The organism is Variovorax ginsengisoli, assembly GCF_030486595.1.
GTDB lineage: Bacteria > Pseudomonadota > Gammaproteobacteria > Burkholderiales > Burkholderiaceae_C > Variovorax > Variovorax ginsengisoli_B.
The window spans coordinates 1-55,477 of sequence record NZ_JAUJZH010000024.1; the positions used below are offsets into that span (position 1 = coordinate 1).

Genomic DNA, 55,477 nt, shown 5'->3' on the forward strand with positions numbered 1-55,477 from the left:
GCTGTATATTTTTAACGATCCGTCAAAACAATCTCTTGTTTTGCTTGCTTCGCTGCGATCAGCGGAGCCTTCGATTATGACACGGTTTTTTAAGAACCGGCAAACTTTTTTTCGCTTTCTTTCGCTACTCACAACCGCTTCACTGGGAAGCCGCTGCAGTTCGCGTTTTCTGCGGAGCCTTCGATTATGACAAAGTTTTTTCAACTTCGTCAACCTCGAGAGGCTTTTTCTTTCCCGCCAGTCACTTCGATCAACTCGCAACCCTTAAAGCTGCTTCGTCGCCGTCGTTTTCAGCGGAGCCTTCGATTATGACACAGTTTTTAGAACCAGATCAAGACCGAAGGGCCTTTTTTCTCTACCGATCGTTTCGGGGTGGTGATGCTTCCCGAGGGAGGCTCAACCACCGAGTCGCCTCAGCAGAGCCATCGATTATGGCACGGTTTCGAGGGTTTCCCCTTCCCTCATTAACTTTTTCGCAAGCTTACTGCCGAGCCGTCCGTATGTTGGCCGGCAGCGCCTGGGGCCAACTGGTGCGGAATGGATTGATGTCCAGTCCACCGCGCCGCGTGTAGCGCGCATACACCGCCAGCTGGGTGGGCTGGCAGCGCTTCCAGATGTCCGTGAAGATGCGCTCCGCGCAGGGCTCGTGGAATTCGTTGTGGTTGCGGAAGCTCACTATATAGGCGAGCAGTCCGGCCTGGTCGATCGGCGGGCCGTTGTAGCGGATCTGCACGCTGCCCCAGTCCGGCTGCCCGGTCACCAGGCAGTTGCTCTTGAGCAGGCGGCTGGTCAGGGTCTCGGTCACGGGGGGCTGGGTCAGGTCGGCGGACAGCAGTTCGGGCGCCGGCTGGTACTGCGAGCACTCGATGTCCAGGCGGTCGAGGTCGAGGCCATCGAGTTCGTGCACGGGCTCTTGGTCGAAGACGTCCGGCGCCAGCAGCTTGACGCCTATGCCGGCCGAACGGTCGCTGCCGCGCCAGACGGCCTCGCCGAGATCGCGGCGCAGGCGCTCCCGCACCGCCTGCGCGTCGGCGAACACGGTGCTGTTGAAGCTGTTCAGATAGAGCTTGAACGACTTGCTCTCGATGATGTTGGGCGTTTCGCAGGGGATCGTGAAATGGGCGATCGCCAGCTGCGGCTTGCCGCGGGCATTCAGCCAGCTCAGTTCGAAGGCGGTCCAGAGGTCGGCGCCGAAGAAGGGCAGCTTGTCGCTCACGATGCCCATCGCGTCGCGCTGCGTCGCGCGCGGAATCGGGAACAGGAGACCGGCGTCGTAGTGATCGGCGTAGGCCGAAGCGCGGCCCAGCTGCGACTGCTCCGGGGTGTTGTCAAGGCTCATGAACGACTCTCGGCGTGCGCCAGGAAGGGAAGGATGTGTTGCATCAGGATCTCGACCACCTGCGGCGGCAGGTCGTGACCCATGCCGGGGATGGAGACGAAACGGGCACCTGGGATGCGCTGCGCCGAATCCCGGCCGCAAGCGATCGGCACCAGGGTGTCGGCTTCGCCGTGCAGCACCAGCGCCGGGCTGGCGATGCGCGGCAGCAGTTCGGCGCGGCCCTGGTCAGCGACGATCGCGAGCATCTGCCGCACCACGCCGGCCGGCCGGTAGGCGCGATGCATGTAGCGCCGGATGCGCTCGGCAACCACCTGATCGTCCTGCGGGTAGGCCGGGCTCTGGATCAGCCGCACCATCCCCATGCTGTGGGCCACCAGCGCCGCCTCGGTGCGGCTCGGCGGGCGACGCAGCAGGGCCGCTGCGACATCGGGACGGGGGCCCGGGAGCTGGCGGGCGCCGCTCGAACTCATGATGCTGACCAGGCTCGCGGCGCGGTGTGGCGCGCTGGCCGCCAGGCGCTGGGCGATCATGCCGCCCATCGAGGCACCGACCACATGGGCGCGAGCTATGCCCAGTGCATCGAGCACGCCCAGCGAATCTTCGGCCATGTCCTGCAGGCTGTAGGCCGAGCGCACCGGCAACCCGATGCGGCGGCGCACGCTCTGCCATAGCAGGTTGCCGGCACCGGCTTCGTCGAAACCCTGGCTCAGGCCGATGTCGCGGTTGTCGTGGCGCACTACCCGGTAGCCGGCGTCGACCAGCGCCTGGACAAAATCGTCGGGCCAGCCGATCAGCTGCATGCCGAGCCCCATGACGAGCAGCGCCACCGGCCGCCCTTCTCCGCCGCTGTCTTCGACCTCGATCTGGATCCCGTTGGCTTTGATCTTCATGGTGCGGGCGTCAGATGAATTCGCGTTCGCGCAGCCACTTGGTCGCGACCCACTTTTCGCCGGACAGCACGGGCGCACCGCCGTGCAGGGTCCGGGTCGAGGGGTCGGGCTTGTCGTAGCTGAAGAAGACGCCGGTGCCGCGCTTGGGCGCGACCTCGAGGCCGACGTCGGGGAAGGTCGTGCCGCCGCCCTGTCCGGGTTCCTGCAGGTACATCACCAGGGTGGCCACGCGCTGTCCGCCGCGGCGCAGGATGGTCGGCGTGCCGGGCTCGCCCGGATCGAAATAGTCGTAGTGCGGGCGGTACTGGGCGCCCGGCGCGTAGCGCAGGACCTGCAGCCCCTCACCGAACTCGATCGGCCAATTCAGCAGCACCGCGATGCGCTGCTCGAGCCGGGCGACGATGGCGTTCTCGCCGCGCTCGAAGAACATGCCGTCGCTGGTTCGATCGACGTTGAGGGCTTCGCCGCCGGTCTGCGTCTCGACCGTGAGCGAGCGCGCGAGGCGCAGGCGGGCGGCGGCGATCAGGCCGTCGCATTCCTCGTCGGACAGCAGGTCCCCGAACACGATGACGCGCGGAAGGCGCATCGTCTGGAGCACCTGCACGCGGCGGTCGCCGGCGTCGATGTACAGCGGAGAACTCGACAGGTCCGGGCCCGGCAAGCCGGCGGTCGACGCCTCGGCCGGCAAGGGCTCGGCAGCCGGGACGACCGCGGCCTGCCTCTCGATGCCCTGCAGGGCGAGATCGATCGCGGCGTCCTGCCAGCCGGAGGTCCGCATCGCGGCGCGCAGGCTGGGCACCGAATGGCCGGCCGCGAGCTGCGCCACGATCCATTCGCGGAGTTCGGGGCTGATCGCCTGGCCCGCGCTCATGCCGGCCTCCGGCGGAACACCATCCGATCCGGCCTCGACGCGGCGGCGTCGAAGGCATAGCCCTCGAGGTCGAATCGCTCCAGCGCCTGGGGCGTGGCCGCCTTGTGCAGCACCGCCCAGCGCGCCATCAGGCCGCGCGCCCGCTTGGCGAAGAAGCTGATGATCTTGTAGCGCCCCGGATCGGCCTTGGCGCCGGTGCCGGCCTTCCATTCCTCGAAGATGCACTCGACCACGCGGGCCTTGAGTACGCGCTGGTCGACCGACTTGAAGTACTCCTGGGAGGCCAGGTTGATCACCACCGGCGTGCGATCGGCCACCAGCCGCTCGTTGAGATGCTCCGCGATGCGCGGACCCCAGAAGGCATAGAGATCCTTGCCATGGCGGTTGGCGAGCTGGGTGCCCATTTCCAGCCGGTAGGGCTGCAGCAGGTCGAGCGGGCGCAGCACGCCGTAGAGTCCGCTCAGGATGCAGACGTGGTCCTGCGCCCAGGCCAGCTGCCTGGCGTCCAGGGACTTGGCGTCAAGCCCGCCGTAGACGTCGCCGTCGAAGGCCAGCGCGGCCTGCTTGGCGTTCTTCGCGCTGCCCCTGGACGCCCAGGCCGCGTAGCGCGCCACGTTGAGCGCCGACAGCTTGTCCGACAGGTGCATGAGCTCGGCGATCTGCTGCGGAGATTTCTCGCGCAGGATCCGGATCAGCTCGGCCGCGGGGCTCTTCGGGCCCTCGAAACGCGCCTGCGTGGCGGGCACGGTGTCGGCGACCGGGGTGTCGTAGTCGAGCGATTTGGCAGGGGAAAGCAGAAACAGCATGGCCGAATTATCGATCGCCGGGCCAACCGGCGCGACCCGGTATAGAGTGCGCCTGCAATCCCCACCCCCTTCAGCTGGAGACCCGAGATGAAGCTTGCCCGCCTCTTTCGTACCGGTGCGTTCGTGCTGGTCGCCGCCTGCGCTGGTACCGCGCTCTGGCATCCGCCCGCTGCCCACGCCGCGGCGCCGCTCGCCAAGGAGCAGGCACCCGGCTTCTACCGGCTGATGGTGGGCGATTTCCAGGTCACGGCCCTGTCGGACGGGACGGTCGCGCTGCCGGTCGATCAGTTGCTGACCCGCACCACGCCCGCCCAAGTGAAGAAGATCCTGGCCCGCTCCCACCTGGAGAGCCCGCTGGAGACCTCGGTCAACGGCTACCTGATCAATACTGGCAGCAAGCTGGTGCTGGTAGACACCGGCGCCGCGGCCCTCTTCGGCCCCACGCTGGGCAAGCTGGTAGCGAACCTCAAGGCCGCCGGCTACCAGCCCGAGCAGGTCGACGAGGTCTACATCACCCACCTGCACCCCGACCACGTGGGCGGCCTGCTGGCGGGCGACAAGCCGGCCTTCCCGAACGCCACGGTGCGCGCCGACCGGCACGATGCCGACTACTGGCTCAGCCAGTCCAACATGGACCAGGCGCCGGCCGACGCCAAGGACTTCTTCAAGGGCGCGATGGCGTCCCTCAACCCCTACATCGCGGCCGGCAAGTTCAAGCCCTTCGACGGCGACACCGAACTGGTCCCCGGCATCCGGGCCCAGGCGGCCCGCGGGCATACGGCCGGCCACAGCATCTTCATCGCAGAAAGCAAGGGCCAGAAGATCGTCTTCTGGGGTGATCTGATGCACGTGGCGGCCGTGCAGTTCGAGAACCCTTCGGTGACGATCCAGTTCGACACCGACTCCAAGGCCGCGGCCAAGGAACGGCGCAAGGCGTTCGCCGACGCGGCACACCACGGCTACCTCGTGGCCGGGGCGCACCTGGCCTTCCCGGGCATCGGCCGCCTGCGGGCCCAGGGGGCGGGCTACGTCTGGTTGCCGGTGAACTACGCGCCGCCCCAGTGACGCGCCCGCGCAGTCGAATAAAATCCCCTGACCTTCACCCCCACAAGCGGCATCCTGCGGGATGCCGCTCGTCTTTGCAAACGCCATGAGCGACACCCTGCCCCAACCCGGCCTCGAGAGCCTTTCCAAATCCTTCGAACCCGTTGCCATCGAGGCGCACTGGGGTCCCGAATGGGAGCGCCGCGGCTATGCCGCCGCCGGCTACCGCGGCACGCAGAAGCCCAAGGATGGCGCGCCCTCGTTCGCGATCCAGCTGCCGCCGCCGAACGTGACCGGCACGCTGCACATGGGCCACGCGTTCAACCAGACCATCATGGACAGCCTGGCGCGCTACCACCGCATGGCCGGCGCCAACACGCTGTGGGTGCCGGGCACCGACCACGCGGGCATCGCGACCCAGATCGTGGTCGAGCGCCAGCTGCAGGAGCAGAAGCTCAGCCGCCACGACCTCGGGCGCAAGAACTTCGTCGCCCGGGTCTGGGAGTGGAAGCAGCAGTCCGGCAACACCATCACCAACCAGATGCGCCGCATGGGCGACACGGTGGACTGGAGCCGCGAATACTTCACCATGGACGACGACCTGTCGAAGGTCGTCACCCAGACCTTCGTACAGCTCTATGAAGAGGGCCTGATCTACCGCGGCAAGCGGCTGGTCAACTGGGACCCTGTGCTCAAGACGGCGGTCAGCGACCTCGAAGTCGAGAGCGAGGAAGAAGACGGCTTCCTGTGGCACATCGCCTATCCGCTCGAGGACGGTTCGGGCACGCTCACGGTCGCGACCACCCGGCCCGAGACCATGCTCGGCGACACCGCGGTCATGGTCCACCCGGAGGACGAGCGCTACAAGCACCTGATCGGCCAGCGCGTCAGGCTGCCGCTGGCCGACCGGCTGATCCCGGTGATCGCCGACGACTACGTCGACAAGGAGTTCGGCACCGGTGTCGTCAAGGTCACGCCGGCGCACGACCCGAACGACTACGCGGTGGGCCAGCGGCACAAGCTCGAAAGCATTTGCGTGCTGACGCTGGACGCCACCATCAACGACAACGCGCCCGAAAAGTACCGCGGGCTCGACCGCTTCGTGGCGCGCAAGGCGGTGGTGGCCGATCTCGAGGCGCTGGGCCTGCTGGTCGAGACGAAGAAGCACAAGCTGATGGTGCCGCGCTGCGCCCGCACCGGCGCGGTGGTCGAGCCGATGCTGACCGACCAGTGGTTCGTCGCCATGACCAAGCCCGACGCCAGCGGCCAGTCGATCGCGCAGAAGGCGATCGAAGCCGTGAGTTCGGGCGAAGTCAGCTTCGTGCCCGAGAACTGGGTCAACACCTACAACCACTGGATGGAGAACATCCAGGACTGGACCATCTCGCGCCAGCTCTGGTGGGGTCACCAGATCCCGGCCTGGTACGACGCCGAGGGCAAGGTCTACGTGGCGCGCAGCGAAGAAGAGGCCCAGGCCCAGGCACCCGGCAAGACGCTCACGCGCGACGAGGACGTGCTCGACACCTGGTATTCGTCGGCGCTGATTCCGTTCTCTTCGCTGGGCTGGCCCGAGAAGACGCCCGAACTCGACCTCTACCTGCCCTCGACCGTGCTGGTCACGGGCTACGACATCATCTTCTTCTGGGTCGCCCGGATGATCATGATGACCAAGCACTTCACGGGCAAGGTGCCTTTCAAGCACGTCTACATCCACGGCCTGGTGCGCGATTCGCACGGCAAGAAGATGAGCAAGTCCGAAGGCAACGTGCTCGACCCGGTCGACCTGATCGACGGCATCGCGCTGCCCGAGTTGCTCGACAAGCGCACCCAGGGCCTGCGCAAGCCCGAGACCGCGCCCGCGGTGCGCAAGAACACGCAGAAAGAATTCCCGGACGGCATCCCGGCCTTCGGCGCCGACGCGCTGCGCTTCACCTTCGCCTCGCTGGCCTCGCTGGGCCGCAGCATCAACTTCGACGCCAAGCGCTGCGAGGGCTATCGCAACTTCTGCAACAAGCTCTGGAACGCGACCCGCTTCGTGCTGATGAACTGCGAAGGCCAGGACTGTGGGCTGCGCGAGCACACCAAGGAAGAATGCGCGGTCGGCGGCCCGGCGCATGGCTACCTCAGGTTCAGCCAGGCCGACCGCTGGATCAGCTCGAAGCTGCAGCGCGTCGAGGCCGAGGTGGCCAAGGGCTTCGAGGAGTACCGGCTCGACAACGTGGCCAATGCGATCTACCAGTTCGCCTGGGACGAGTTCTGCGACTGGTACCTGGAAATCGCCAAGGTCCAGATCCAGCAGGGCGACGCCGCGCAGCAGCGGGCCACTCGGCGCACCCTGATCCGCACGCTCGAGGCCCTGCTGCGGCTGGCGCACCCGGTGATCCCGTTCATCACCGAAGCGCTCTGGCAGAAGGTCGCGCCAGTGGCCGGCCGCGAGGGCGAGTCGGTGATGATTGCCGCCTACCCGAAGAGCCAGCCCGAGAAGATCGACGAAGCCGCCGAGGCCCACGTGGCCCGGCTCAAGTCGCTGGTGGATGCCTGCCGCACGCTGCGCGGCGAGATGAACGTCTCGCCCGCCACCCGGATGCCGCTCTACGCCGTGGCCGACGATGCCGCGAGCAGCGCCTTCCTGCGCGATGCGGCACCGGTGCTGCAGGCGCTGGCCAAGCTCAAGGAAGTCAAGGTGTTCGACGACGCCGCGGCCTGGTCGGCCGCCGCCGAGGCGGCCCCGGTGGCGGTGGTCGGCGACGTGCGCATCTGCCTGCACATGGAAATCGACAAGGCCGCGGAAAAGGTCCGCATCGGCAAGGAGCTTGCGCGAATCGAGGGCGAGATCGCCAAGGTCAATGCCAAACTCGGCAACGAAGCCTTCGTCGCCAAGGCGCCGCCCGCGGTGATCGACCAGGAGCGCAAGCGGCTGACGGACTTCAGTGCCACGCTCGAACGGCTGCGCGACCAGCTTGTCCGCCTCGGCTGACAGACCGGCTGCGCCCGAGGCCTTTAGTATTGGAGTTGGTGCCTCCGGGTGCCTTCCCCTCCCTCCCTTTCATCCTTCAGATCGACGAAAGCCCATGTCCCACTCTTCGACGCGCATTCGCAAGGCCGTGTTTCCCGTAGCAGGCTTTGGCACCCGATTCCTGCCGGCAACCAAGGCACAGCCCAAGGAAATGCTGCCGGTGGTGGACAAGCCACTGATCCAGTACGCGGTCGAGGAAGCCTATGCCGCCGGCATCCGCGACATGATCTTCGTCACCGGACGCAACAAGCGCGCGATCGAGGACCACTACGACACCGCCTACGAACTCGAGTCGCAGCTCGAGGCCAGCGGCAAGGCCGCATTGCTCGAGATCGCCCGCTCGGTGATGCCCGAGGACATGACCTGCTCCTATGTGCGCCAGCCCCGCATGCTGGGCCTGGGCCACGCAGTGCTGTGCGCCGAGCACCTGGTCGGCGACGAACCCTTCGCCGTGCTGCTGGCCGATGACCTGATGGTCGGCCCGGACAAGGGCGAGCCGGTGCTGGCGCAGATGACGCGGGTCTTCGATCGCCTCGGCGGCTCGCTGCTGGCGGTGCAGGAAGTCCCACTGGAACATGTCAAGCGCTACGGCATCGTCGCCGGCGAGGCGGTCGAGGACGGCCTGGTCAAGGTCAACCGCATGGTCGAGAAGCCCAAGCCCGAGGAAGCGCCCTCGCGCCTGGGCGTGGCCGGCCGTTACATCCTCACGCCGGGCGTGTTCGCCGAGATCCGCAACCAGCCCAAGGGAGCCGGCGGCGAGATCCAGCTGACCGACGGCATCGCCGCCCTCATGAAGAAGGAATCGGTCCACGCCTACGCCTACAAGGGCACGCGCTACGACTGCGGCAGCAAGGAGGGCTTCCTGCAGGCCACCGTCGAACTGGCCCTGGCACACCCGGAGGTGGGCGCGTCGTTCCGCGACTACCTCAAGAGCCTGGCGCTCTAGCTTTAGGAGTCCCGATCGCGGTTTCGAGGAAGCGCAGCACTTCCGCATCGCTGATCGGGGTCAGCTTCAGGCCGAAGGCTTCGTTGAGGCGCGCCACCAGCGATTGCGCCCACAGCGCATTTGCCACCAGGCCGTAGTGGGAGTCGGCCAGCAGGGCGTTGTTCGGCGTATCGCCGGCGGTGTTTGTCACGCGCAGGCTCCCGATCACCAGCGTCTTGAAGGCCGGCTTCCCGGCTGGGTCGCGGGAGCCCCAGCGCGACTTGCTCCACGCCTGATCGTCGAAGAAAGCCACGTTCGGGTGGTGCTTCGCGATGTCCCTGATGGCCGCGTTGAAGCCGTCGAGCGCCTTGTCGATATTGGCGCTTTCGGCGGCCGACTGCCAGCGCGCATGAAACGCCGGATCGTCCGCTTCGTTGCTGATGCCGACCAGCAAGATGCGGGTCGACGGGTGGGCGGCGCGGATCAGGGCGACCGTCCCGCCGATCGCGTCGGCGCAACGGGTCCTGGCCGCCTGCACTTCAAGCGCCGACGGATCACGCGCCTGCTGATCGAGCACCGGCTTCCAGTCGTTGGTTCCCATCCTGATCACCACCACGCCGCGCTTCCACCGCTCGCGATCGAGATCCATCAACTCGACCAGGCGCTGCGCCTGCTGCTGGCGACTGCTCAGCAAGTCGGCGCAGTTGCTGCCCGTGAAAGCCAGGTTGTAGCGGTAGTCCTCTTTCTTCGGCCATTGTTCGACCGGCAAGCCCAGTGTTTCACGCAGCACGAGCACCCGGGCGCGCTGACCCCAGACGCCCCAGGGCCCCTGGTCGATCTCGTTCGGCCGCAGGCGCGCCAGCACCTCGGTCCACTGGAAGGTGCTGGCCTGGAGCGCGCCGCCCCTGGCAGGCGATCCGGCCGGAAATGTCTGGCGATCCTGGTAGGAGTGGCTGTTCGAATCGCCCAGGACGGCCAGCGGGATCGAGCCGGCAGGGGCGACCGGGCCTTCGACAGTCGAAGCCATTCCATTGCTCCCGATCGTCAAGACGGCAACGGCGGCCAGCCCGGCGAGGACCACGGCGATGCCGGTGACTGCGATTCGAAACACCGGCCTCATGTGGGTCATCGCACGTCAGCGACGCCGCAGCACGTGGATGAACTCGTCGCCGACCGTCTGCTGGTCGACCAGGTCGTTGCCCGTCTGGCGCGCAAAGGCCTGGAAGTCGCGCACCGATCCGGCGTCGGTCGACACCACCCTCAGCAACTCGCCGCTGTGCATCTCGTTGAGCGACTTCTTGGCCTTCAGGATGGGCAAGGGGCAATTGAGGCCGCGGGTATCGAGTTCTTTGTGGATCTGCATGGCCGTTCCTTGAAACTGCGACGATTCTAGGAGGCTGGCCGCGGCCATTCCATGAACTGGGGCTCGTGCCCGCGGGTACGCAGCCAATCCGCCAGCCCATAGCCGGTGCCGGCCGGCCAGCAGCGCAGGTCGGGCAGGTCGTAGAGCCGGTAGTCCACCAGTTCGGGCGAGAGCGACACCTCGCCGTCGGCCACGGCGTGGTAGACGATGATGACCTGGTTCATGCGCTGGAAATCGTAGACCCCGACCAGGTTCAGCTCGCTCGCGTCGAGGTTGGTTTCTTCCTTGATTTCGCGCGCGATGCCCTCCTGCGGCGTCTCGCCGGCCTCCATGAAGCCGGTGATCAGGGCATAGGCCTTGTGGGCCCAGGCGGCGTTCCGGGCCAGCAGCACCTGGCCGCGGTATTCGATGATGGCGGCCAGCACCGGCGTCGGGTTGTTCCAGTGGGTCCAGTTGCAGGCCGGGCAGCGCAGGCGCGACTTCGGCCCGCCGTCCTCGGCGAGTTCGATGGAGGCCAGCGGCGTGGCGCAGTCGGGGCAGAACTTGGGATGGGGCATGGGGCTCAGGCGGGGAAGACGCCGGTGGACAGGTAGCGGTCGCCGCGGTCGCATACCACGAAGACGATCGTCGCATTCTCGACCGTGCGGGCGATCTCGAGCGCCACCCACAACGCGCCGGCGGCCGAGATGCCGCCGAAGATGCCCTCTTCGCGCGCCAGCCGGCGGCACATCTCCTCGGCGTTGTCCTGGCTCACGTTGACCACCTGGTCGACCCGGCTCGGATCGTAGATCTTCGGCAGGTACTCCTGGGGCCACTTGCGGATGCCCGGGATGCGCGAGCCTTCGTCGGGCTGGGCGCCGACGATGCGCACCGCCGGGTTCTTTTCCTTCAGGAACTTCGACACGCCGGTGATGGTGCCGGTGGTGCCCATCGCGCTCACAAAATGGGTGATGCGCCCGCCGGTGTCGGCCCAGATCTCGGGCCCGGTGGTCTCGTAGTGGATACGTGGATTGTCGGGATTGGCGAACTGGTCGAGCACCCGGCCCTTGCCCTGCTGCATCATCTGCTCGGCGAGATCGCGCGCGTATTCCATGCCGCCGCTCTTCGGGGTCAGCATCAGTTCGGCGCCGAAGGCCTTCATGGTCTGGGCGCGCTCGACCGACAGGTCCTCCGGCATGATCAGCACCATGCGGTAGCCCTTGATCGCCGCCGCCATCGCGAGCGCGATGCCGGTGTTGCCGGAGGTGGCCTCGATCAGGGTGTCGCCGGGCTTGATCTCGCCGCGCTCCTCGGCCCGCTTGATCATCGACAAGGCCGGTCGGTCCTTGACCGAGCCGGCCGGATTGTTGCCTTCGAGCTTGCCCAGGATCACGTTGCCCCGCTGGGCGTTGGCCGCGGCGTCGATGCGCTGCAGCGCGACCAGCGGCGTCTTTCCAATCGCGTCTTCAATCGTCGGATATTGCATGGAGCCACTGTGCCATAATTTTGGGCTGCCTTCCTTCCGTGCCCGGGTGGTGAAATTGGTAGACGCAGGGGACTCAAAATCCCCCGCCGCAAGGCGTGCCGGTTCGATTCCGGCCCCGGGCACCACGTGTTTCGGCGCGCTGGTCAGGTTCGATTGAGGGGGTTGGCTCCATCATGGAGCCCTCCTCCGACCCTCCAAGGTCTTGCCCGCTTCGGCGGGCTTTTTCTTGGGCGCGACCGGCGCGCGCCGAGTCGCAGGAAATGACAAGACAACCGCCGGCATCGAGGAACCGTCCTGAACGGGCGGGTGCCGAAGCCACCTCTACCAGCGCCGGGCGGTCGTCCGCACCGAGTATGCGGCGCGAATCTGACGCCTGCATGAAGCCCCCCGGCAGAAGGGTTTCTGTCGGGCGGCGCAGGACGGCTCAGGCCGGCGCCTCGACGCCGGCCGCCGGGCGCCGGTCGCGCGTCACCCAGTTGAACAGCGGCGTCGCCATCAGCGTCGTGAAGATCGCCATCAGCACCAGGATCGAGAACAGGCCCGGCAGGATGACGCCGGCCTGCAGGCCGATGTTGATGATGATCAGCTCCATCAGGCCGCGGGCATTCATCAGGGAACCGATCGCGAGCGCATCGCGCTGGCTCTCGCCGGCCGCCCGCGCCGCGGCCCAGCAGGCGATGCCCTTGCCGCAGAACGAAGCCGCGAGGATGGCGATGGCACCGAGCAGGATGCCAGGCTCGAACAGCACCGCCAGCCGGGTGTTGAGGCCGGAATAGGTGAAGAACAACGGCAGCAGGAAGATGACGACGAAGGGCTGCAGCTGTTCGCGCAGCTTCTCGGTCAGCGCACCGCGCGGCAGCGCCGCCCCGAGCAGGAAGCCGCCGAAGACCGCGTGGATGCCGATGGCGTCCATGGCAAAGGCGCTCAGGCAGAACAGCACCAGCACCACGGCCAGCAGCGACGAACTCAGCGGCGCGTCCGGACGCACGTGCGCGGCCAGCCGCTTGAGCAGCCGCGAACCCACGAAGACCATGAACAGCGCATAGGCCACGCCGCCGCCGATCGCGGCATAGGCGCCGCCCCAGGCACCGCCGAAGCTCGCCAGCACCACCGCCAGGATGCACCAAGCCGCGGCATCGTCGACCGCGCCCGCCGTCAATGCCAGGGTGCCGAGCGAGGTCCCGGCGAGGCCGCGTTCGTGGATGATCCGCGCCAGCATGGGAAAGGCGGTGATGGCGATCGCCGCGCCGAGGAACAGCGCGGCCTCCAGCGGCTTGGCGCGGGCCGAGAACAGGCCCGGAATCTCGTGCAGCCACGGCGCCAGCGCGAAGGCCAGCACGAACGGCACCAGGATGCCCGCCGCCGACACCGAAGCCGCGCTGCGGATGCGGCTCTTGAAATGGTCGGCCCGGAATTCGGTGCCGACCAGGAACATGTACAGGCCGACGCCGAGCTGGCCGCCCACGTAGAGCATGGACAGCGTTTCCTTGGGGAACAGGGCGCGCTGCAATTCGGGAAAGAAAAGCCCGAACAAGGACGGCCCGAGCATCACGCCGGCAATCATCTCCCCCACCACCTGGGGCTGGCCGATCCAGCGTGCCAGCCGGCCCACGAGCTGGCAGATCGCGATGATGGCGGCGACCTGAAGAAAGAAATAGACGGAGAGCTGGGTCGTGGGCATCGCCCGATTTTGCCGTGCCGCGGAGCCCGCCCTGCTGCCGGATGTTTCAGCCCGATGCGAGCCCCGCCGCCACCGTCGGATAGCGCAGCCGCAGCCGCAACTCGCGCTTCAGCCGGGTGTTGTCGAGCCGCCTCGATTCACCCATGAAGCTCAGCAGCGACAAGGGCAGCTGTGCCTGCGCCTCGTCGCGGGCGATCCGGGGCGGCAGCGGCAGGCCGTAGAGGCGGGCGGCCAGGTCGATGTAGTCGCCCATCTTGATCTCGCTGTCGTCGCTCGCATGGAACGCGCGCTGCGGGCCGCCGCGCCACAGCGCCGCCACGCAGGCGCGCGCCAGGTCGTCGGCATGGATGTGGTTGGTGTAGACGTCGTCCTCGGCCCGCAGCACCGGCGTGCCGCGGCGCAGCCGTTCGCGCGGCGTGCCGCCTTCGCGGTCGGGCGCGTAGATGCCCGGAATGCGCAGGATCCGCACCGCGACGCCGGCACGGCCCAGCCAGCGCACGGTGCGCTCGGCATCGACGCGGCGGTGCGCGCGCGGCGTCTCGGGCCGCAGCACGCGCGTCTCCGCGACCAGGGCGCCGCCGCAATTGCCGTAGACCCCGCTGGTCGAGCCATACACGAAGGCCGACGGCAGCGACCGCAGGCGCAGGGCGCGCGCCAGCGCCAGCGTGCGGGCATCGCGCCACCATTGGGCACCCTCCTCCACGCGCGCCGGTGGCGCCAGGTGCAGCACCCGGGTGGCAAGCCCCGACAGCCGGCGCAGCGAAGCCGGTTGGTCCAGGTCGGCCACGATCGGCGTCAGGCCGGCCTGCCGCAACTGCGGCACGCGCGCGGGCGACGAGGTCAGCGCGATCAGCTGCAGGCGGCCCCGCAGCAGCCCGGCCGCGCGCATCCCGACGTCGCCGCAACCGACCACCAGCACGCGTTCGCGCCGGAAGCGTGAAGGCCTCGCCCCGAGGGGGCTGTTGATTGAGGGCAAAATCCGTTCTCCCTTTTGAGCAGAAAACGAAGAATACCCATGACCAGCGCAGCGCCGAGCGAGGCGGGCTTCCAGATCACGGTCGAACCGAGCGGACGCCATTTCACCGCCCTGGCCGACGAGACCATCCTCGCGGCCGGCATTCGCCAGGGCATCGGCCTCCCCTATGGCTGCAAGGACGGCGCCTGCGGCTCGTGCAAATGCAAGAAGCTGTCGGGCATGGTCACCCTGGGCCCGCACCAGAGCAAGGCGCTCAGCGCCGAGGAACAGCTCGCCGGCTACGTGCTGACCTGCTGCGCCCGCGCCGAGAGCGACGTGGTGCTCGAATCGCGCCAGGTGACCGAGGCCGGCGCCTTTCCGATCCGCAAGATGCCGGTGCGGGTGCAGGCGCTCGCCAGACAGTCGCACGACGTGGTGCAGCTGCGCCTGCAGCTGCCGGCCGGCGAGCCCTTGCAGTTTCACGCCGGACAGTACGTGGAGTTCATCCTGCGCGACGGCACGCGGCGCAGCTACTCGATGGCCAACGCGCCCCACACGCTGCAGCAGCCCGGCACCGGCCTTGAGCTGCACATCCGCCACCTGCCCGGCGGCAAGTTCACCGACCACGTCTTCGGCGCGATGAAGGAAAAGGAAATCCTGCGCATCGAGGGCCCCTACGGCAGCTTCTTCCTGCGCGAGGACTCCGACAAGCCGCTGATCCTGCTGGCCTCCGGCACCGGCTTCGCGCCGATCAAGGCATTGCTGGAGCACATGAAGTTCAAGGGCATCGAGCGCCCGGCGACGCTCTACTGGGGCGGCCGGCGCCCGGAGGACCTCTACATGGACGACTGGGTGCGGGCCCAGCTGCAGCAGATGCCGCAGCTGCGCTACGTGCCCGTGGTCTCCAACGCGGTGCCCGAGGACGACTGGCGCGGCCGCACCGGATTCGTCCACCGGGCGGTGCTGGAGGACTTCGACGACCTGTCGGGCCACCAGGTCTATGCCTGCGGCGCGCCGGTGGTGGTCGATTCCGCCAAGCAGGACTACGTCGCGCAGCGCGGCCTGCCCGAGGAAGAGTTCTATGCCGACGCCTTCACGACCGAGGCCGACAAGGCCCTGCCTTGAGGACCTGACACAACCCCGATGGAATCCATGAAAGCCAGACACTTCCTCCTGACCCTCCTGTCGACCGCCGTCCTGCTAGCCGCCAGTACGACGAGCGCCCAGCAACGGCCGATCCGGCTGATCGTCCCCTACGCCGCGGGCGGCCCGATCGACGTCACGGCGCGGGTCCTGGCCGAGCGCGTCAAGGACTCCCTGGGCACCGTCATCATCGACAACAAGCCCGGCGCGGGCGGCAACATCGGTGCCGATGCGGTGGCCAAGGCGGCCCCCGACGGCCTGACCATCGGCATCGCGGCCACGGCCACGAACGCGGTCAATCCCTGGCTCTACGCCAAGATGCCCTTCAACGCCGCCACCGATTTCGCGCCGGTGACGCAGATGGTGCGCGTGCCCAACGTGCTGGTGATGAACGCCGACACCGCGCAGCGGCTCAAGATCAACACCCTGGCCGACCTGATCGCCTACGCCAAGGCCAACCCCGGCAAGCTCAACTACGGCAGCGGCGGCAACGGCAGCGCCGGCCACCTGGCGGGCGAGATGTTCAAGAAGGAAGCCGGCATCTTCGCGGTGCACATCCCCTACAACGGCGGCAACCCGGCGCAGCTCGCGCTGCTGTCCGGCCAGGTCGACTTCAATTTCGACAACCTCGCGACGGCGGCGCCGAACATCCGCTCGGGCAAGCTGAAGGCGATCGCCGTGACGACGGCGCAGCGCAGCAGCGCGCTGCCCGAGGTGCCGACCGTGGCCGCCACGCTGAAGGGCTTCTCGATCGACACCTGGTGGGGCCTGGTCGCACCGGCGGGCACGCCGCCCGAGGTGGTCGCCAAGCTCAACCATGCCTTCGTCGCCGCGCTCGATTCGCCCGACACCAAGACCCGCTTCGCGACGCTGCTGGCCGAACCCGTGGCCAGCACGCCGGATCAGTTCGGCGCCTTCATGAAGACCGAACTGGCCAAGTACGAAAAGGTCGTCAAGGCCACCGGCGCCAAGGTCGACTGATCACTCGCCGAGGTAGGCGGCCCGCACCTTCGGGTCGCTCAGCATCACCTTGGCGTCGCCGCTCATGGTGATCAGGCCCGACTCCATGACGTAGCCGCGATCGGCCAGCTGCAGCGCGCGGCTGGCGTTCTGCTCGACCAGCAGCACCGTGACGCCCTGGTCGTAGACCTGCTTCACGACTTCGAAAATCTTGTCGACCATGATCGGCGACAGGCCCATCGACGGCTCGTCGAGCAGCAGCACCTTGGGCCGCGCCATCAGCGCACGGCCCATCGCCAGCATCTGCTGCTCGCCGCCCGACATGGTGCCGGCCAGTTGGGTAGCCCGCTCCTTGAGCCGCGGGAAGGTCGCGAACACGCGCTCGATGTCCTTCGCGATCTCGACCTTGTCCTTGCGGATGTAGGCGCCGATCTGCAGGTTCTCGGTGATCGTCATGCGCGTGAACACGCCGCGCCCCTCGGGCACCATCACCAGGCCCTCGCCGACCAGGTCCCAGGCGCCACGGCCCTTGATGCTCTTGCCGAGGAACTCGATGTCGCCGCCGAGGAAAGGCAGCGTGCCGGTGATGGCCTTCATGGTGGTGGTCTTGCCGGCTCCGTTGGAGCCGATCAGCGACACCAGCTCGCCCTCGCGGACCTCGAAGTCGATGCCCTTGACGGCCTGGATGCCGCCGTAGGCGACCTTCACGCCGCTCACCTTCAGTAGTGTCTGTGCCATCTCAGTGTCCTCCCGTGCCGAGGTAGGCCTCGATCACCTTTTCGTTCTTCTGCACGTCGGCGGGCGTGCCCTCCGCGATCTGCTTGCCGTAGTCGAGCACCGTCACGCGGTCGCACAGGCCCATCACCAGCTTGACGTCGTGCTCGATCAGCAGGATGGTGCGGTTGTCTTTGCGGATGCGGTCGATCAGCTCGCGCAGCATCACCTTCTCGGTCGCGTTCATGCCGGCGGCCGGCTCGTCCAGCGCGATCAGCTGCGGATCGGTGGCAAGCGCGCGGGCAATTTCCAGCCGCCGCTGGTCGCCGTACGAGAGCGTGCGGGCCTTGTAGTCGGCGAACTTGCCGATGCCGACGTACTCGAGCAGTTCGTGCGCGCGCTCGGTGATCGCGGCCTCCTCGGCCTTGAATCCCGGCGGGCGGAAGATCGCGCCGAAGACGCCCGAATGGGTGCGCACGTGGCGTCCCACCATCACGTTCTCGAGCGCGGTCATTTCCGCGAACAGCCGGATGTTCTGGAAGGTGCGCGCGATGCCGGCCTTGGCGACCTCATGGACCGCGGTCGGCTGGTAGGGCTTGCCGGCCAGCTCGAAGCTGCCGCTGTCGGGCGTGTAGAGCCCGGTGATCACGTTGAAGAAGGTGGTCTTGCCGGCGCCGTTGGGGCCGATCAGGCCATAGACCTGGCCGCGCAGGATCTTGATGCCGACGTCGGAGAGGGCCTGCAGGCCGCCGAAGCGCTTGGAGATGCCGCGGACGTCGAGGATGGTTTCAGTCATGTTGCGTCCTGGCTCACGGATTGATCGACATCGGACGCGAGGCGGCACCGGGCACTTCGTCGGCCGGCGTCTCGACGCCGGGCGCGGCCGCGGGCATGCCCGAGACGGGCTGGGTGCCTCGACGCGCCAGCGACTTTCCATGTTCGGGCGTTGGCCAGAGGCCGCGCGGACGCACCAGCATGATGATGATCATCGCCAGCGCGATGAACAGCTGGCGCAGGATCGAGGCATCGAGCCGGCCGCCGGTCATCGACTGCAGCGGCGCCGCCACGTAGCGCAGCACCTCGGGCAGCGCGGCCAGCAGGACGGCGCCCAGGATCACGCCGGGCAGGTGGCCGATGCCGCCCAGCACCACCATCGCGACGATCATCACCGACTCCATCAGGCTGAAGGACTCGGGCGACACGAAGCCCTGGAACGACGCGAACATCGCGCCGGAGACGCCGCCGAAGCTCGCCCCCATCGCGAAGGCCAGCAGCTTCATGTTGCGGGTGTTGATGCCCATCGCCTTGGCCGCGATCTCGTCCTCGCGGATCGCCATCCAGGCGCGGCCGATGCGCGAGACCTGCAGCCGATGCGAAATCATGATGGTGAAGATCACCAGCGCCAGGAACAGGTAGTAGTACAGCGTCACCGAGGAGATGGTGAAGCCATCGAACTTCAGGGACTTGCCCAGGTTCAGGCCCCAGAAATGGATCGGGTCGATGGCCGTGATGCCCTTCGGTCCGTTGGTGAGGTTGATCGGGTGGTCCAGGTTGTTCAGGAACACGCGGATGATCTCGCCGAAGCCGAGCGTCACGATCGCCAGGTAGTCGCCGCGCAGCTTGAGAGTGGGTGCCCCCAGCAATGCGCCGAACAACGCCGCCAGCCCGAGCGCCGCGGGGATCACCAGCAGCAGCGAACTGTGCAGCCCGTTCGGGAACATGGCCTTGACGGCCGGGAAGGTGTCGGTCAGGTGCGGCGACCCCAGCAGCGCGTACAGGTAGGCGCCGATGGCAAAGAAGGCCACATAGCCCAGGTCGAGCAGGCCGGCGTAGCCGACCACGATGTTGAGGCCGAGCGCCAGCATCACGTAGAGCAGGGCGATGTCGGCGATCCGGACCCAGGCATTGCCCTGGCTCTGCAGCAGCAACGGCAGCACCAGCACCGCGAGGATGCCGAACGCGTACAGGAGGGTGGTCTTGCTGTTCTTCATGATTCGGTCCTCAGGCCCGGTCCGCCACCCGCTCGCCGAGCAGGCCGGAAGGCCGCAGCGTGAGCATGATGATCAGAACGATGAAGGCGAAGATGTCGCTGTAGTGGCTGCCCAGCACATCGCCGGTCAGGGCGCCGATGTAGCCCGAGCCGATGGCTTCGATCAGGCCCAGCAGGATGCCGCCGACCACCGCCCCGGCGAGGTTGCCGATGCCGCCGAACACGGCCGCCGTGAAGGCCTTGAGCCCGGGGATGAAGCCCATCGCGTGCTGCGCGATGCCGTAGTTCGAGGCGTACATCACGCCCGCCACCGCCGCCAGCACGGCGCCGATGATGAAGGTGGCGGAGATCACCATGTCGGGGCGTATGCCCATCAGCGCGGCCACCCGCGGGTTTTCCGCCGTGGCGCGCATCGCGCGCCCCAGCTTGGTGTAGTTGACCAGCCAGCTGAGGACCGCCAGGCAGATCGCGGTCACCGCGAGGATCATCACCTGGGTCGGCGAGATCACTGCGCCGCCGACATGGATCGGCGTGGTCGACAGCAGGTTCGGATAGGCCTTGTTGGTCGGCTTCCAGATGATCATCGCCAGCGTCTGCAGCAGGATCGACATGCCGATCGCGGTGATCAGCGGCGCCAGCTTGGGACTGTTGCGCAGCGGCCGGTAGGCCACCTTCTCGATGACGAAGTTGAGCGTGGCGGCGACCACGCAGGCGATCAGCAGTGCGATGAGCAGGATCAGCCAGCCCGGCGTGCCGGGCATCGATTCCTGCATGAGCCCGATGATGCTCCAGCTGGTCAGTGCCCCGACCATGAGCACTTCGCCGTGGGCGAAATTGATGAGGTTGATGATGCCGTACACCATGGTATAGCCCAAGGCTATCAAGGCGTACATGCTGCCCAGAACCAGACCGTTGATGATCTGCTGCAGCAAGATGTCCATAACGAGAATCCCTTTTTTTGTGTTGACGCCCTCGAGAGGCGCCCGGCTGACCCCGGCGCTCTGGTTGGAACGCTGGGGTTTCACTTAGCAAAAAACCCGCCAGCATGTGACGACGGCGGGTTTGTGGCGGGATTGTAATTTCGCCCGAACGCCGTTCTGGTGCGGTTTCGACGGGGTTTTCCCGCTGGCGCACGCTGGAAGTGCGTCAATGTGCGCGCAGCGCGCAAGGGAGTATCGACCAAAGGCTGGTCAGCTGGCCGCGTCTGTATTGCGCTTTCGCAACTCGCGCAGCTTTTCCGCAATGCGGATTTCGAGTCCGCGCTCCACCGGGCGGTAGAAGGGTGGCGCATCGAGGCCCTCGGGCAGGTAGGTCTCGCCGGCTGCGAAGCCGCCCTCCTCGTCGTGCGCGTAGCGATAGCCCTTGCCATAGTCGAGCTGCTTCATGAGCCGGGTCGGGGCGTTGCGCAGATGCATGGGCACCGGCCGGGTGCCGTCCGACTTGATGAAGGCCTTGACCTCGTTGTAGGCCTTGTAGACCGCGTTCGATTTCGGCGCCACGGCCAGGTAGACCACGCACTGGGCCAGCGCCAGCTCACCCTCGGGGCTGCCCAGCCGCTCGTAGACCTCGGCCGCATCGAGCGCCAGCCGCAGCGCGCGGGGGTCGGCCAGGCCGATGTCCTCGCTCGCCATGCGAACCAGCCGGCGCGCCATGTAGCGCGGATCGGCGCCGCCGTCGAGCATGCGAACGAACCAGTACAGCGCGGCATCTGGATCGCTGCCGCGCACCGATTTGTGCAGGGCGGAGATGGTGTCGTAGAACTGCTCGCCGCCCTTGTCGTAGCGGCGCAGCCGCTCGCCGAGCACCCGCAGCAGCCAGGCATCGGTGATGGCGTCGAGTTTCTCGGCGCCGACGGCGACCGCCAGCGTCTCGAGCGTGTTGAGCAGGCGCCGGGCGTCGCCGTCGGCGTAGGCGACCAGGCGGTCGACCGCCTCGGCGTCGATCGCCGGCACCGCCTGGATGCCCTGGGCCCGCTCGACGATCTGCTTCAGGTCGGCTTCGTCGAGTGGCTGCAGCACGTACACCGCGGCCCGCGACAGCAGGGCCGAGTTGACCTCGAAGGACGGGTTCTCGGTGGTGGCGCCGATGAAGGTGAACAGGCCCGACTCGACATGCGGCAGGAAGGCGTCCTGCTGGCTCTTGTTGAAGCGATGCACCTCGTCGACGAACACGATGGTGCGGCGCTGCTCCAGGCCGTCGCGCGCGGAGGTGGCGCGCTCCACCGCCTCGCGGATGTCCTTCACGCCGCCGAGCACCGCGCTGATGCTCAGGAACTGGGCATCGAAGGCATCGGCCATCAGGCGTGCGATCGTCGTCTTGCCGACGCCGGGCGGGCCCCACAGGATGCACGAGTGCGGCTGGCCCGATTCGAAGGCGATGCGCAGCGGCATGCCCGCACCGAGCAGGTGCTGCTGGCCGATGACCTCCCCCAGCGTCCGGGGGCGCAGTCGTTCGGCGAGGGGCGGGAGGTTGGAGGTGGCCATCCGCGGCCGGCGCTACTGGCGGATCACGTCGGCACCGCTCGGCACCTTGAACTGGAAGGTCGAGGGCGGCAGCGACGGATTGACCTCGACCTTGCCGAACTTCAGCACCGAGCGCTGGCCGAAGCTGTCGAGGATCTCGAGCGCGGACAGGGCCTCGCCCTGGAAGCCGATCTGCACGCTCTGCAACTGGCCGTCCTTGCTCTTGGGCGTGGCCTTGACCCACTGCAGGCCGTCGCGGTCGGCTGCGCCCTCGAGCGTGAAGTCGGCCTGCAGGGCCCGCAGGTCGGGCGCGGCGGCGATCAGCGCGGCCGGCGTCGAGCCCAGGGCCTGCGCCTGCTTGCGCTGCGTGACCTGGTTGAGGTCGGCGTCGTAGAGCCACAGCGTCTGGCCGTCGGCGACGATGTTCTGCACGAAGGGCTTCTGGTAGTCGAACCTGAACTTGCCCGGGCGCTGGAACGCGAAGCTGCCGGTCGACACCTTGGGCCGCGACTCCTGGCCCTCCTTGGGCGGTGCAGTGACGGTCTGCGTGAAGTCGGCGCGGCCGGACTTCACCGTCTTGACGAAGGCCTCCAGGCTTTCGAGGCCGCCCGCCCAGGCGCCGCCGGCCAACACGGCCAGCGCCACACCCGCTATCAATTTCTTCATCTGGACTCCGTTCACTCGGCCCGGGCCGGGACCAGGATCTCGCGCTGGCCGCTGCCGCTCATGGCGCTCACCAGGCCGGCGTTCTCCATGTCCTCGACCAGCCGCGCGGCCCGGTTGTAGCCGATCTTCAAGTGGCGCTGCACCAGCGAGATGCTGGCCTTGCGGTGCTTCAGCACGACCTCGACCGCCTGGTCATACATCGGGTCCTTCTCGCCGCCGCCATCGCCGCCGCCTTCGCCCAGCAGATCGCCGTCGCCATCGACCGTACCGCCTTCGAGCACGCCTTCGATGTAGTCCGGCTCCCCTTGCGACTTGAGGTAGGCGACCACGCGGTGCACTTCCTCGTCGCTCACGAAGGCGCCGTGCACGCGCACCGGCAGCCCGGTGCCGCTCGGCATGTAGAGCATGTCGCCCATGCCGAGCAGCGCCTCGGCACCCATCTGGTCGAGGATGGTGCGCGAGTCGATCTTGCTCGACACCTGGAACGCGATGCGGGTCGGGATATTGGCCTTGATGAGGCCGGTGATCACGTCGACGCTGGGCCGCTGGGTCGCCAGGATCAGGTGGATGCCGGCCGCCCGCGCCTTCTGCGCCAGGCGGGCGATCAGTTCCTCGATCTTCTTGCCGACCACCATCATCAGGTCGGCCAGTTCGTCGATCACCACCACGATGTGGGGTTCGCGGGCCAGCGGCTCGGGGCTGTCGGGCGTCAGGCTGAAGGGGTTGTAGATGAACTCCTCGCGCGCCTTGGCCTCGTCGATCTTCTGGTTGTAGCCGGCCAGGTTGCGCACCCCCAGCTTGCTCATCAGCTTGTAGCGGCGCTCCATCTCGGCCACGCACCAGTTCAGGCCGTGGGCCGCCTGCCGCATGTCGGTGACGACCGGCGCCAGCAGGTGCGGGATGCCTTCGTAGACCGACATCTCGAGCATCTTCGGATCGATCATGAGCAGGCGCACGTCGCGCGCCTCGGCCTTGTACAAGAGGCTCAGGATCATCGCGTTGATGCCGACCGACTTGCCCGAGCCGGTGGTGCCGGCGACCAGCACGTGCGGCATCTTGGCCAGGTCGGCCACCACCGGATTGCCGATGATGTCCTTGCCCAGGCCCATCGTGAGCATCGACTTGCCCTCGTTGTAGACCTGCGATCCGAGGATCTCGCTGAGCCTGATCGACTGCCGCTTGGCATTCGGCAGCTCGAGCGCCATGTAGTTCTTGCCGGGAATGGTCTCGACCACGCGGATCGACACCAGCGACAGCGAACGCGCCAGGTCCTTCGCGAGGCCCACGATCTGCGAGCCCTTGACGCCGGTGGCGGGCTCGATCTCATAGCGGGTGATCACCGGACCCGGCGAAGCCAGCACCACGCGGACCTCGACACCGAAGTCCTTGAGCTTCTTCTCGATCATGCGCGAGGTCATCTCGAGCGTGTCGGCCGACACCGTTTCCTGGCGCGCCTGCGCGGCATCGAGCAGGTCGACCTGCGGCAGCTTGCTGTCGGGCAACTCGCGGAAAAGCGGCTTCTGGCGTTCCTTCGCCACCCGGTCGCTCTTCGGCACCTCGGCCAGGGCCGGCTCGATCTGGACCGGCGGCGACGGCGCGCGGCGCTTGGGCCGCGGCAGGATGCGCAGCTCTTCGTCGGGCACCTCGGGTTCGGGCCCGCTGTCGAAAGCCGACAGTTCCTCGCGCTCGCGCACCGCCTGCTTGCCCATGGCGATGTCCTGGGCGATCTCGCGCTTCTCGCGCCGCGACTCGAACAGCGAATACAGGCGGGAGCCGATGCGCTCGGCGATCTGGCCCCAGGAAAAACGGAACACCAGGGCCGAACCGATGACGCCGCCGGCGATCGCGATCAGCGCCGAACCGGTGAAGCCCATCCACTTCACGCTGGCCGGGCCGACCAGGTAGCCGAGCACCCCGCCGCCGTGACCCGGCAGCCGGAATTCGAGCCGATAGAGGCGCGACCATTCGAGCATGGCGCTGGCGCACAGCAGCAGGATCAGGCCGAACCAGAAGGCCAGGCGACTGCGATTGAAGGGCCCGCGCGGCGCTTGCTCGGCCGCGGCGGCCTCGCCGCCGCGCATCCATCCGGCCAGCGAGGACAGCCAGACCCGCAGCCCAGCCGCCAGGCACCACCAGACCGAATAGCCGGCCAGGAAGTAGCTGGCATCGGCCAGCCAGGCGCCGATGCGGCCGCCCCAGTTCTTGACCTCGCCCCCGGTGCCCGAAGTCGACCAGGCAGCATCCGACGGCGTGAAGCTCAGCATTGCCAGCAGCCAGAATAGCAGCACGACGAAACCGGCGATCAGCGTGATCTCGTGGGCGAAGCGCATTGCGCGCAGCCGGACCGGCTGCGGCTCGCCGGCCGCGGAGTTTTGAAGGGTATTGAGCGAATAGGTCATGAAAGGCAGGCCGTCCGGCCCGCGACGGCGGGCAGGAGATCCGGCAACACTACAACGAAAACGCCCACGGCCGCGTTGTCAGGGCCGGCGACGTTGTGGCCGGCGCGCTGCGGCGCCGCCGGCCTGACTGTCAGGTGAGCGATGAGAGCCGTTCCTTGACGATCATCGAGCCATCGACCTGGGTCTGGACGAAACCGCGCTCCTCCAGGTCCTTCATGACGCGGCTGACCATCTCGCGCGACGCGCCGACCATCTTGGCCAGGTCCTGGCGCGAGATCTTGTCGCGCACCTTGAGGTTGCCCTCGCCGTCGTCGACCGCGAACTCGAGCAGCGAACGCGCCACCCGGCCGTAGACATCCATCAGTGCCAGCGATTCGATCTTGCGGTCGGCATGGCGCAGGCGCGACACCAGGCCGCGCATGATGTTGTAGGACATCGAGGAGTTCTCGGGCAGGCAGCGCGCGAAGGCGTCCCGGCCGAGCATCAGCACGTCGGTCTGGATCTCGGTGCGCACCGTGGCCGAGTGCGGCTCGTCGTCGATCATGCTCATCTCGCCGACATAGTCGCCCGGATGCAAGGTCGCCAGGATGACTTCCCGGCCCCGGCTGTCGGTGCTCATGACGCGGGCCCGGCCGGTCAGGATGATGTAGAGCGCATCCGACTTCTTGCCCTGTTCGACCACGACCTCGGCGCGCTTGAAGCGCTTCTTGACGATCGCGTCCGCGATGCTTGCGGACTGGGCGGGCGTCAGCGCTGCGAACAAAGGCACGCGACGGAGCAACTCAAGATTGGACAACATCGACATTCATCAATCCCCGAAACGGCGCGATTGCATCACCGATGGATTCATACAATCGCCCCCATTGAAAGGAGCCACCGGCCGGCCTTGAACCGAACGGTGATACTCCATATCTATCAAACACCCTGAAAATGTACACGCTGCTGCAGCGCCAATCCTAGGTTTTCTACTCATGTCATCCCCTCGCCACGCTAAGGTCCTCATTCTCGGCTCCGGCCCGGCCGGCTACACCGCGGCAGTCTACGCGGCGCGCGCCAATCTCGAACCGATGCTGATCACAGGCATGGCCCAGGGCGGCCAGCTCATGACCACCACCGAAGTGGACAACTGGCCGGCCGACGTCCACGGCGTGCAGGGTCCCGACCTGATGCAGCGCTTCCTGGAGCACGCCGAGCGCTTCAAGACCGAGATCGTCTTCGACCACATCAGCAAGGTCGACTTCAGCCAGCGCCCCTTCACCCTCACCGGCGACAGCGGCGTCTACACCTGCGACGCGCTGATCATCGCCACCGGCGCCTCGGCCAAGTACCTGGGGCTCGATTCCGAGCAGCATTTCATGGGCCGCGGCGTCTCGGGCTGCGCCACCTGCGACGGCTTCTTCTACCGCGAGCAGGAAGTCTGCGTGATCGGTGGCGGCAACACCGCGGTCGAGGAGGCACTGTACCTGTCGAACATCGCCAGCAAGGTCACGCTGGTGCACCGGCGCGACAAGTTCCGCGCCGAGCCGATCCTGATCGACAAGCTGCACGCCAAGGTCGCCGAGGGCAAGATCGAGCTCAAGGTGCACAACACGCTGGAGCAGGTGCTCGGCGACGACTCGGGTGTGACCGGCATCCGGCTCAAGAACACCCAGACCGGCGCCACCGAGGACCTGCAGCTCAAGGGCTGCTTCATCGCCATCGGCCACCACCCGAACACCGACATCTTCCAGGGCCAGCTCGAGATGAAGGACGGCTACATCCTCACCCGCTCGGGCCTGCAGGGCTTCGCGACCATGACCAGCGTGCCCGGCGTGTTCGCTGCAGGCGACGTGCAGGACCATGTCTACCGCCAGGCCATCACCAGCGCCGGGACCGGCTGCATGGCCGCCCTGGACGCCCAGCGATTCCTCGAGCAGGAGTAAGCGGCAGGCAGCCTCACTGGAGCGGAGAGGGTGATTGGGCTATAATCCAAGGCTTTGCCGAAATTGACCCATGTGGTCGGGGCGGCAAGCCGGGGTACCGCCACCCGTTTTCTGGCGAGGTCAAGCTGCAAACCACCCACGCAACCCTGCTGCGTTGCCTTGGTGCCAGCTGTTCAAGAAAGAGTGTCCAACATGGCACGCGTCTGCGAAGTCACGGGCAAGGGCCCGATGGTCGGAAACAATGTTTCCCACGCCAACAACAAAACCAAGCGCCGGTTCCTGCCGAACCTGCAATACCGTCGTTTCTGGGTCGAAACGGAAAACCGCTGGGTTCGCCTGCGGGTTTCGAGCGCTGCCCTGCGCCTGATCGACAAGAACGGCATCGACGCCGTGCTCGCAGACCTGCGTGCACGCGGCCAAGCTTAAGGAGCTGAATCATGGCAACGAGCAAAGGCGGACGCGAGAAGATCAAGCTGGAATCCACCGCGGGTACCGGCCATTTCTACACGACCAGCAAGAACAAGAAGACGATGCCTGAAAAGATGTCGATCATGAAGTTCGACCCGAAGGCGCGCAAGCACGTCGAATACAAGGAAATCAAGCTGAAGTAATTCGGCGCTTTCCCATAAAAAACCCGCTGCGATCCAGCGGGTTTTTTGTTGCCCGCCAATTGGTGCAGGCAAGAAAAAGCCGGCTCGAAAGCCGGCTTTTCAGTGGGGGCGCAGCAGTGTCAGGCGCGGGCTGCACGCAGGCGGGTCGAGAACTCGCGCAGGCCGGCGATGCCGCTGGCCTCGGCGCGGTGGCACCAGGCGGCCAGGTCGGCCGCCAGCTGCTCGCGCGAATTCGAGGTGTTGAGCCACAACTGGCGCAGCTCTTCGCGCATGGTCACCATCTTGTCGAGCACCGGGTGGGCCGCGCGGGCCTGGACCAGGTTCGAGCGCGCAGCAGCCGGGACCTTGTCGTCGTCGCGGTGCAGCCAGGTCTTGGCCGCCTTCAGCACCGACAGGTCGGCGCCCTTGGCCTTGAGCTGCGCCAGCTCTTCGCGGGTGGCACGGCGCATTTCGCGCGCATAGCCGGCCATGACTTCATAGCGGTTCGCGATCACGGCCTCGAGGGTCTTCTCGTTGGCCACCGGCACCACGTCGCCCAACTGCATCTTGGGCGGCAGCTTCTTGACCTTGGCCCAGCCGATCTTCTGCATCAGGCTGATGTAGACCCAGCCGATGTCGAACTCGTACTTCTTGACCGAGAACTTGGCCGAGGTCGGGTAGGTGTGGTGGTTGTTGTGGAGCTCTTCGCCGCCGATGATGATCCCCCAGGGGATCAGGTTGGTGCTGGCGTCAGTGGCTTCGAAATTGCGGTAGCCCCAGAAGTGGCCGATGCCGTTGACGACGCCGGCGGCCCAGAACGGAATCCAGAGCATCTGCACCGCCCAGACGGTCAGGCCGAGCATGCCGAACAGGGCGACGTTGATGATCAGCATCAGGCCCACGCCCTGCCAGCTGTAGCGGGTGTACAGGTTGCGCTCGATCCAGTCGTTGGGCGTGCCGTGGCCGAAACGCTCCATCGTTTCCTTGTTCTTCGATTCTTTGCGGTACAGCTCGGCGCCGCGCCACATGACTTCGTCGATGCCCTTGACCTGCGGGCTGTGCGGGTCGTCCACGGTTTCGCACTTGGCGTGGTGCTTGCGGTGGATGGCGACCCATTCCTTGGTCACCATGCCGGTGCCCAGCCAGAGCCAGAAGCGGAAGAAATGCGAGGGAATCGGGCCCAGGTCCATGGCCCGGTGCGTTTGCGTCCGGTGCAGGAAGATCGTGACCGCCGCGATCGTGATGTGCGTGGTGACGAGCGTGTACAGCACGACTTGCCACCATGCGAGGTCCCACAAGCCGTGTCCGAGCCAGTCGATGGCCGCGCTCAGTACGGCAGAGTCAGGAAGCAACATTGAGTTCAGTACTCCATGGCCGCACGAAGGTGCAGCCTTCAGGTAACCAGGGATTTTAAAGGTTCGAGCCTGAAAAGGGGCTTAAATCCTTGATTTGCCGCAAGTTTTACCCTTCTTTGGGTCCTGCCGCCTATTTTCGGTTCCACACGGCGGCAAAAAAACCGTCCGTTGCATGCCGATGGGGCCAGAGCCGCAGATAGCGGGTGCCGCCGTCGCCGCCGGCGCACAGCGCATCGGCGCCCTCGACCTTCAATCCCGCCAGCAGTCCGGCCGCATCCTGCGGCTCGAAATCGGGGTTGGCGGCAGCGAAGGCTTCGGCGATGGCCTCGTTTTCCTCCGGCAGCACGCTGCAGGTGGCGTAGACCAGCCGGCCTCCCGATTTCACCAGGCGGGCCGCGCTCTGCAGGATCGCGGCCTGCTTGACCGTCAGCTCCTGAACCGACTGCGGCGACTGGCGCCACTTCAGGTCCGGGTTGCGCCGCAGCGTCCCCAGGCCCGAGCACGGCGCGTCGACCAGCACCCGGTCGATCTTGCCGGCCAGCCGCTTGATGCGGTCGTCGCGCTCGTGGGCGATGGCCGCCGGATGGACGTTCGACAGCCCGCTGCGCGCCAGCCGGGGCTTCAGCGCATCGAGCCGGTGGGCGGAGGTGTCGAAGGCATAGAGCCGGCCGGTGTTGCGCATGGTGGCACCGATGGCCAGGGTCTTGCCGCCGGCACCGGCGCAGAAATCGACCACCATTTCGCCGCGCTTGGCGTCGAGCAGCAGCGCCAGCAGCTGGGAACCCTCGTCCTGCACCTCGAGCGCGCCACGGGTGAAGGCATCCAGCTTGTTCAGCGCCGGCTTGCCGTCGACCCGCAGGCCCCAGGGCGAGAACGGGGTCGGGATGGCCTTGATCGACGCCTTGGCGAGCTCCTTCTGCAGATCGGGCCGCTTGTCGCTGAGCGCGTTGACCCGCAGGTCGAGCGGCGCCGGCTGCTGCAGGCTTTCGACCAGCGGCCAGAACTGGTCGCCGAGCTGCGCCTTGAGCGGCGCCACCAGCCACTCGGGCAGGTTGTGGCGATGGCGCTCGAGCAGGTCGTCCTGCTTGACGGCGTCGCAGTTGTCGAGCCAGCGCTTTTCGGTGTCGTTGAGGGCGCTCTTGAGGAAATCGCGCGGACCGTGAAAGCCGAGGATCGCCATCCGGCGCTCTTTCGGGCCGCTGCCAGAGGGCGACAGGTGGTCGAACAGCAGCTTCTTGCGCAGCACCGTGTAGACCGTCTCGGCCAGGGTCGCACGCTCGCGCGGCCCGAACTCGCGGTGGTCGCGGAAGAAGCGTGAAACGACCTGGTCGGCCGGGTGATCGAATTTCAGGACCAGGCCAACCAGGTCGGCGGTGGCGTCAAGCAGGGCTTTGGGGTGCATGCCCCGATTGTCTCAGCCACAGGCCGGCGCCGGGCCGCCCCAAGGCGGCCTGCGGCCCCCTCGGGGGGCAGAGACCCACACGAAGTGGGGGAGCGTGGGGGCCACATTCATTCGGCGGTTCGGGCCCAAATCGCGCCGAACGCCTGGCGCTCGATCTGCTCCAGCGTCGGCGAATGGCCGGCCCAAAGCACCAGCGCGGCGCCCGGCAGGCTCAGGGTCTGTTCGAGCTGCCGGCACAGCTGCCAGCGCTCGTCGTCGCCCATCTGCGGCAACTCGAGGAACACCACGTAGGCCCGCCGCCACGGGAACTCGCGCAGGTTCTTGCGCACCAGCCAGGCCCGCGACACCGGCATGCAGCGCCCCAGATCGGCCTTCAGCTCGCCGAGTTCGAACTCGCTCAGGTCGTGGCGGGTGATTTGGCTGAAGCAGGGTGTGGCGGTGATTTCTTCCCAGGCCCGCTGCTCGGCTTCTTCCGCCGCCTTGGTCCGCTCGCGCCAGAGCTTGAGCGCGCGCTCGTCGTGGCCTCCGGCATCCGGATCCTCGAGCGCGGCGACCGCGGTCCTGGCAGCCCACCAACGGCTGGCCACGCTGGATTCGTGCAGCCGCTCGAGCACCGCGAGCCGGGCGCCGCGGTCCTGCGCCGGCAGCAGCTGCGCCAGGCCGCGCAGCGCACCGGGGTGGTTCTCGGTCAGCTGCAGGGCGCGCTCGTAGTGACCGCGCACGTCGGCCGCGGCGTCGAGGCGGCGGGCGCAGTCGGCCCACTCGACCATCTCGTCCGCGTTGTTGCGCCCGGAGCTGGCGGCCAGTGCCGCCACCCGCTCGCCGACCCGCACCAGGTAGGCATGGTGCTGTTTCCAGTCGGTGGCATGGTCGCGGCGCCATTCGTCGTCGAAATGGGCGGTCCAGCGCGGCGCGTCGGCCAGCAGCGCCAGCGCCGATTTCTCGGACCAGGACGGCAGGCCCGGCTTCTCGTCGAGCGCTTCCAGGCGGTCCCGCAGCACCGGATGGGTGTCGTCGACATCGCTGACGCTGCGCAGCGCGGCACGCAGAGCGGCGCGCGCGAAGTCCGGCGCCATCGGCGCCCTCAGCTGCGATGCCATCGCGGAGAACGGGCCGGCCGGGATCGGCTCGCCGGCCGCCCGCGACCAGTGCGCCGGCCAGAAGGTCTCGGCATACCAGGCGCTCTTGACCACGATCTCGGTCAGGGCGCCGGCCACCACCCGCGTGCCCAGCAGGCGGGCCGCCACGCGGTCGGCTTCGTATTCGTCCTGGCGCGCCAGCGCGAAGGTCTTGGCCGCGAAGCGCGGGAAGTACCAGCGGAAGAAGGCCTGCGACGCGAACGCCATCACGCCCTCGTCGCGCTGGAAGCTGGCGTCCAGCTTGAGCCAGGACATCCGGGTGCGGTAGATCCAGGCGCTCAGCTTGCCGTGGTTGCCGCGCAGGTGCCCGTATTCGTGCGCCAGGACCGACAGCAGGCGCCGGCGGTCCAGCGCCATCAGCAGCGGCAAGCCGATGCTGAGGTGGTTGACCGCGCCGCCGAAGAGGCCGAAGCGCGGCAGTTGCCGGATGCTGGCGTTGAATTCGCTGTCGAGGTAGACGCGGTGCACCGCCGGCCCATCGATGCGCTGCCGGATGCGGTCCAGCGCCTCGAACAGCGCCGGCGCGTCCGCGCGCTCAAGGGGGACGCCGTCGGGCTCGTCGAAGCGCACCCAGAGCGCGCGCAGCGTGGCCCACAGCAGACCGAGCGCGAACAGCAGCAGCCAGCCCCGCGTGAAGCTGAAGCGCACGCCCTGGCCGAGCCCACCGACCACCCAGGCGATGATCCCGGCCGCCAGCCCCAGGCAGGCGAAGACCCAGAGGTAGCCCAGCGCGGCGAAGACCGCGACCCCGCGCCGGTAGCCGTCGCTGTCGTCGGCGCTGGCATGCTCGCTCAGGCGCACGAGATGAACAAAATCCGCCCTATCCATCCCGACCTTTCAATTCCCTGAAGGAAATACACAGCGTGAACGACGACGACCTGCCACCCCTGATCGAGACCCCGCCCGGCCGCTACCGCCACTACAAGGGCGGCGAATACGAAGTCCTGGGCACCGCGCGCCACAGCGAGACGCTGGAGCCGATGACGCTCTACCGCGCGCTCTACGGCGAGCGCGGGCTCTGGGTGCGCCCAGCCGCCATGTTTGGCGATCGCGTGGAGATCGACGGCTCGTCACAACTGCGCTTCGTGAAGCTCGAAGAGAATAAATGAGACCTCGTTGATTGTGTCATTTTGTTTCTATTAGCCAGGCGGCAATTGCTTGCGGGTAAACCCGATGTTCGTGAACCAGCACACGTTCTGCCAGGCTCGCCGCGGTGTCGTCGGGCAGCACCGGCACCACCGCCTGCGCCAGGATCGGCCCGTGGTCGAGTTCCACCGTCACCTGGTGCACCGTGAGGCCCGCCACCTTGCAGCCGGCGTCGATGGCGCGCTGGTGGGTGTGCAGCCCGGGAAAAGCGGGCAGCAGCGAGGGGTGGATGTTGAGCAGGCGGCCCGCGTAGCGGCTCACGAAGCCCGGCGTCAGGATGCGCATGAAGCCGGCCAGCACGACCAGCGACGGCGCATGGGCGTCGATGGCTTGCGCCAGCGCGGCGTCGAAGTCCTCGCGGCTGGCGAAATCCTTGTGCGGGACCACCGCGGTCGCGATGCCGGCCGCCCGGGCAAGGGCCAGGCCCGCCGCATCCGGCTTGTTGCTGATGACGGCGGCGATGCGGGCATCGAAACGGGCGGCCCAGCGCTCCTGCTCGGCGGCCCGCACGATGGCCGCCATGTTCGACCCGCCGCCGGAGATAAGGATCACAATATTCTTCATCGGACGCGGGATTATCCGTTGCGCATTTCCGCCGCCCGCGTTGTCGCGGCGCGGACACCCCGGAAGCGCACGACCGTGCTAAAACCGGCGGTTCCGGAGACACGCCGCATCCGCGGCGCATCGATCAACACAGCGAGGCACGCATGGATTTGAGCTTCACACCCGAAGAACAGAAGTTCCGCGAAGATATTCGCGCCTGGGTCAAAGAAAACCTTCCCCAAGACATCTCGCACAAGGTGCACAACGCGCTCGAACTGACGCGCGACGACCTGCAGCGCTGGGCCAAGATCCTCGGCAAGAAGGGCTGGCTGGGCTATGGCTGGCCGAAGGAATTCGGCGGCCCCGGCTGGACCGCGGTCGAGAAGCACCTGTTCGAGGAAGAGGCCGCGCTGGCCGGCGCGCCGCGCATCGTCCCCTTCGGTCCCGTGATGGTGGCGCCGGTGATCATGGCCTACGGCAATCCCGAGCAGCACAAGCGCTTCCTGCCCGGGATCGCGAGCGGCGAGGTCTGGTGGAGCCAGGGCTACAGCGAACCGGGTTCCGGTTCGGACCTGGCTTCGGTCAAGACCAAGGCCGAACGCCAGGGCGACAAGTACATCGTCAACGGCCAGAAGACCTGGACCACGCTGGGCCAGTACGGCGAGTGGATCTTCTGCCTGGTGCGCACCAGCAACGAGGGCAAGCCGCAGACCGGCATCAGCTTCCTGCTGGTCGACATGAAATCCAAGGGCGTCACGGTGCGCCCGATCAAGCTGCTCGACGGCGGCTACGAGGTCAACGAGGTCTTCTTCGACAACGTCGAGGTGCCGGCCGAGAACCTGATCGGCGAAGAAAACAAGGGCTGGACCTACGCCAAGCACCTGCTCTCGCACGAGCGCACCAACATCGCCGACGTCAACCGTGCCAAGCGCGAGCTGGAGCGCCTCAAGCGCCTCGCCAAGAGCGAAGGCGTCTGGGAAGACGCCCGCTTCCGCGACGAGATCGCCAAGCTCGAAGTCGACGTGGTCGCGCTCGAGATGCTGGTGCTGCGGGTGCTGTCGGCCGCCACCTCGGGCAAGAACTCGCTCGACATCGCCGGGCTGCTCAAGATCAAGGGCAGCGAGATCCAGCAGCGCTACTCCGAGCTGATGATGCTGGCCGGCGGCCCGTACGCGCTGCCGCTGATCCGCGAGGCCATGGAAGCCGGCTGGCAGGGCAACTTCCCGGGCGGCCATCCGCAGCTGGCCCCGCTCACATCGACCTACTTCAACATGCGCAAGACCACCATCTACGGCGGCAGCAACGAAGTGCAGCGCAACATCGTCGCCCAGACGGTGCTGGGTTGAAAGCGAACTGACAAGGATCAAGCAATGGACTTCAATTTCAGCGACGACCAGCAGCAGCTTCGCGACGCGGTCGCCAAGTGGGTCGAAAAGGGCTATGGCTTCGAGCGCCGCCGCGGCATCGAGGCCGCCGGCGGCTTCTCGCGCGAAACCTGGGACGAACTGGCCGAACTCGGCCTCGGCGGCCTCTACATTCCAGAAGACGAAGGCGGCCTGGGCATGGGCCCGGTCGAGGGCATGGTGGTGATGGAAGAGCTGGGCCGCGGCATCGTGCTCGAGCCGCTGGCGCAATCCTTCATCGCCGGCGCCCTGCTGGCCGGCCACGCCGACGCCGACACCAAGGACAGCTGGCTGCCGCGCATCGCCGGCGGCCAGGCGCTGGTGGTGCTGGCCTACCAGGAACGCAAGGCGCGCTACCGCCTCGACGTCTGCGAGGCAAAGGCGCAGAAGGCCGGCGACAGCTTCACGCTGCACGGCACCAAGAGCCTGGTGCCGGCCGGCGACGAGGCCGATGCCTTCCTGGTGCCGGCGCAGCTCGACGGCAAGATCGCGTTGTTCCTGGTCGAGCGCGCCGCCGATGGCGTCGCCGCCCGCGGCTACGGCACGCAGGACGGCAGCCGCGCGGCCGAAGTGGTGTTCGACGGCGCCGCCGCCACGCTGCTCACGCGCGACGGCCTGGCCGCACTCGAACACGGCGTCGACATCGGCATCGCCTCGACCTGCGCCGAAGCGGTCGGCGTGATGGACCAGACGCTCGCGGTGACGGTCGACTACATGAACACGCGCAAGCAGTTCGGCGTCGCCATCGCGAGCTTCCAGGCGCTGCGCCATCGGGTCGCCGACATGAAGATGCAGGTCGAACTGGCGCGCTCGATGAGCTACTACGCCAGCCTCAAGCTGAATGCGCCGGCGGCCGAACGGCGCCAGGCGATGGCGCGCGCCAAGTACCAGCTCGGCGTCTCGATGCGCTTCGTGGGCCAGCAGTCGGTGCAGCTGCACGGCGGCATCGGCGTGACCGACGAATACATCGGCAGCCACTACTTCCGCAAGCTCACGCAGCTGGAGATGACCTTCGGCGACAGCCTGCATCACCTGGGCGAAGTGTCGGCCCGCATGCAGGATACGGCGGGGGTGTTCGCCTGACCGTCGATCGTTGTTCGGCCCGATAGTCCTTCGCGCCCGCCGGCCTTGCCCGCGGGCGCTTTCATTTTCAATCGAGACCCGTCATTCCATGCACACTCGCCGCCACTTGATCGCACTCGGTTGCGCAACCGCCCTGCTCGCTGCCTGTTCGACCACTGTGCCGACCGGCGAGCGGCCGCCGATCGTGTTCGTCCACGGCAACGGCGACTCGGCCGCGCTGTGGCAGACCACGATCTGGCGCTTCGAATCAAACGGCTGGCCGCGCGACCGCCTCTTCGCGGCCGACCAGCCCTTCCCGCTGGCGCGCGACGACGACGGCGTGGCCCAGCCGGGACGAAGCTCGACCGCCGAATCGATGGCCTTTCTGAAGGCCGAGGTGGAACGGGTCCTGAAAAGCACCGGCGCCACCCAGGTCGTGCTGATCGGCAACTCGCGCGGCGGCAACACGATCCGCAACTATGTGCAGAACGGCGGCGGCGACCGGGTCGTGAGCCACGTGGTGCTGGGCGGCAATCCGGCGCACGGCATCTGGGCCGTGAAGGGGCGCGCCGAGGGCAGCGAGTTTTCCGGCTTGAGCGCTTTCCTGCAGCGGCTCAACGCACCGAAGAACGCCGAGGGCCACGAGGTGACGCCGGGCGTGAAATGGCTCACGCTGCGCTCGGACAACAATGACAAGTACGCCCAGCCGGACGGCCTGTGGATCGGCAGCAAGGGCCAACCGACGCTGATCGGCTTCGATGGGCCGGCGCTCAAGGGCGCGACCAACCTGGTGCTGCCGCGGGTCGATCACCGCGAGACATCCTTCTCGCCGGCCGCCTTCGAGGCGACTTGGCGCTTTCTCACCGGCGAGGCGCCGCGCACCCTGCAACCGATCCCCGAGGATTCGGTGGCGCTGTCCGGCAAGGTCACGGGCCTGGGCCTTGATCCGACGGACCCCGCGAGCGGCAATTTTCCCGACAACCTGCCACTGGCGGGCGCCCGCCTGTCGGTGTTCGCGGTCGACCCGGCCAGCGGAACCCGGCGCGGCCCCGCGGCCTGGGAGCAGACGATCGGGACGGACGGCCGCTGGGGACCGTTCGCCGGCCGCCCCACCGCCTACGAGTTCGTCCTGGCGGCGCCCGGCTACGCCACGACCCACATCTACCGCAACGCCTTCCCGCGCTCGAGCGGCATCGTCCAGCTGCGTCCGGAACGCATCGCGGAGGCCGATCGCGACGCCCGGGCCCTGGTGATCTTCACGCGGCCGCGCGGCTATTTCGATGCCGAGCGCGACCGCATGCGCTTCGACGGCCAATCGACGCCACCGGGCGTGCCGCCGAAGGGTGCCGGCGTGTCGAGCTCGAAGATCAAGCTGGGCAGCGATATGTCGCGGCCGGTGGAAGCCGAGTTCAATGGCGAACGCGTGGTGGGGCGCACCTGGCCGCTGGCGCAGGGAGAGGTCAGCGTGCTCGAACTGACCTACTGACGGCTGCGATTCGCCTATCCGTGCAGCCTCGAACTCTGCGGCAGGTGGGCCATCAGAAACTCCATCTGGTCCGCCAGGATGCGGCGGTTGCGCAGGATGAAATCCTCCCAAAGGCTGGGCACGTAGGGCGCGTACAGCAGCGCCATGCCGGCCTGCTCGGGCGTGCGGCTGCTCTTGCGATGGTTGCAGGGGCGGCAGGCCGTGACCACGTTCATCCAGGTGTCGATGCCCTTCTGGGCGAACGGGATGATGTGCTCGCGGGTGAGTTCGTCTTCGTGGAAGTGGCCGCCGCAGTAGGCGCAGACATTGCGGTCGCGGGCGAACAGCTTGCTGTTGGTGAGGCCCGGGCGCTGCGTGAAGGGATTGATGCGCGGCACGCCCTTGGTGCCGATGATGCTGTTGATCGCGATCTGCGACTGCTGGCCGGTGACCGCGTTGTGGCCGCCCCGGAACACCGCCACCTGCGCGCCCACTTCCCACCGGACCTCGTCGGAGGCGTAGTGGATCACCGCCTGTTCGAGCGAAATCCACGATTGGGGCAGCCCTTGGGCCGACAGCTTCAAGACCTTCACCAGACGCCTCCTCGAGAAAAGAGAACCACGGAAAGACCAGGACAAGACGCTTGCCTGAGAGGCTTGCGCATGACGCAGTGCGTCACAATATACCGGCTTTGTGACAAAAAGGCCTTCACGTGCCCATTCCATGGGCGCAAAGTGCTATCAAAAAGATACTGACAATGCAGGTTTTCCGGGGTTTCAGGCATCCGGGCGTGGCTCCGGCCTGCGCCCTGACCATTGGCAATTTCGACGGTGTGCACCGTGGCCACCAGGCGATGCTGGGGCTGCTCAACACCGAGGCGCGGCTGCGCGGGCTGCCGAGCTGCGTGCTGACCTTCGAGCCGCACCCGCGCGACTACTTCGCGGCGCTGACCAAGCGGCCCGAACTGGCGCCGGCGCGCATCGGCACCCTGCGCGACAAGCTCGGCGAACTCGCCGCCGGCGGCGTGGCGCAGACCATCGTGCTGCCCTTCGACGCCCGGCTGGCCTCGCAGACGCCGGAAGAATTCATCCAGCACGTGCTGATCGAAGGCCTGGGCGCGCGCTACGTGCTGGTCGGCGACGATTTCCGGTTCGGCGCCAAGCGCGCCGGCGACTACGCGATGCTCGACCGCGCCGGCGAACAGCACGGCTTCGACGTCGCCCGCATGAACAGCTACGAGGTGCACGGGCTGCGGGTGTCGAGTTCGGCGGTTCGTGAAGCGCTGGCCGAAGGCCGGATGGGCGATGTCCAGGCCCTGCTGGGCCGGCCCTACGCGATCTCGGGCCATGTGGTCCACGGCCGCAAGCTGGGACGCGCCCTGGGCGCCTCGGCGCCGGGCCGAAACGACGGCTTCCGGACCCTCAACCTGCGCTTCAAGCACTGGAAGCCGGCCGCCAGCGGCATCTTCGCGGTGCTGGTGCACGGGCTGGCCGACACACCGCTGCCGGGGGTCGCCAACCTGGGCGTACGCCCTTCGCTGGACGCCAACGACGTCAACGCCGGCCGGGTGTTGCTCGAAACCCACTGCCTCGATTGGCCCGCCGAACTGGGCAGCGAGGGGGCCTACGGTAAAATCGTGCGCGTGGAACTGCTGCACAAACTGCACGACGAATTGCGCTACACCAGCCTCGAGGCCCTGACGGCGGGCATCGCGAAGGATGGCCGCGACGCGCGCGCGTTCTTTGCATCCACCCACGCCGAGACCCATCGCCAGACCACGCGCGACCGAATTTAGAGCGGAAACCGTCGATTTCCGCCGCGTTCGGCCGCCCTGGGATGCCAGGGGCCGCATGCCCCCCTCGATCCCCGAGCGCTGCAAGGCAGCGCAGATTTCTGGAACCCCCATGGCTGACACCAAGACCGACGGCGCCACCGACTACCGCGCCACGCTGAACCTGCCCGACACCCCCTTCCCGATGCGCGGCGACCTGCCCAAGCGCGAGCCGGGCTGGGTCAAGGAATGGCACGACGAAGGCCGCTACCAGCGCCTGCGCGACGCCCGCCACGGCGCGCCCAAGTTCATCCTGCACGACGGCCCCCCCTACGCCAACGGCCAGATCCACATGGGCCACGCGGTGAACAAGATCCTGAAGGACATGATCACCAAGGCGCGCCAGCTCGAAGGCTACGACGCGCTCTACGTGCCGGGCTGGGACTGCCACGGGCTGCCGATCGAGAACGCGATCGAGAAGAAGTACGGCCGCAACCTGAGCCGCGACGAGATGCAGGCCAAGAGCCGCGCCTACGCCACCGAGCAGATCGCCCAGCAGATGGTCGACTTCCAGCGCCTGGGCGTACTGGGCGAATGGGACCATCCCTACAAGACGATGGATTTCGCCAATGAAGCGGGCGAGCTGCGCGCCTTCAAGCGCGTGATCGAGCGCGGCTTCGTCTACCGGGGCCTGAAGCCGGTCTACTGGTGCTTCGACTGCGGCTCGTCGCTGGCCGAGTTCGAGATCGAGTACGCCGACAAGAAGTCGCAGACCCTCGACGTCGCCTTCAAGGCCCACGATCCGGCCAAGCTGGCGGCCGCCTTCGGCCTGCCGTCGCTGGCCAAGGACGCCTTCGCGGTCATCTGGACCACCACCGCCTGGACCATCCCGGCCAACCAGGCCATCAACCTCAACCCTGAGCTCGACTACGCGCTGGTCGACACCGAGCGCGGCCTGCTCGTGCTGGCGGCCTCCCTGGTCGAGATGTGCATGAACCGCTATGCGCTCGACGGCACCGTGCTGGCCACGGTCAAGGGCGAGAAGCTCGGCGGGCTGGAGTTCGAGCATCCGCTGTACGACGTCAATGCCGGCTTCCGCCGCCTGTCGCCGGTCTACCTGGCCGACTACGCGACCGCCGACGACGGCACCGGCCTGGTCCATTCCTCGCCGGCCTACGGCCTGGACGACTTCAACTCCTGCGTGGCGCACGGCCTGTCCTACGACGACATCCTGAACCCGGTGCAGGGCAACGGCTCGTACGCGCCGGATTTCCCGCTGTTCGGCGGCCAGAACATCTGGAAGGCGGTGCCGGTGATCATCCAGGCGCTGCGCGACGCCGGCCGCCTGATGACGACCGAGGCCATCAGCCACAGCTACCCGCATTGCTGGCGCCACAAGACGCCGGTGATCTACCGCGCCGCGGCCCAGTGGTTCATCCGCATGGACGAGGGCGAAGGCGTGTTCACCAAGGACAAGGCGCCCAAGACGCTGCGCCAGACCGCGCTCGAAGCCATCGAACAGACCACCTTCTACCCGGAAAACGGCAAGGCGCGGCTGCACGACATGATCGCCAACCGGCCCGACTGGTGCATCAGCCGGCAGCGCAGCTGGGGTGTGCCGATCCCGTTCTTCCTGCACAAGGATTCGGGCGAGCTGCACCCGCGCACGATGGAAATCCTCGACCAGGCCGCGGCGATCGTCGAGCAGGGCGGCATCGAGGCCTGGAGCCGCGTGACGACCGAGGAGATCCTCGGCGCCGAGGACGCGCCGCACTACACCAAGAGCACCGACATCCTCGAGGTCTGGTTCGATTCGGGCTCGACCTTCTGGCACGTGCTGCGCGGCACCCATCCGAACGTGCACCACGAGACCGGCCCCGAGGCCGATCTTTACCTCGAAGGCCATGACCAGCACCGCGGCTGGTTCCATTCGTCGCTGCTGATCGCCTGCGCGCTCGAAGGCCGCGCGCCCTACCGCGGCCTGCTCACGCACGGCTTCACGGTCGACAGCCAGGGCCGCAAGATGAGCAAGTCGCTCGGCAACGGCATCGACCCGCAGGAGGTCAACAAGAAGCTCGGCGCCGAGATCACCCGCCTGTGGGTGGCCGCCAGCGACTACTCGGGCGACATCGCGGGCGACGACAAGATCCTCGCGCGGGTGGTCGACGCCTATCGCCGGATCCGCAACACGCTGCGCTTCCTGCTGGCCAACACCAGCGACTTCGACATCGCGAAGGACGCGGTGCCGCTCGACCAGCTGCTCGAGATCGACCGCTATGCGCTCGCCCGCGCGGCCGAGTTCCAGGCCGAGATCCTCGCGCACTACAAGGTCTACGAGTTCCACCCGGTGGTGGCCAAGCTGCAGGTGTATTGCTCGGAAGACCTCGGCGCCTTCTACCTCGACGTGCTGAAGGACCGGCTCTACACCACCGCGCCCGGCTCGCATGCGCGCCGCAGCGCCCAGACCGCGCTCTGGCACATCACGCAGGCGATGCTGCGCTGGATGGCGCCGTTCCTGAGCTTCACGGCCGAAGAGGCCTGGAAGTTCTGCGGCGACGGCCGCTCGATCTTCGTCCAGACCTACAGCGACCTCGGCACGCCCGATGCCGCGCTGCTGGCCAGGTGGACCCGCATCCGCGAGATCCGCGACGCGGTCAACAAGGAGATCGAGACCGTGCGCACCGCCGGCCAGGTCGGCTCTTCGCTGCAGGCCAACGTGGCGATCGCCGCCGCGGCCGACGACCATGCGCTGCTGGCCTCGCTGGCCGACGATTTGAAGTTCGTGCTGATCACCTCGGCGGTGACCCTGGCCGCGGGCGACGCCCTGTCGATCCAGGTGACGGCGAGCGCGGCGACCAAGTGCGAGCGCTGCTGGCACTGGCGCGACGACGTCGGCCACGATGCCGCGCACCCCGGCCTGTGCGGCCGCTGCACCAGCAACCTGTACGGCGCCGGAGAACAAAGGACACTCGCCTGATGGCCCGCAAAACTTCGGGCGGGTCGGGCCTCGGCATCTGGCCCTGGCTCGGCCTCGCGCTGGTGATCGTCATCATCGACCAGTTCACCAAGACGCTGATCCTTGGCTACTACAAGTACGGCGACGCCACCTACGTCACCAGCTTCTTCAACGTGGTCCGGGCCCACAACACCGGCGCGGCCTTCTCGTTCCTGGCCGATTCGTCGGGCTGGCAGCGCTGGTTCTTCACCGCGATCGGCGTCGCCGCGGCGGTGTTCATCGTCTGGATGCTGAAGTCGCATGCCGGCCAGAGGCTGTTCTCGTTCTCGATGGCGGCGATCCTGGGCGGCGCGGTCGGCAACGTGATCGACCGGATGATGCACGGCTACGTGGTCGACTTCCTCGACTTCCACCTCGCCGGGCGCCACTTCCCGGCCTTCAACGTCGCCGACAGCGCGATCACCATCGGAGCGGTCTGCCTGATCCTCGACGAGCTGCTGCGCGTGCGGCGCGGCAAGAAATAGCCCTTGCGAGGGCGGCGTATAGTCGTCGCCTTCCATGAAGCATCTGTTGAATCTGCTCGCAGCCGTGGCGCTGCTGGTGTGGGGCACCCATCTCGTTCGCACCGGCGTGCTGCGCGTCTTCGGTGCGAACCTGCGCAGGATCCTGGTCCAGAGCATGCGCAACCGCTTCACGGCGGCCCTGTCGGGCATCGGCGTGACGGCCCTGGTGCAGTCGAGCACCGCGACCTCGCTCATGACCTCGTCCTTCGTCGGCCAGGGCCTCGTGACCCTGCCGGCCGCGCTGGCGGTGATGCGCGGCGCGGACATCGGCACCGCGCTGATGTCGGTGCTGTTCTCGGCCGACCTTTCGTGGCTGTCGCCGCTCTTCATCTTCGTCGGCGTGGTGCTGTTCATCACGCGGCCGTCCAGCGTGGCCGGGCGGGTCGGGCGCGTGCTGATCGGGCTCGGCCTGATGCTGCTCGCGCTGCAGCTGGTGGTCGCGGCCACCGGACCGCTGTTTGCCGGCCAGGCGATGCGCGAACTGCTGGGCAGCCTCGGCAGCGACGTGCTGCTCGAGATCACGATCGGCGCCGCGCTCGCGATCGTCGCCTATTCGAGCCTGGCGGTGGTCCTGCTGGTGGCGGCGATGGCGAGCTCGAACGTGGTGCCGCTCGACGTCGCCATGGGCCTGGTGCTCGGCGCCAACCTCGGCAGCGGCCTGCTGGCGGTGCTGACCACGGCCAAGTCGACGGTCGCCGTCCGGCAGGTCACGATCGGCAACCTGCTCTTCAAGCTGCTCGGCGTCGCGATCGCGGCCCCTTTCGTCGGCCTCTGGCTGCGCGAGGTCCGGCCCTACATCTCGGACGCGACGCAGTTCGTCGTGCTCTACCACCTGGCCTTCAACGTGCTCGTGAGCCTCGGCTTCATCGGGCTCACCGACTGGGTCGCCGGGCTGGTGACGCGGATGCTGCCGGAGCCGCCCGAGCCGGCCGCCACGCGGCGCCAGCAGCACCTGGACCCCTCGGCCCTGTCGACGCCGTCGCTGGCGATCTCCAACGCGGCGCGCGAGGCGCTGCACCAGGCCGACGTGGTCGAGACCATGCTGATCGGCGTGCTCAACGTGATCCGCAACAACGACCTGCGGCTGGCCCAGGAGCTGCGCAAGCTCGACGACACGGTCGACGAGCTGTACTCGGCCATCAAGTACTACATGACGAAGATCTCGCGCGAGGCGCTGGGCGAGGAAGAGAGCCGGCGCTGGACCGACATCATCAGCTTCACGATCAACATGGAGCAGATCGGCGACATCATCGAGCGTGTAGTGATCGACATCGAGGACAAGAAGATCAAGCCGCAGCGCAACTTCTCCGAAGCCGGGATGCGCGAGATCGTCGAGCTGCACGAGCGGCTGGTGGCCAACCTGCGGCTGAGCATGAGCGTGTTCCTGAACGGCAGCGTGCGCGACGCCCAGAGGCTGCTGGAGGAAAAGGCGCGCTTCCGCGACCTGGAGCGCGCCTACGCGACCACCCACCTCGGACGCCTGTCGGACCAGACCACGCTGAGCATCGAGACCAGCTCGCTGCACATCGACCTGATCAGCGACCTGAAGCGCATCAACTCGCACATCTGCTCGATCGCCTATCCGATCCTGGAGTCGGCCGGCGCGCTGGCCCCGACCCGGATGCGCGAGTCAAGGCTCGGGACGCTCTAGCCTACAGCGTGAGGATGGTGCAGCCGGTGGTCTTGCGGGCTTCCAGATCGCGGTGGGCTTGCTGCACGTCTTCGAGCGGGTAGCGCTGGTCGATCGGGATCTTCACGGCGCCGCTCTCGACGATCGCGAACAGCTCGTCCGCCATCGCCTGGGTGGTTTCGCGCGTCGCGATGTGGGTGAACAGCGTCGGGCGCGTGACGTAGTAGGAGCCCTTGGCCAGCAGGCCGAGGTTGAAGGCCGACACCGGACCCGAGCCGTTCCCGAAGACCGCCAGCAGGCCGAACGGCCGCAGGCAGGCCAGCGAGCCTTCGAAGGTGTCCTTGCCGACCGAGTCGTAGACCACCTTGACCCCCTTGCCGCCGGTGATCTCCTTCACGCGCTCGGCGAAGTTCTCCTTGCTGTAGTTGATCGCATGCGCGGCGCCGTGGGCCAGCGCGAGCTGGCACTTGGCGTCGGTGCCGGCGGTGCCGATGAGCTGCAGGCCGAGCGCCTTCGCCCATTGGCAGGCGATCAGGCCGACGCCGCCGGCCGCGGCATGGAAGACGATGAAGTCGCCCGGCTGGAGGCCTTCGGCCGGCAAGGTCCGGCGCAGCAGGTACTGGGTCGTCAGGCCCTTCAGCATCATCGCGGCGCCGGTCTCGAAGGAGATCGCATCGGGCAGCCTGCAGACGGTCTTGGCCGGCATGACGCGCAGCTCGCAGTAGGAGCCCGGGGGCGGACTGGCGTAGGCCGCGCGGTCGCCGGCCTTCAGGTGCGTGACCCCCTCGCCCACCGCCTCGACCACGCCCGAAGCCTCCATGCCCAGCTGCAGCGGCATCGCGAACGGATAGAGCCCGCTGCGCTGGTAGGTGTCGATGAAGTTCAGGCCCACGGCCTTGTGGCGGATCCGGATCTCGCCGGGGCCGGGGTCCCCGACCTCGACCTCGACGATCTTGAGTTCCTCGGGACCGCCGTGGCGGTCGATGCGCACTGCCTTGCTCTTCATTCGCGTCTCCTGGTCGACGTGGATCAATAGGTTCCGGGGTAGGCGCCGCCGTCGGCCAGCACGTTCTGGCCGGTGATGTAGCCGGCATGCATGCTGCAGAGGAAGGCGCAGATGGCGCCGAACTCGGCGGCGGTGCCGAAGCGGCCGGCCGGGATGCTCTTCTGGCGGCTGGCGCGGATCGCGTCGATGTCCTGGCCGGTCTTCTTGGCTGCGCCCACCAGCGTGCCCTTGAGCCGGTCGGTGTCGAACGCGCCCGGCAGCAGGTTGTTGAGCGTCACGCCCTTGGCCGCCAGCCCGGTGCGCGCCACGCCGGCGACGAAGCCGGTCAGGCCGCTGCGCGCGCCGTTGCTCAGGCCCAGGATGTCGATCGGCGCCTTGACCGAACTCGAGGTGATGTTGACGATGCGCCCGAAGCCGCGCGCCGCCATGCCGTCGACCGTGGCCTTGATCAGCTCGATCGGCGTCAGCATGTTGGCGTCGAGCGCCTTGATCCAGGCCTCGCGGTCCCAGTCGTGGAAGTCGCCGGGCGGCGGGCCGCCGGCATTGGTGACCACGATGTCGAAGTCGGCATGCAGCGCAAAGGCCGCGGCGCGGCCTTCGGGGGTCGTGATGTCGGCCGCCGCGTGCTTCACGAAGGGCTTGCCGGGCGCCGTCGCCGCCACGGCCTGCAGCTGCCTGGCCGCGGCGTCCAGCGCCTCGGCGCCGCGCGCCATGACCACCACGTTGACGCCCTCGCGCACCAGCGCTTCGGCGCAGCCGTAGCCCAAACCCTTGCTGGCGCCGCCCACCAGCGCCGTCCTGCCTGCGATACCCAGGTCCATGTTGATTCCTTCGGGCTCAGCGCCCCGTTCGTGTGAAGACAAAGATGCCGGTGACGACCAGCACCGTGCCGGCCGCGATCCAGAGGGTGAAGGGCTCGCCGAGCAGCAGCACCCCCATCAGGATCGTCGACATCGGCCCGACCATACCCGTTTGTGCCGCCATCGCGGGGCCGATGCGCTCGATCGCCATCATGACGGCGAGGACAGGCACCGCGGTGCACAGCGTGGCGTTGAGCACCGACAGCCAGATCACCTCGGGCGCCACCTCGAAGGCGGCGCTCATCGGCCGCAGCAGCAGGAACTGGGCGATGCACAGCAGGCAGGCCACGCTGGTCGCCAGCCCGACCAGGCGCAGCGAGCCGAGCCGCTTGACGAACTCGCCGCTGGCGACCAGGTAGACCGCATAGCTCACCGCGCTCAGGAACACCAGCAGGGCGCCCCAGGCGGCGGCCGCGCTCTGGCCCAGGCTGACTTCGTGGCCGAACACCAGCAGCACGCCCGAATAGCTGACCGCCATGCCGGCGAACTGCCAGCGCGTGATGCGGCGCCGGTAGACGATCCAGCCGAACAGCAGCACCAGGGTCGGGTTGAGGTAGAGGATCAGCCGCTCCAGGCTGGCCGTGATGTAGGCCAGGCCGGCGAAGTCGAGAAAGCTCGACAGGTAGTAGCCCGAGAAGCCCAGCCCGACGACCCCGAACCAGTCGCGCCGCGTGAGCGCCGGCTTGCCGCGCCCGGCCCACCACGCCATCAGGGCGAACAGCGGCAGCGCGAACAGCATGCGCAGCATGATCAGAGTCACGGCGTCGACGCCGTGACGGTAGGCCAGCTTGACGATGATCGCCTTGCCGCTGAAGGCGATCGCGCCGAAGGTGGCGAGCGCCAGGCCCGGCGCGAGGCTCTTGCGTGCGGCGTGGTGCGTCGCGGCCTGGGCTTGCATCAAGGCTCAGGCCGACGCCGGGCCGCCCCAAGGCGGCCTGCGCCCCCTCGGGGGGCAGCGACCCACACGCAGTGGGGGAGCGTGGGGGCCATCTAGAACCCGGCCGCTAGGCCGTCGCGGCGCGCATCGCTCGCGGCCACATAGCCTTCGACCGCCGGGTCGCCGGCGCGCCAGATGAACTGGCCGGCGCCGAAGTCCTGGTAGGAGTCGTTGATGACGTCGACCTTGTGGCCGAGCGCCGACAGCCCCTGCACGGTGGCCGGGTCCATCGCGGCCTCGACGTTGATCTCGACCCCGGAGTTGAAGCGCCAGCGCGGTGCGTCGCAGGCCGCCTGCGGGTTCTGCCCGTAGTCGAGCATGCGCACCAGCGTCTGCATGTGGCCCTGCGGCTGCATGTTGCCGCCCATCACGCCGAAGCTCATGACCGGCGCGCCGTCCTTCGTGAGGAAGGCCGGGATGATGGTGTGGAACGGGCGCTTGCCCGGCGCCACCAGGTTCGGGCTGCCGTCCTTGAGGCTGAACCCGTGGCCGCGGTTCTGCAGGCTGATGCCGAACTCGGGCTCGACGCAGCCCGAGCCGAAGCCCATGTAGTTGCTCTGGATGAAGCTCACCATCATGCCGCTCTCGTCGGCCGCGGTCAGGTAGATGGTGCCGCCCTTGACCGGATTGCCGGCCTGGAAGTCCTGCGCCTTGTTCACGTCGATGAGTTTGGCACGCGAGGCCAGGTAGGCGCCATCGAGCATTTGCAGCGGTGTCACCTCCATCGACGATGGCTCGGACACGTAGCGGTAGGTGTCGGCGAAAGCCAGCTTCATGGCCTCGATCTGCAGGTGCTGGGAGCGCACCGAGTCGACCGGGATCGAGCCGATGTCGAAATGCTGGAGGATGCCGAGCGCGATCAGCGCCGCGATGCCCTGGCCGTTGGGCGGGATCTCGTGCAGCCGGTGGCCGCGGTAGTCCTGGCCGATGGGCTCGACCCATTCGGGCTTCCAGCCGGCGAGGTCGCTGGCCTTCAGGCTGCCGCCGTGCTGGTTCGAGAACTTCTCCAGCGCTGCGGCGATCTCGCCGCCGTAGAAGGCGTCGCCCTGGGTGGCCGCGATGGCCTTCAAGGCGCGTGCCGCGGCCGGGAAGCGGAACAGTTCGCCGACTTCGGGCGCGCGGCCCCAGGGCAGGAAAGTCTGTGCGAAACCGGGCTGCGCCTGCAGCACCGGCGTCGCCGCGGCCCACTTCTGCTGCACCACCGGCGGCATCAGGTAGCCGCGCTCGGCGATCTCGATCGCCGGCGCCATGAGGTCGGCGAAGGGCAGCTTGCCGAAGCGCTCCGACAGCGCGACCCAGCTGCCGACCGCACCTGGCACCGTGACCGAGTCCATGCCGCGCATCGGCGGCGTCGCGGCGTCGGCGCCGTGCTTCTTGCGGAAGTATTCGGGCGTCCACGCAGCGGGCGCGCAGCCCGAGGCGTTGAGCCCGTGCAGCTTCTTGCCGTCCCAGAGGATGCAGAAGGCATCGCTGCCGAGGCCGTTGCTGACCGGCTCGACCAGCGTCATGACCGCGGCGGTCGCCACCGCGGCGTCGACCGCATTGCCGCCCTGCTGCAGGATCCGCAGGCCGGCCTGGGCCGCCAGCGGGTGCGAGGTCGAGACGACGTTGCGGGCGAAGACCGGAATGCGCGTCGTGGTGTAGGGGTTTGCGTAGTCGAATTTCATGTCAGTCGCCGGTGATCTTTCTGTCGGTGATGATCTGCTTCCACTTGGCCGCGTCGGCCGCCACCAGGCTCGCGAGCTGCGCCGGCGTGCTGGTGGTGGGCTCGATGCCCAGGCGCGCCAGCTTGTCGCGCACCTCCGGGTCGCTCAGCGACTGGTTGGCGGCCGTGTTGATGCGGGCCACCATGTCGGCCGGCAGGCCCTTCGGGCCGTAGAGGCCGAACCAGGTGTTGGACTCGAAGCCCGGCAGCACGTCGGCGATCGGCGGCAGCTCGGGCGCCAGGGGGCTGCGCTTGAGCGTGGTCACGCCCAGCGCACGCAGCCGGCCGTCGCGCACGTGCGGCATGCCGGTCGGCAGCGAATCGAACAGGACGTCGACCTTGCCGGTGATCAGGTCGGGGATCGCCAGCGCCGTGCCCTTGTACGGGATGTGGGTGACGAACACGCCGGCCTGCGACTTGAACAGCTCGGCCGTGAGCTGGACGATCGTGCCGTTGCCGCTCGACGCGTAGTTGAGCTTGCCGGGGTTCTTCTTGGCGTAGTCGATCCACTCGCGCACCGTCTTGGCGGGCGAGTTGTTGGGCACCAGCATGATGCTCGGCGCATCGCCCACGTGGGCGATCGGCGTGAAGTCGCGCACCGTGTCGTAGGGCAGCTTGGGGGTGATCGCCGGGCCGATCGAATGGGTGCTGGTGGTGGCCAGCAGCAGCGTGTAGCCGTCGGGCGTCGCCTTGGCGGCCATGTCGGAACCGATCGCGCCGCCGGCGCCGGGCTTGTTGTCGATCACCAGCGTGGTGCCGAGCTTCTCGCCCATCTTCTGCGACAAGGTGCGCGCGAACAGGTCGGTGGCGCCGCCGGCCGGAAACGGCACGATCAGGCGGATCGGCTTGGTCGGATAGCCCTGCGCGAGGCTGGCGGAGGACGCTGCCAGGCACAACGCAGCGGCACAGGCCTGGATGAACTGGATTCGTTTCATGGTCTCGATTTTGTTCCCTGTAGACGGAATTCCGATGCTATGCAAGGCCGGCGCATCAAGCCAGATAATCCGGTTTATCGAACTATGAATTGAACTTATGACACGGATCGCCGGCGAAGAGATCTCCCTGCAGCAGCTGCGGGCGCTGGCGGCGGTCGCCGACACCGGCAGCTTCACCTTGGCGGCGGAGGCCCTGCAATTGACCCAGCCCGCCATCAGCCACCTGATCAAGCGCATGGAACACGAGCTCGGCCAGCCGCTGGTCGTGCGCGGTCGCCGCATCCGCATCACCAACGCGGGCCAGATGATGGTCGACACCGCGGTGCGTGCGCTGCGGCTGATCGACGAGTCGGTCGGCGCCTGCCGCTCGCAGTCCCAGCTGCGCGAAGGGCGCGTGGTGCTGGCGGTGGGCCATCTCACGGCGGGCGCCCTGCTGCCGCCCCTGCTGGGCCGGTTCTCGCAGCAGTACCCGGCGCTCGCGACCACGCTGATGGACAGCACGGCCGAGCAGATGATTTCGCGGATCCTGTCGCAGGAGGCCGACCTGGGCTTCGGCTCGGACATCGGCCAGCGGCATTCGGAACTGGCGACCGAGCCGCTGTTCGTCGAGCGGATGGCCCTGTTCGTCCGCGACGACCATCCGCTGGCGCAGCGGGTGGTGATCGATGCCCGCCACCTGGAGTCGCTGCCGTTCATCCATGTCAATCCGGACGCCAACATCTGGCGCGCGGTCAGCCGGCAGCTGTCGAGCGTGGCCAACGTGTACCCGCGGGTGGCCCATCACGTGTCGATGTTGTCGACGGCCTTCGGGCTGATCCAGGCCGGTGCCGGCGTCGCGCTGCTGCCGCGCTACGTCGAGGTCCTGATGCCGGGCAACCTGCGGGCGGTGGCGGTCACGCGCCCGACGCTGGAATATCCGGTGGTCGCCGTGCGGCTGGCCAAGCATCCGCTCAACCCCGCCGCCCTGGCCTTCCTGGCCATGGCGCGGCAGCACATGAAGCCGCCGCGCGCGCACAAGCCGGCATAAAAAAACGGCACCCGAAGGCGCCGTTTTCTTGCTTGCCGCGAGGCGAAGGGGGATCAATCCTCGACGAAGGCTTCTTCGCGCTTGGACTTCACCGCCGGCAGCAGCACGATGATCAGCAGCAGCAGCGCCGCGGCCAGCAGGCCGGCCGAGATCGGCCGCGTCACGAAGACGATCCAGTCGCCGCGCGACAGCAGCAGGGCGCGGCGCAGGTTCTCTTCCATCATCGGCCCCAGGATGAAGCCCAGCAGCAGCGGCGCCGGCTCGCAGCCCAGCTTGAAGAAGGCATAGCCGATGAAGCCGAAGGCCGCCACCATCCAGATGTCGAAGGTGTTGTTGTTGGTCGAGTAGACGCCGATGGCACAGAACAGCACGATCGCCGGGAACAGGTACTTGTAGGGCACCGACAGCAGCTTGATCCACATGCCGATCAGCGGCAGGTTCAGGATGATCAGCATCGCGTTGCCGAGCCACATCGAGGCGATCAGGCCCCAGAACAGCTCGGGGTTGCTGGTCATGACCTGCGGACCCGGCTGGATGTTGTGGATCGTCATCGCGCCGACCATCAGCGCCATCACGGCGTTGGGCGGAATGCCCAGCGTGAGCAGCGGGATGAAGGAGGTCTGGGCGCCGGCGTTGTTGGCCGACTCGGGCGCGGCCACGCCGCGGATGTTGCCCTTGCCGAACGGCACTTCGCCCGGATGCAGCTTGGTCTTCTTCTCGATGGTGTAGGCCGCGAAGGCCGCCAGCAGCGCGCCGCCGCCGGGCAGGATGCCCAGCGCCGCGCCGAGCGCCGTGCCGCGCAGCACGGCGGGCAGCATGCGCTTGAAGTCTTCCTTGGTCGGGAACAGGCCGGAGACCTTGGCGGTGAAGACTTCGCGGTCTTCTTCCGGCCGCGACAGGTTGGCGATGATTTCACCGTAGCCGAACACGCCCATGGCGATGGCAACGAAGCCGATGCCGTCGGTCAGTTCGGGGATGTCGAAGCTGAAGCGCGCCACGCCCGAGTTGACGTCGGTGCCGACCAGGCCCAGCAGCAGGCCCAGCACGATCATCGCGATCGCCTTGAGCAGCGAACCCGAGGCCAGCACCACGGCACCGATCAGGCCCAGGATCATCAGCGAGAAATACTCGGCCGGGCCGAACTTGAAAGCCAGTTCGGTCAGCGGCGGCGCGAAGGCGGCCAGGATCAGCGTGCCCACGCAGCCGGCGAAGAACGAGCCGAGGCCGGCCGCAGCAAGCGCAGGCCCGGCCCGCCCCTTGCGCGCCATCTGGTAGCCGTCGATCACGGTCACGACCGAGGACGACTCGCCCGGCAGGTTGACCAGGATGGCGGTGGTGGAGCCGCCGTACTGGGCGCCGTAGTAGATGCCGGCCAGCATGATCAGGGCCGACACCGGCGGCAGCGCGTAGGTGGCCGGCAGCAGCATCGCGATGGTGGCGACCGGACCGATGCCCGGCAGCACGCCGATCAGCGTGCCGAGAATACAGCCGACCAGGCAGTACAGCAGGTTGGTGAAGGTGAACGCGACACCGAAACCGAGGGAGAGATTGTTTAGGAGTTCCATTTGCCGGTCCTCAGCCCGTGATGAAGGTAGGCCAGACCTGGATCTGCAGCTTGAGCGCCCAGATGAAGGCGATGTAGCTGCCGATCGCGAGCACCGTCGAGAGGATCAGCACCTTGGGCAGCTCGAAGTGGGCGCCGGCCAGGCTGGAGATGATGACCAGGGCATAGATCGCGATGATCAGACCCATGGCCGGCACGCCGACGCTGGGCAGTCCGCCGAGCAGCACGCCGAAGGCCAGGTTGGCGCCGAGAATGTAGGCCACCTGCTTCCAGGCCCATTTGCCGATCAGTTCGCCGTCCTCGGTCTCGACCGTGAGGCCGGTGAACATGATCACGAGGCCGATCACGGCCATCAGGATGCCCAGCATCAGCGGGAAGTAGCCGGGGCCCATGCGGGCGCCGCTGCCGACGTTGTAGGTCGTCGCCCCCCAGGCGAAGGCGACTCCCACGACGGCGAACATCACCCCCGAGAAGAAGTCTTTCTGACTCTTGATTTTCACGAACAGTCTCCACGAAAAAACTCGATCGGAGATTGTGTGGTCAGGTGACAGTCAGCTCGATGTGGATTCCACCTATCGGATTTTCAGGGTAATCCCTGGTTGCCTCACTCCAGTGGCGGGGTGGCGCTGAGCACTTCCTCGATCGTGGTCACGCCTTCGGCGACCCGCAGCGCGCCGGCCAGCCGCAGCGGCCGCATGCCGTCGACCACGGCCTGGCGGCGCAGGCCGATGGTGTTCGGTTCCTTGGTGACCAGGGCCTTGAATTCTTCGCTGACGCTCAGCAGTTCGTAGAGGCCCATGCGGCCCATGTAGCCGGTCATGCGGCAGTCAACGCAGCCGACCGGCTTGTAGGCCCGCACCGAGCCGCTGATCTGCCAGGGCTTGACGAACTCGGCCAGCTTCTCGCGCGTGACCGTCTCGTCGGGCTGCTTGCAGTTGGGGCACAGCGTGCGCACCAGGCGCTGCGCCAGCACGCCGAGCATCACCGCGGTGATCAGGTAGGAGGGCACGCCCAGCTCCATCAGCCGCGTGATCGCGCTCGGCGCGTCGTTGGTGTGCAGGGTGCTGAAGACCAGGTGGCCGGTGAGCGCCGCCTGCACCGCCATCTCGGCGGTGGCGAGGTCGCGGATCTCGCCGACCATGATGATGTCCGGGTCCTGCCGCATCAGCGCCCGCAGTCCTTCGGTGAAGCCGAAGTCGAGCTGGTGCTGCACCTGGGTCTGGTTGAACGAGGGCTCGATCATCTCGATCGGGTCCTCGACCGTGCTGACGTTGACCTCCTCGGTCGCGATCCGCTTTAGCGTGGAGTACAGCGTGGTGGTCTTGCCGGAGCCGGTCGGCCCGGTCACCAGGATGATGCCGTGCGGACGCGTCACGAGCTTCTCCCAGCGCTGGGCGTCGTGCGGGACGAAGCCGAGGGCGTCGAGGTCCTTGACCGCGGTGTCGGGGTCGAAGATCCGCATCACCATCTTCTCGCCGAAGGCCGTGGGCAAGGTCGACAGCCGCATCTCGACCTCGTCGCCGCGCAGGTTGCGGGTCTTGATGCGGCCATCGAGCGGACGCCGCTTCTCGACCACGTCCATGCGCCCGAGCAGCTTGATGCGCGCCACCATGGCGTTCAGCACGCCCATCGGCATCTGGTAGGCCGGATGCAGCACGCCGTCAATGCGGAAACGGATCATGCCCTGGTCGCGCCTGGGCTCGAGGTGGATGTCGCTGGCCCGCTGGTCGAAGGCGTACTGCCACAGCCAGTCGACCACCTGCACCACGCTCTGGTCGTTGGCATCGAGCTGCTTGTTGCTCTTGCCGAGCTCGACCAGCTGTTCGAAGCTGGCGCCGCCGGTGTTGCCGCCGGCCTTCTGCGCCGCGCGCACCGACTTGGCGAGCGAGAAGAACTCGGCCGTGTAGCGCTGGATGTCGGTCGGATTGGCGACCACCCGCCGCACCGACCGGCGCGACTGGCGCTCGACCTCGGCGATCCAGTCGGTCAGGAAGGGCTCGGCCGTGGCCACCACCACCTCGCTGGCCGTGACCTGCACCGGCAGCACCTTGTGCCGCTCGGCGTAGGCCGCGCTCATGGTGTCGGCCACCTTGCCGACGTCGACCTTGAGCGGATCGATGCGCAGGTACGCCAGCCCGGCCCGGCCGGCCAGCCACTGGGTCAGCATCTCGAGGTCGAGCGGCTTGCCGTCGCTCTCGCGGGTCATCGCGACATTGGCCAGCCGCACCATCGGTGGCTGGCGGCTCTCGGCCTGGGCGCAGCGCGCCAGCGTGCGCTTGGCCTCGACCGGCGAGATCAGGCCGTCCTTGGCCAGCCATTCGATCAGGTGGCGCAGGACCAGGGGCCCTTCGTGGCGGGCGGCATCGGATGCGGTGGCGGGCAAGGCGCTCATGAGGCGGTCAACTCTGGGGTTTGAACACCCGCAGCCACTTCGGCGCAGGCAGGCCCCAGCGAGTCTGGATGCTTTGGGCCCGGTCGGCAAGCGCGGGACGCTTCGGACGGCTGGCGCTCGCCTGGGCCAGCACCACGGTGTTGCCCTCGCGCGTCGGCTTGAAGGCCCAGACCGCCTCGGCACCGAAGGCGGCCGTGATCTTCTCGAGACTGCGCTCGTAGCTCGACGAGCGGCCGAAGAGATTGACCGTCATCGCGCCGTCCTCCGTGAGCAGCGCACGGCAATCGGCATAGAAGGCCTCGCTGTCGAGCACCGGCGCCGCCGCCTCGTGGTCGTAGAGATCGACCTGGAGTGCGTCGACCGTGCCGTGCCAGCGCGGCTTGCGGATTTCGGCGGCGGCATCGGCGACCACGATCTCGAGCTTGGCGTCGTCGGCCGGCAGCTTGAACCAGCCGCGGCAGGCGGCCACCACCTGAGGATTGAGTTCGACCGCGGTGGTGCGCATGCGCAGCGTCTTGCGGCAGAACTTGGTCAGGCTCGCCGCCCCCAGGCCGAGCTGCATCGCATGCAGCTTCGCGACGCTCGCGGGGTCGACGAACAGCAGCCAGGCCATCATGCGCTGCACGTACTCGAGCTCGATCTCGAAAGGTGCATCGAGCTTCATCGAGCCCTGCACCCATTCGGTGCCCAGGTGCAGGTAGCGGACGTCGCCCCAGTCGGAGAAATTGACCTCGGGAAGGGAGAGCTTCATGGGATGACCAGGTACCTTTCAAAGACTTCGCGCCAGGCCTCGACCTTGCGGTCGAAGGACCAGCTCGCATTGGCCGCACTCGACGATGGCAGCCGGTACACCGGCACGCCCAGCGCCTGCGTGTGCCGCGCATGCCGGAAACTCTCTGCGCCGTTGTGTGCGATGGCGGCCAGCCGGGGCAGCCGCAGGCTCGATATGTCGTTCGCGACCGGGTCGCGGATGGCCGAATCGAGGCTGCCTTCGCGTTCGCAGCTGGCATAGACATCCCACACCCCCAGGCCGCGGTCGAGCAGCCAGGCGCTACGCTTTTCATAGCTGTCTTCGCCCGCTGGCAGCGGCTTTCCGGACCACAGCGCCTGCAAAATCTTCCAGAAATGATTCTGCGGGTGCGCATAATACCGCTGCTGCGCGATCGACCGGGCTCCAGGAAAGCTGCCGAGGATCAACAAGGCGGTGTTCCCGGAAACGATTGGCGCGAGCCCCGTGAGCACGGCCTTGGCGTCGCCTGGGCGCGAGACCGGCTTATTCATAACGACGAACGCTGCACGGCTGGCCGAAGCATCGGCGCCTGCGAGGAGAAGAAATGAATACGGAAGCGATCTGGATTTTCCTGACGACGCAAGGCGTGGATTTTGGCCTGAAAGTGATCGGCGCCCTGATCGCC

52 protein-coding genes and 1 tRNA gene (1 of these 53 cut by a window edge) are annotated in these 55,477 nt (G+C 67.5%); 19 read left to right on the plus strand and 34 right to left on the minus strand.

Annotation, left to right across the window (positions count from 1 at the left end; translation table 11 throughout):
- The 5 genes from QZH52_RS27075 to yaaA form a co-directional block, all read right to left on the minus strand.
- Positions 1 to 213 (minus strand): hypothetical protein (locus QZH52_RS27075; protein WP_301813809.1); only part of this gene is annotated, 213 nt, incomplete at its 3' end.
- Positions 214 to 481: 268 nt separating this feature from the next.
- Positions 482 to 1,339 (minus strand): NADPH-dependent 7-cyano-7-deazaguanine reductase QueF, encoded by an 858-nt coding sequence (queF, locus tag QZH52_RS27080; protein ID WP_301813810.1) that lies wholly within the window; start codon positions 1,337 to 1,339, stop codon positions 482 to 484.
- Positions 1,336 to 2,229: an alpha/beta fold hydrolase gene (locus QZH52_RS27085; protein ID WP_301813811.1), complete on the minus strand. Its 894-nt coding sequence runs from the start codon at positions 2,227 to 2,229 to the stop codon at positions 1,336 to 1,338. The genes queF and QZH52_RS27085 overlap by 4 nt, the downstream gene beginning before the upstream one ends.
- Before the next feature lie 10 nt (positions 2,230 to 2,239).
- A complete protein-coding gene (locus QZH52_RS27090; protein WP_301813812.1) occupies positions 2,240 to 3,100 on the minus strand; it encodes a 2OG-Fe(II) oxygenase in 861 nt (286 codons plus the stop codon).
- Positions 3,097 to 3,906, minus strand: a complete 810-nt coding sequence (gene yaaA / locus QZH52_RS27095; RefSeq protein WP_301813813.1) for a peroxide stress protein YaaA — start codon at positions 3,904 to 3,906, stop codon at positions 3,097 to 3,099. The genes QZH52_RS27090 and yaaA overlap by 4 nt, the downstream gene beginning before the upstream one ends.
- Before the next feature lie 87 nt (positions 3,907 to 3,993).
- Here yaaA and QZH52_RS27100 point away from each other — a divergent pair, with 87 nt between their 5' ends.
- The 3 genes from QZH52_RS27100 (at position 3,994) to galU (ending at position 8,912) form a co-directional block, all read left to right on the plus strand.
- Positions 3,994 to 4,971: an MBL fold metallo-hydrolase gene (locus tag QZH52_RS27100; protein ID WP_301813814.1), complete on the plus strand. Its 978-nt coding sequence runs from the start codon at positions 3,994 to 3,996 to the stop codon at positions 4,969 to 4,971.
- A gap of 85 nt (positions 4,972 to 5,056) precedes the next feature.
- On the plus strand, positions 5,057 to 7,927 hold the full coding sequence (locus tag QZH52_RS27105) for a valine--tRNA ligase (protein WP_301813815.1): 2,871 nt from the start codon (positions 5,057 to 5,059) through the stop codon (positions 7,925 to 7,927).
- A gap of 94 nt (positions 7,928 to 8,021) precedes the next feature.
- Positions 8,022 to 8,912 (plus strand): UTP--glucose-1-phosphate uridylyltransferase GalU, encoded by an 891-nt coding sequence (gene galU / locus QZH52_RS27110; RefSeq protein ID WP_301813816.1) that lies wholly within the window; start codon positions 8,022 to 8,024, stop codon positions 8,910 to 8,912.
- Here galU and QZH52_RS27115 read toward each other — a convergent pair.
- The 4 genes from QZH52_RS27115 to cysM all read right to left on the minus strand — a co-directional run bounded on the left by QZH52_RS27115 (position 8,893) and on the right by cysM (position 11,719).
- Positions 8,893 to 9,918, minus strand: coding sequence for a GDSL-type esterase/lipase family protein (locus QZH52_RS27115; protein WP_301813817.1), 1,026 nt, complete (start codon positions 9,916 to 9,918; stop codon positions 8,893 to 8,895). The genes galU and QZH52_RS27115 overlap by 20 nt on opposite strands.
- 108 nt (positions 9,919 to 10,026) lie before the next feature.
- Positions 10,027 to 10,254 (minus strand): sulfurtransferase TusA family protein, encoded by a 228-nt coding sequence (locus QZH52_RS27120; protein ID WP_286524894.1) that lies wholly within the window; start codon positions 10,252 to 10,254, stop codon positions 10,027 to 10,029.
- 26 nt (positions 10,255 to 10,280) lie between these two features.
- Positions 10,281 to 10,811: an NUDIX hydrolase gene (locus QZH52_RS27125; RefSeq protein WP_286524896.1), complete on the minus strand. Its 531-nt coding sequence runs from the start codon at positions 10,809 to 10,811 to the stop codon at positions 10,281 to 10,283.
- A gap of 5 nt (positions 10,812 to 10,816) precedes the next feature.
- Positions 10,817 to 11,719, minus strand: a complete 903-nt coding sequence (gene cysM / locus QZH52_RS27130; RefSeq protein ID WP_301813818.1) for a cysteine synthase CysM — start codon at positions 11,717 to 11,719, stop codon at positions 10,817 to 10,819.
- 40 nt (positions 11,720 to 11,759) lie between these two features.
- Here cysM and QZH52_RS27135 point away from each other — a divergent pair.
- Positions 11,760 to 11,844: transfer RNA gene (locus QZH52_RS27135), tRNA-Leu, on the plus strand.
- Positions 11,845 to 12,143: 299 nt separating this feature from the next.
- On the opposite strand, the gene QZH52_RS27140 is transcribed toward QZH52_RS27135, so the two are convergent.
- Entirely contained in the window at positions 12,144 to 13,400 is a 1,257-nt protein-coding gene (locus tag QZH52_RS27140; protein ID WP_301813819.1) for a cation:proton antiporter, read from the minus strand.
- A gap of 46 nt (positions 13,401 to 13,446) precedes the next feature.
- Positions 13,447 to 14,376: an NAD-dependent epimerase/dehydratase family protein gene (locus tag QZH52_RS27145; protein ID WP_301813820.1), complete on the minus strand. Its 930-nt coding sequence runs from the start codon at positions 14,374 to 14,376 to the stop codon at positions 13,447 to 13,449.
- Positions 14,377 to 14,415: 39 nt separating this feature from the next.
- On the opposite strand from QZH52_RS27145, the gene QZH52_RS27150 reads away from it, so the two are divergent.
- Positions 14,416 to 15,480 (plus strand): CDP-6-deoxy-delta-3,4-glucoseen reductase, encoded by a 1,065-nt coding sequence (locus QZH52_RS27150; protein WP_301813821.1) that lies wholly within the window; start codon positions 14,416 to 14,418, stop codon positions 15,478 to 15,480.
- A gap of 27 nt (positions 15,481 to 15,507) precedes the next feature.
- Positions 15,508 to 16,479 (plus strand): Bug family tripartite tricarboxylate transporter substrate binding protein, encoded by a 972-nt coding sequence (locus tag QZH52_RS27155; RefSeq protein ID WP_301813822.1) that lies wholly within the window; start codon positions 15,508 to 15,510, stop codon positions 16,477 to 16,479.
- Here QZH52_RS27155 and QZH52_RS27160 read toward each other — a convergent pair whose 3' ends face one another.
- The 8 genes from QZH52_RS27160 to QZH52_RS27195 all read right to left on the minus strand — a co-directional run bounded on the left by QZH52_RS27160 (position 16,480) and on the right by QZH52_RS27195 (position 25,494).
- A complete protein-coding gene (locus tag QZH52_RS27160) occupies positions 16,480 to 17,196 on the minus strand; it encodes an ABC transporter ATP-binding protein (RefSeq protein ID WP_301813824.1) in 717 nt (238 codons plus the stop codon). It lies immediately after the preceding gene.
- A gap of 1 nt (position 17,197) precedes the next feature.
- Positions 17,198 to 17,968, minus strand: a complete 771-nt coding sequence (locus tag QZH52_RS27165; protein ID WP_286524905.1) for an ABC transporter ATP-binding protein — start codon at positions 17,966 to 17,968, stop codon at positions 17,198 to 17,200.
- Between the two features lie 13 nt (positions 17,969 to 17,981).
- A complete protein-coding gene (locus QZH52_RS27170) occupies positions 17,982 to 19,163 on the minus strand; it encodes a branched-chain amino acid ABC transporter permease (protein ID WP_301813826.1) in 1,182 nt (393 codons plus the stop codon).
- A 10-nt stretch (positions 19,164 to 19,173) separates the two neighbouring features.
- Complete coding sequence (locus QZH52_RS27175; RefSeq protein ID WP_286511123.1) at positions 19,174 to 20,103, minus strand: branched-chain amino acid ABC transporter permease; 930 nt, start codon at positions 20,101 to 20,103, stop codon at positions 19,174 to 19,176.
- Positions 20,104 to 20,352: 249 nt separating this feature from the next.
- Positions 20,353 to 21,645, minus strand: a complete 1,293-nt coding sequence (locus tag QZH52_RS27180) for a replication-associated recombination protein A (protein ID WP_301813827.1) — start codon at positions 21,643 to 21,645, stop codon at positions 20,353 to 20,355.
- A gap of 12 nt (positions 21,646 to 21,657) precedes the next feature.
- Positions 21,658 to 22,290 (minus strand): outer membrane lipoprotein periplasmic chaperone LolA, encoded by a 633-nt coding sequence (lolA, locus tag QZH52_RS27185; RefSeq protein ID WP_301813828.1) that lies wholly within the window; start codon positions 22,288 to 22,290, stop codon positions 21,658 to 21,660.
- Between the two features lie 11 nt (positions 22,291 to 22,301).
- On the minus strand, positions 22,302 to 24,689 hold the full coding sequence (locus QZH52_RS27190; RefSeq protein WP_286524910.1) for a DNA translocase FtsK: 2,388 nt from the start codon (positions 24,687 to 24,689) through the stop codon (positions 22,302 to 22,304).
- 130 nt (positions 24,690 to 24,819) lie between these two features.
- Positions 24,820 to 25,494, minus strand: a complete 675-nt coding sequence (locus QZH52_RS27195) for a Crp/Fnr family transcriptional regulator (protein ID WP_286538558.1) — start codon at positions 25,492 to 25,494, stop codon at positions 24,820 to 24,822.
- A gap of 166 nt (positions 25,495 to 25,660) precedes the next feature.
- Between QZH52_RS27195 and trxB the strand changes: the two genes are divergently transcribed.
- The 3 genes from trxB to rpmG all read left to right on the plus strand — a co-directional run bounded on the left by trxB (position 25,661) and on the right by rpmG (position 27,222).
- A complete protein-coding gene (gene trxB, locus QZH52_RS27200) occupies positions 25,661 to 26,611 on the plus strand; it encodes a thioredoxin-disulfide reductase (RefSeq protein WP_286524911.1) in 951 nt (316 codons plus the stop codon).
- A 192-nt stretch (positions 26,612 to 26,803) separates the two neighbouring features.
- Positions 26,804 to 27,037, plus strand: coding sequence for a 50S ribosomal protein L28 (rpmB, locus tag QZH52_RS27205; protein WP_028251282.1), 234 nt, complete (start codon positions 26,804 to 26,806; stop codon positions 27,035 to 27,037).
- Positions 27,038 to 27,048: 11 nt separating this feature from the next.
- Positions 27,049 to 27,222, plus strand: coding sequence for a 50S ribosomal protein L33 (gene rpmG / locus QZH52_RS27210; RefSeq protein WP_007830291.1), 174 nt, complete (start codon positions 27,049 to 27,051; stop codon positions 27,220 to 27,222).
- Positions 27,223 to 27,341: 119 nt separating this feature from the next.
- On the opposite strand, the gene QZH52_RS27215 is transcribed toward rpmG, so the two are convergent.
- From QZH52_RS27215 to QZH52_RS27225, 3 genes are all read right to left on the minus strand, one after another.
- A complete protein-coding gene (locus QZH52_RS27215; RefSeq protein WP_286524913.1) occupies positions 27,342 to 28,556 on the minus strand; it encodes a DesA family fatty acid desaturase in 1,215 nt (404 codons plus the stop codon).
- 130 nt (positions 28,557 to 28,686) lie between these two features.
- On the minus strand, positions 28,687 to 29,958 hold the full coding sequence (locus tag QZH52_RS27220; protein WP_301813857.1) for an RsmB/NOP family class I SAM-dependent RNA methyltransferase: 1,272 nt from the start codon (positions 29,956 to 29,958) through the stop codon (positions 28,687 to 28,689).
- Between the two features lie 107 nt (positions 29,959 to 30,065).
- The gene (locus tag QZH52_RS27225; protein WP_301813859.1) at positions 30,066 to 31,925 is read right to left on the minus strand and encodes a M48 family metallopeptidase; all 1,860 of its coding nucleotides are present in this window, start codon (positions 31,923 to 31,925) and stop codon (positions 30,066 to 30,068) included.
- Between the two features lie 35 nt (positions 31,926 to 31,960).
- Between QZH52_RS27225 and QZH52_RS27230 the strand changes: the two genes are divergently transcribed.
- Positions 31,961 to 32,206 (plus strand): DUF1653 domain-containing protein, encoded by a 246-nt coding sequence (locus QZH52_RS27230; protein ID WP_301813860.1) that lies wholly within the window; start codon positions 31,961 to 31,963, stop codon positions 32,204 to 32,206.
- A gap of 16 nt (positions 32,207 to 32,222) precedes the next feature.
- On the opposite strand, the gene purN is transcribed toward QZH52_RS27230, so the two are convergent.
- On the minus strand, positions 32,223 to 32,807 hold the full coding sequence (gene purN, locus QZH52_RS27235) for a phosphoribosylglycinamide formyltransferase (protein ID WP_301813862.1): 585 nt from the start codon (positions 32,805 to 32,807) through the stop codon (positions 32,223 to 32,225).
- Between the two features lie 143 nt (positions 32,808 to 32,950).
- Here purN and QZH52_RS27240 point away from each other — a divergent pair, with 143 nt between their 5' ends.
- From QZH52_RS27240 to QZH52_RS27250, 3 genes are all read left to right on the plus strand, one after another.
- Positions 32,951 to 34,132, plus strand: coding sequence for an acyl-CoA dehydrogenase family protein (locus QZH52_RS27240; protein WP_286534426.1), 1,182 nt, complete (start codon positions 32,951 to 32,953; stop codon positions 34,130 to 34,132).
- Positions 34,133 to 34,156: 24 nt separating this feature from the next.
- Positions 34,157 to 35,272: an acyl-CoA dehydrogenase family protein gene (locus tag QZH52_RS27245; RefSeq protein ID WP_301813863.1), complete on the plus strand. Its 1,116-nt coding sequence runs from the start codon at positions 34,157 to 34,159 to the stop codon at positions 35,270 to 35,272.
- An 88-nt stretch (positions 35,273 to 35,360) separates the two neighbouring features.
- Positions 35,361 to 36,737, plus strand: coding sequence for an alpha/beta fold hydrolase (locus QZH52_RS27250; RefSeq protein ID WP_301813864.1), 1,377 nt, complete (start codon positions 35,361 to 35,363; stop codon positions 36,735 to 36,737).
- A 14-nt stretch (positions 36,738 to 36,751) separates the two neighbouring features.
- Here the strand turns inward: QZH52_RS27250 and QZH52_RS27255 are convergent, their stop codons facing one another.
- Positions 36,752 to 37,309: an HNH endonuclease gene (locus tag QZH52_RS27255; RefSeq protein ID WP_286369795.1), complete on the minus strand. Its 558-nt coding sequence runs from the start codon at positions 37,307 to 37,309 to the stop codon at positions 36,752 to 36,754.
- A gap of 164 nt (positions 37,310 to 37,473) precedes the next feature.
- Between QZH52_RS27255 and QZH52_RS27260 the strand changes: the two genes are divergently transcribed.
- The 4 genes from QZH52_RS27260 (at position 37,474) to QZH52_RS27275 (ending at position 43,657) form a co-directional block, all read left to right on the plus strand.
- Complete coding sequence (locus tag QZH52_RS27260; RefSeq protein WP_301813865.1) at positions 37,474 to 38,511, plus strand: bifunctional riboflavin kinase/FAD synthetase; 1,038 nt, start codon at positions 37,474 to 37,476, stop codon at positions 38,509 to 38,511.
- Positions 38,512 to 38,620: 109 nt separating this feature from the next.
- Positions 38,621 to 41,464: an isoleucine--tRNA ligase gene (gene ileS, locus QZH52_RS27265; protein WP_301813867.1), complete on the plus strand. Its 2,844-nt coding sequence runs from the start codon at positions 38,621 to 38,623 to the stop codon at positions 41,462 to 41,464.
- Positions 41,464 to 41,967 carry a signal peptidase II gene (gene lspA / locus QZH52_RS27270; RefSeq protein WP_301813868.1) on the plus strand — a complete coding sequence of 168 codons (504 nt, stop codon included), beginning with the start codon at positions 41,464 to 41,466 and terminating at the stop codon, positions 41,965 to 41,967. Before ileS ends, lspA begins: the two co-directional genes overlap by 1 nt.
- A gap of 34 nt (positions 41,968 to 42,001) precedes the next feature.
- The gene (locus QZH52_RS27275) at positions 42,002 to 43,657 is read left to right on the plus strand and encodes a Na/Pi cotransporter family protein (RefSeq protein ID WP_301813870.1); all 1,656 of its coding nucleotides are present in this window, start codon (positions 42,002 to 42,004) and stop codon (positions 43,655 to 43,657) included.
- Position 43,658: 1 nt separating this feature from the next.
- Here QZH52_RS27275 and QZH52_RS27280 read toward each other — a convergent pair whose 3' ends face one another.
- From QZH52_RS27280 to QZH52_RS27300, 5 genes are all read right to left on the minus strand, one after another.
- Entirely contained in the window at positions 43,659 to 44,642 is a 984-nt protein-coding gene (locus QZH52_RS27280) for a quinone oxidoreductase family protein (protein WP_301813871.1), read from the minus strand.
- Positions 44,643 to 44,665: 23 nt separating this feature from the next.
- Positions 44,666 to 45,463 (minus strand): SDR family oxidoreductase, encoded by a 798-nt coding sequence (locus QZH52_RS27285; protein WP_301813873.1) that lies wholly within the window; start codon positions 45,461 to 45,463, stop codon positions 44,666 to 44,668.
- Positions 45,464 to 45,479: 16 nt separating this feature from the next.
- Positions 45,480 to 46,400, minus strand: a complete 921-nt coding sequence (locus QZH52_RS27290; RefSeq protein WP_286534435.1) for a DMT family transporter — start codon at positions 46,398 to 46,400, stop codon at positions 45,480 to 45,482.
- A 92-nt stretch (positions 46,401 to 46,492) separates the two neighbouring features.
- Complete coding sequence (locus tag QZH52_RS27295) at positions 46,493 to 48,106, minus strand: gamma-glutamyltransferase family protein (RefSeq protein WP_301813876.1); 1,614 nt, start codon at positions 48,104 to 48,106, stop codon at positions 46,493 to 46,495.
- A 1-nt stretch (position 48,107) separates the two neighbouring features.
- Positions 48,108 to 49,079 (minus strand): Bug family tripartite tricarboxylate transporter substrate binding protein, encoded by a 972-nt coding sequence (locus tag QZH52_RS27300; protein ID WP_286534439.1) that lies wholly within the window; start codon positions 49,077 to 49,079, stop codon positions 48,108 to 48,110.
- 97 nt (positions 49,080 to 49,176) lie between these two features.
- Here QZH52_RS27300 and QZH52_RS27305 point away from each other — a divergent pair, with 97 nt between their 5' ends.
- Positions 49,177 to 50,106: a LysR family transcriptional regulator gene (locus QZH52_RS27305; RefSeq protein WP_301813877.1), complete on the plus strand. Its 930-nt coding sequence runs from the start codon at positions 49,177 to 49,179 to the stop codon at positions 50,104 to 50,106.
- A 53-nt stretch (positions 50,107 to 50,159) separates the two neighbouring features.
- Here the strand turns inward: QZH52_RS27305 and QZH52_RS27310 are convergent, their stop codons facing one another.
- The 5 genes from QZH52_RS27310 to QZH52_RS27330 form a co-directional block, all read right to left on the minus strand.
- Positions 50,160 to 51,671 carry a tripartite tricarboxylate transporter permease gene (locus QZH52_RS27310; RefSeq protein ID WP_286534442.1) on the minus strand — a complete coding sequence of 504 codons (1,512 nt, stop codon included), beginning with the start codon at positions 51,669 to 51,671 and terminating at the stop codon, positions 50,160 to 50,162.
- Between the two features lie 10 nt (positions 51,672 to 51,681).
- Positions 51,682 to 52,170 carry a tripartite tricarboxylate transporter TctB family protein gene (locus tag QZH52_RS27315; RefSeq protein ID WP_301813878.1) on the minus strand — a complete coding sequence of 163 codons (489 nt, stop codon included), beginning with the start codon at positions 52,168 to 52,170 and terminating at the stop codon, positions 51,682 to 51,684.
- 104 nt (positions 52,171 to 52,274) lie between these two features.
- Complete coding sequence (gene tfpB / locus QZH52_RS27320) at positions 52,275 to 54,062, minus strand: type IV pilus assembly ATPase TfpB (RefSeq protein WP_286524947.1); 1,788 nt, start codon at positions 54,060 to 54,062, stop codon at positions 52,275 to 52,277.
- Positions 54,063 to 54,069: 7 nt separating this feature from the next.
- Positions 54,070 to 54,813, minus strand: coding sequence for a class I SAM-dependent methyltransferase (locus QZH52_RS27325; protein WP_301813881.1), 744 nt, complete (start codon positions 54,811 to 54,813; stop codon positions 54,070 to 54,072).
- A complete protein-coding gene (locus tag QZH52_RS27330; protein ID WP_301813883.1) occupies positions 54,810 to 55,343 on the minus strand; it encodes a DNA-deoxyinosine glycosylase in 534 nt (177 codons plus the stop codon). Before QZH52_RS27330 ends, QZH52_RS27325 begins: the two co-directional genes overlap by 4 nt.
- 53 nt (positions 55,344 to 55,396) lie before the next feature.
- On the opposite strand from QZH52_RS27330, the gene QZH52_RS27335 reads away from it, so the two are divergent.
- Positions 55,397 to 55,477, plus strand: the start of a protein-coding gene (locus tag QZH52_RS27335) for a mechanosensitive ion channel family protein (protein WP_301813884.1). 750 nt of this gene lie beyond the right edge of the window; 81 of the gene's 831 nt are visible here — the first part of the coding sequence; it begins with the start codon at positions 55,397 to 55,399; its stop codon lies off the right edge, out of view.

What these genes read in the sequence shown, in the direction of transcription:
- QZH52_RS27220 (WP_301813857.1), bottom strand. Translation starts at nt 29,958, where the DNA reads ATGCACCCCAAAGCCCTGCTTGACGCCACCGCCGACCTGGTTGGCCTG.
- QZH52_RS27165 (WP_286524905.1), bottom strand. Translation starts at nt 17,968, where the DNA reads ATGACTGAAACCATCCTCGACGTCCGCGGCATCTCCAAGCGCTTCGGC.
- yaaA (WP_301813813.1), bottom strand. Translation starts at nt 3,906, where the DNA reads ATGCTGTTTCTGCTTTCCCCTGCCAAATCGCTCGACTACGACACCCCG.
- QZH52_RS27290 (WP_286534435.1), bottom strand. Translation starts at nt 46,400, where the DNA reads ATGCAAGCCCAGGCCGCGACGCACCACGCCGCACGCAAGAGCCTCGCG.
- cysM (WP_301813818.1), bottom strand. Translation starts at nt 11,719, where the DNA reads ATGCAATATCCGACGATTGAAGACGCGATTGGAAAGACGCCGCTGGTC.
- QZH52_RS27120 (WP_286524894.1), bottom strand. Translation starts at nt 10,254, where the DNA reads ATGCAGATCCACAAAGAACTCGATACCCGCGGCCTCAATTGCCCCTTG.
- QZH52_RS27115 (WP_301813817.1), bottom strand. Translation starts at nt 9,918, where the DNA reads ATGGCTTCGACTGTCGAAGGCCCGGTCGCCCCTGCCGGCTCGATCCCG.
- QZH52_RS27170 (WP_301813826.1), bottom strand. Translation starts at nt 19,163, where the DNA reads ATGAAGAACAGCAAGACCACCCTCCTGTACGCGTTCGGCATCCTCGCG.
- QZH52_RS27245 (WP_301813863.1), top strand. Translation starts at nt 34,157, where the DNA reads ATGGACTTCAATTTCAGCGACGACCAGCAGCAGCTTCGCGACGCGGTC.
- purN (WP_301813862.1), bottom strand. Translation starts at nt 32,807, where the DNA reads ATGAAGAATATTGTGATCCTTATCTCCGGCGGCGGGTCGAACATGGCG.
- QZH52_RS27240 (WP_286534426.1), top strand. Translation starts at nt 32,951, where the DNA reads ATGGATTTGAGCTTCACACCCGAAGAACAGAAGTTCCGCGAAGATATT.
- QZH52_RS27280 (WP_301813871.1), bottom strand. Translation starts at nt 44,642, where the DNA reads ATGAAGAGCAAGGCAGTGCGCATCGACCGCCACGGCGGTCCCGAGGAA.
- QZH52_RS27330 (WP_301813883.1), bottom strand. Translation starts at nt 55,343, where the DNA reads ATGAATAAGCCGGTCTCGCGCCCAGGCGACGCCAAGGCCGTGCTCACG.
- QZH52_RS27105 (WP_301813815.1), top strand. Translation starts at nt 5,057, where the DNA reads ATGAGCGACACCCTGCCCCAACCCGGCCTCGAGAGCCTTTCCAAATCC.
- lolA (WP_301813828.1), bottom strand. Translation starts at nt 22,290, where the DNA reads ATGAAGAAATTGATAGCGGGTGTGGCGCTGGCCGTGTTGGCCGGCGGC.
- QZH52_RS27090 (WP_301813812.1), bottom strand. Translation starts at nt 3,100, where the DNA reads ATGAGCGCGGGCCAGGCGATCAGCCCCGAACTCCGCGAATGGATCGTG.
- QZH52_RS27190 (WP_286524910.1), bottom strand. Translation starts at nt 24,689, where the DNA reads ATGACCTATTCGCTCAATACCCTTCAAAACTCCGCGGCCGGCGAGCCG.
- QZH52_RS27085 (WP_301813811.1), bottom strand. Translation starts at nt 2,229, where the DNA reads ATGAAGATCAAAGCCAACGGGATCCAGATCGAGGTCGAAGACAGCGGC.
- tfpB (WP_286524947.1), bottom strand. Translation starts at nt 54,062, where the DNA reads ATGAGCGCCTTGCCCGCCACCGCATCCGATGCCGCCCGCCACGAAGGG.
- QZH52_RS27195 (WP_286538558.1), bottom strand. Translation starts at nt 25,494, where the DNA reads ATGTCGATGTTGTCCAATCTTGAGTTGCTCCGTCGCGTGCCTTTGTTC.
- QZH52_RS27285 (WP_301813873.1), bottom strand. Translation starts at nt 45,463, where the DNA reads ATGGACCTGGGTATCGCAGGCAGGACGGCGCTGGTGGGCGGCGCCAGC.
- QZH52_RS27325 (WP_301813881.1), bottom strand. Translation starts at nt 54,813, where the DNA reads ATGAAGCTCTCCCTTCCCGAGGTCAATTTCTCCGACTGGGGCGACGTC.
- queF (WP_301813810.1), bottom strand. Translation starts at nt 1,339, where the DNA reads ATGAGCCTTGACAACACCCCGGAGCAGTCGCAGCTGGGCCGCGCTTCG.
- trxB (WP_286524911.1), top strand. Translation starts at nt 25,661, where the DNA reads ATGTCATCCCCTCGCCACGCTAAGGTCCTCATTCTCGGCTCCGGCCCG.
- rpmB (WP_028251282.1), top strand. Translation starts at nt 26,804, where the DNA reads ATGGCACGCGTCTGCGAAGTCACGGGCAAGGGCCCGATGGTCGGAAAC.
- QZH52_RS27305 (WP_301813877.1), top strand. Translation starts at nt 49,177, where the DNA reads ATGACACGGATCGCCGGCGAAGAGATCTCCCTGCAGCAGCTGCGGGCG.
- QZH52_RS27250 (WP_301813864.1), top strand. Translation starts at nt 35,361, where the DNA reads ATGCACACTCGCCGCCACTTGATCGCACTCGGTTGCGCAACCGCCCTG.
- QZH52_RS27175 (WP_286511123.1), bottom strand. Translation starts at nt 20,103, where the DNA reads ATGGACATCTTGCTGCAGCAGATCATCAACGGTCTGGTTCTGGGCAGC.
- QZH52_RS27125 (WP_286524896.1), bottom strand. Translation starts at nt 10,811, where the DNA reads ATGCCCCATCCCAAGTTCTGCCCCGACTGCGCCACGCCGCTGGCCTCC.
- QZH52_RS27275 (WP_301813870.1), top strand. Translation starts at nt 42,002, where the DNA reads ATGAAGCATCTGTTGAATCTGCTCGCAGCCGTGGCGCTGCTGGTGTGG.
- QZH52_RS27215 (WP_286524913.1), bottom strand. Translation starts at nt 28,556, where the DNA reads ATGTTGCTTCCTGACTCTGCCGTACTGAGCGCGGCCATCGACTGGCTC.
- rpmG (WP_007830291.1), top strand. Translation starts at nt 27,049, where the DNA reads ATGGCAACGAGCAAAGGCGGACGCGAGAAGATCAAGCTGGAATCCACC.
- QZH52_RS27180 (WP_301813827.1), bottom strand. Translation starts at nt 21,645, where the DNA reads ATGGCCACCTCCAACCTCCCGCCCCTCGCCGAACGACTGCGCCCCCGG.
- QZH52_RS27295 (WP_301813876.1), bottom strand. Translation starts at nt 48,106, where the DNA reads ATGAAATTCGACTACGCAAACCCCTACACCACGACGCGCATTCCGGTC.
- QZH52_RS27140 (WP_301813819.1), bottom strand. Translation starts at nt 13,400, where the DNA reads ATGCCCACGACCCAGCTCTCCGTCTATTTCTTTCTTCAGGTCGCCGCC.
- galU (WP_301813816.1), top strand. Translation starts at nt 8,022, where the DNA reads ATGTCCCACTCTTCGACGCGCATTCGCAAGGCCGTGTTTCCCGTAGCA.
- lspA (WP_301813868.1), top strand. Translation starts at nt 41,464, where the DNA reads ATGGCCCGCAAAACTTCGGGCGGGTCGGGCCTCGGCATCTGGCCCTGG.
- QZH52_RS27225 (WP_301813859.1), bottom strand. Translation starts at nt 31,925, where the DNA reads ATGGATAGGGCGGATTTTGTTCATCTCGTGCGCCTGAGCGAGCATGCC.
- QZH52_RS27100 (WP_301813814.1), top strand. Translation starts at nt 3,994, where the DNA reads ATGAAGCTTGCCCGCCTCTTTCGTACCGGTGCGTTCGTGCTGGTCGCC.
- QZH52_RS27310 (WP_286534442.1), bottom strand. Translation starts at nt 51,671, where the DNA reads ATGGAACTCCTAAACAATCTCTCCCTCGGTTTCGGTGTCGCGTTCACC.
- QZH52_RS27150 (WP_301813821.1), top strand. Translation starts at nt 14,416, where the DNA reads ATGACCAGCGCAGCGCCGAGCGAGGCGGGCTTCCAGATCACGGTCGAA.
- QZH52_RS27300 (WP_286534439.1), bottom strand. Translation starts at nt 49,079, where the DNA reads ATGAAACGAATCCAGTTCATCCAGGCCTGTGCCGCTGCGTTGTGCCTG.
- QZH52_RS27155 (WP_301813822.1), top strand. Translation starts at nt 15,508, where the DNA reads ATGAAAGCCAGACACTTCCTCCTGACCCTCCTGTCGACCGCCGTCCTG.
- QZH52_RS27260 (WP_301813865.1), top strand. Translation starts at nt 37,474, where the DNA reads ATGCAGGTTTTCCGGGGTTTCAGGCATCCGGGCGTGGCTCCGGCCTGC.
- QZH52_RS27160 (WP_301813824.1), bottom strand. Translation starts at nt 17,196, where the DNA reads ATGGCACAGACACTACTGAAGGTGAGCGGCGTGAAGGTCGCCTACGGC.
- ileS (WP_301813867.1), top strand. Translation starts at nt 38,621, where the DNA reads ATGGCTGACACCAAGACCGACGGCGCCACCGACTACCGCGCCACGCTG.